Annotated in this window: 52 protein-coding genes and 4 pseudogenes (2 of these 56 running past the window's edge); 27 read left to right on the top strand and 29 right to left on the bottom strand. The window is 66.6% G+C overall.

Annotated features, from left to right (window positions below; genetic code table 11):
* Window positions 1-471, top strand: the 3' portion of a protein-coding gene (locus tag AO501_RS01375) for a PaaX family transcriptional regulator C-terminal domain-containing protein (RefSeq protein ID WP_055576151.1). The gene continues 333 nt to the left of window position 1, outside the view; 471 of the gene's 804 nt are visible here — the last part of the coding sequence; its start codon lies off the left edge, out of view; the stop codon is at window positions 469-471.
* Window positions 468-1,019, top strand: coding sequence for a DUF3558 domain-containing protein (locus AO501_RS01370; protein ID WP_055575970.1), 552 nt, complete (start codon window positions 468-470; stop codon window positions 1,017-1,019). Before AO501_RS01375 ends, AO501_RS01370 begins: the two co-directional genes overlap by 4 nt.
* Window positions 1,020-1,041: 22 nt before the next feature.
* Here AO501_RS01370 and AO501_RS01365 read toward each other — a convergent pair whose 3' ends face one another.
* Window positions 1,042-1,647 (bottom strand): TetR/AcrR family transcriptional regulator, encoded by a 606-nt coding sequence (locus AO501_RS01365; RefSeq protein ID WP_055575969.1) that lies wholly within the window; start codon window positions 1,645-1,647, stop codon window positions 1,042-1,044.
* Between the two features lie 67 nt (window positions 1,648-1,714).
* On the opposite strand from AO501_RS01365, the gene AO501_RS01360 reads away from it, so the two are divergent.
* Window positions 1,715-2,545: an alpha/beta fold hydrolase gene (locus AO501_RS01360; protein WP_055575968.1), complete on the top strand. Its 831-nt coding sequence runs from the start codon at window positions 1,715-1,717 to the stop codon at window positions 2,543-2,545.
* Between the two features lie 14 nt (window positions 2,546-2,559).
* Here AO501_RS01360 and AO501_RS01355 read toward each other — a convergent pair whose 3' ends face one another.
* A complete protein-coding gene (locus AO501_RS01355) occupies window positions 2,560-3,549 on the bottom strand; it encodes a dipeptidase (RefSeq protein ID WP_082658314.1) in 990 nt (329 codons plus the stop codon).
* A 21-nt stretch (window positions 3,550-3,570) separates the two neighbouring features.
* Between AO501_RS01355 and AO501_RS01350 the strand changes: the two genes are divergently transcribed.
* Window positions 3,571-4,335, top strand: a complete 765-nt coding sequence (locus AO501_RS01350; RefSeq protein WP_055575967.1) for an SDR family NAD(P)-dependent oxidoreductase — start codon at window positions 3,571-3,573, stop codon at window positions 4,333-4,335.
* Between the two features lie 63 nt (window positions 4,336-4,398).
* On the opposite strand, the pseudogene AO501_RS01345 reads toward AO501_RS01350, so the two are convergent.
* The 6 genes and pseudogenes from AO501_RS01345 to AO501_RS01320 all read right to left on the bottom strand — a co-directional run.
* A pseudogene (locus AO501_RS01345) lies at window positions 4,399-5,047 on the bottom strand (hypothetical protein); the annotation flags it as partial.
* Window positions 5,044-5,460 carry a Zn-ribbon domain-containing OB-fold protein gene (locus AO501_RS01340; protein ID WP_055575965.1) on the bottom strand — a complete coding sequence of 139 codons (417 nt, stop codon included), beginning with the start codon at window positions 5,458-5,460 and terminating at the stop codon, window positions 5,044-5,046. The gene AO501_RS01340 and the pseudogene AO501_RS01345, both read right to left, overlap by 4 nt.
* The gene (locus tag AO501_RS01335; RefSeq protein ID WP_055575964.1) at window positions 5,457-6,614 is read right to left on the bottom strand and encodes a thiolase family protein; all 1,158 of its coding nucleotides are present in this window, start codon (window positions 6,612-6,614) and stop codon (window positions 5,457-5,459) included. The genes AO501_RS01340 and AO501_RS01335 overlap by 4 nt, the downstream gene beginning before the upstream one ends.
* A 26-nt stretch (window positions 6,615-6,640) precedes the next feature.
* Entirely contained in the window at window positions 6,641-6,967 is a 327-nt protein-coding gene (locus tag AO501_RS01330; RefSeq protein WP_055575963.1) for a hypothetical protein, read from the bottom strand.
* A gap of 1 nt (window position 6,968) precedes the next feature.
* Window positions 6,969-9,299 (bottom strand): CaiB/BaiF CoA-transferase family protein, encoded by a 2,331-nt coding sequence (locus AO501_RS01325; protein ID WP_055575962.1) that lies wholly within the window; start codon window positions 9,297-9,299, stop codon window positions 6,969-6,971.
* A gap of 2 nt (window positions 9,300-9,301) precedes the next feature.
* Window positions 9,302-10,651, bottom strand: coding sequence for an amidohydrolase family protein (locus tag AO501_RS01320; protein ID WP_055575961.1), 1,350 nt, complete (start codon window positions 10,649-10,651; stop codon window positions 9,302-9,304).
* 169 nt (window positions 10,652-10,820) lie between these two features.
* Between AO501_RS01320 and AO501_RS01315 the strand changes: the two genes are divergently transcribed.
* Window positions 10,821-11,816, top strand: a complete 996-nt coding sequence (locus AO501_RS01315; protein ID WP_055575960.1) for a LacI family DNA-binding transcriptional regulator — start codon at window positions 10,821-10,823, stop codon at window positions 11,814-11,816.
* Between the two features lie 96 nt (window positions 11,817-11,912).
* Window positions 11,913-13,367 (top strand): aldehyde dehydrogenase family protein, encoded by a 1,455-nt coding sequence (locus tag AO501_RS01310; protein WP_055575959.1) that lies wholly within the window; start codon window positions 11,913-11,915, stop codon window positions 13,365-13,367.
* Window positions 13,368-13,440: 73 nt separating this feature from the next.
* Here the strand turns inward: AO501_RS01310 and AO501_RS01305 are convergent, their stop codons facing one another.
* Genes AO501_RS01305 through AO501_RS01295 form a run of 3 tightly spaced genes read right to left on the bottom strand, consistent with a single transcriptional unit; the run spans window position 13,441 to window position 17,287 of the window.
* Window positions 13,441-13,848 (bottom strand): Zn-ribbon domain-containing OB-fold protein, encoded by a 408-nt coding sequence (locus AO501_RS01305; protein ID WP_055575958.1) that lies wholly within the window; start codon window positions 13,846-13,848, stop codon window positions 13,441-13,443.
* A gap of 1 nt (window position 13,849) precedes the next feature.
* Window positions 13,850-15,058: a thiolase family protein gene (locus AO501_RS01300; RefSeq protein ID WP_055575957.1), complete on the bottom strand. Its 1,209-nt coding sequence runs from the start codon at window positions 15,056-15,058 to the stop codon at window positions 13,850-13,852.
* Window positions 15,059-15,067: 9 nt separating this feature from the next.
* The gene (locus tag AO501_RS01295; RefSeq protein WP_055576149.1) at window positions 15,068-17,287 is read right to left on the bottom strand and encodes an acyl-CoA dehydrogenase; all 2,220 of its coding nucleotides are present in this window, start codon (window positions 17,285-17,287) and stop codon (window positions 15,068-15,070) included.
* Window positions 17,288-17,435: 148 nt separating this feature from the next.
* Here AO501_RS01295 and AO501_RS01290 point away from each other — a divergent pair, with 148 nt between their 5' ends.
* Window positions 17,436-18,008: a TetR/AcrR family transcriptional regulator gene (locus tag AO501_RS01290; protein ID WP_055575956.1), complete on the top strand. Its 573-nt coding sequence runs from the start codon at window positions 17,436-17,438 to the stop codon at window positions 18,006-18,008.
* On the opposite strand, the gene AO501_RS01285 is transcribed toward AO501_RS01290, so the two are convergent.
* Window positions 17,995-18,597: a TetR family transcriptional regulator gene (locus AO501_RS01285; RefSeq protein ID WP_055575955.1), complete on the bottom strand. Its 603-nt coding sequence runs from the start codon at window positions 18,595-18,597 to the stop codon at window positions 17,995-17,997. The two genes, AO501_RS01290 and AO501_RS01285, sit on opposite strands and share 14 nt — an antisense overlap.
* A gap of 17 nt (window positions 18,598-18,614) precedes the next feature.
* Here AO501_RS01285 and AO501_RS01280 point away from each other — a divergent pair, with 17 nt between their 5' ends.
* The 5 genes and pseudogenes from AO501_RS01280 (at window position 18,615) to AO501_RS01260 (ending at window position 23,896) form a co-directional block, all read left to right on the top strand.
* Window positions 18,615-19,688, top strand: a complete 1,074-nt coding sequence (locus tag AO501_RS01280) for a DUF1214 domain-containing protein (RefSeq protein ID WP_055575954.1) — start codon at window positions 18,615-18,617, stop codon at window positions 19,686-19,688.
* Window positions 19,685-20,857 (top strand): sulfotransferase family protein, encoded by a 1,173-nt coding sequence (locus tag AO501_RS01275; protein WP_055575953.1) that lies wholly within the window; start codon window positions 19,685-19,687, stop codon window positions 20,855-20,857. Before AO501_RS01280 ends, AO501_RS01275 begins: the two co-directional genes overlap by 4 nt.
* Before the next feature lie 80 nt (window positions 20,858-20,937).
* Entirely contained in the window at window positions 20,938-21,318 is a 381-nt protein-coding gene (locus AO501_RS01270; protein ID WP_055576148.1) for a hypothetical protein, read from the top strand.
* Between the two features lie 16 nt (window positions 21,319-21,334).
* Window positions 21,335-22,408 (top strand): annotated as a pseudogene (locus AO501_RS39965) (PE family protein); the annotation flags it as partial.
* A 72-nt stretch (window positions 22,409-22,480) separates the two neighbouring features.
* Entirely contained in the window at window positions 22,481-23,896 is a 1,416-nt protein-coding gene (locus tag AO501_RS01260) for an acyltransferase family protein (protein WP_156452246.1), read from the top strand.
* Here AO501_RS01260 and AO501_RS01255 read toward each other — a convergent pair.
* Entirely contained in the window at window positions 23,778-24,251 is a 474-nt protein-coding gene (locus AO501_RS01255; protein WP_231752294.1) for a MarR family winged helix-turn-helix transcriptional regulator, read from the bottom strand. The genes AO501_RS01260 and AO501_RS01255 overlap by 119 nt on opposite strands.
* A 58-nt stretch (window positions 24,252-24,309) precedes the next feature.
* Between AO501_RS01255 and AO501_RS01250 the strand changes: the two genes are divergently transcribed.
* Window positions 24,310-25,251 carry an alpha/beta hydrolase family esterase gene (locus tag AO501_RS01250; RefSeq protein WP_055575950.1) on the top strand — a complete coding sequence of 314 codons (942 nt, stop codon included), beginning with the start codon at window positions 24,310-24,312 and terminating at the stop codon, window positions 25,249-25,251.
* Here AO501_RS01250 and AO501_RS01245 read toward each other — a convergent pair.
* The 4 genes from AO501_RS01245 to AO501_RS01230 all read right to left on the bottom strand — a co-directional run bounded on the left by AO501_RS01245 (window position 25,232) and on the right by AO501_RS01230 (window position 29,032).
* Window positions 25,232-25,810, bottom strand: a complete 579-nt coding sequence (locus AO501_RS01245; RefSeq protein WP_055575949.1) for a cytochrome b — start codon at window positions 25,808-25,810, stop codon at window positions 25,232-25,234. The two genes, AO501_RS01250 and AO501_RS01245, sit on opposite strands and share 20 nt — an antisense overlap.
* A complete protein-coding gene (locus AO501_RS01240) occupies window positions 25,810-26,892 on the bottom strand; it encodes a catalase family peroxidase (RefSeq protein ID WP_231752293.1) in 1,083 nt (360 codons plus the stop codon). Before AO501_RS01240 ends, AO501_RS01245 begins: the two co-directional genes overlap by 1 nt.
* Window positions 26,893-26,986: 94 nt before the next feature.
* The gene (locus AO501_RS01235) at window positions 26,987-27,979 is read right to left on the bottom strand and encodes an ATP-binding cassette domain-containing protein (RefSeq protein ID WP_055575948.1); all 993 of its coding nucleotides are present in this window, start codon (window positions 27,977-27,979) and stop codon (window positions 26,987-26,989) included.
* Between the two features lie 3 nt (window positions 27,980-27,982).
* Window positions 27,983-29,032, bottom strand: a complete 1,050-nt coding sequence (locus tag AO501_RS01230; RefSeq protein ID WP_055575947.1) for an ABC transporter permease — start codon at window positions 29,030-29,032, stop codon at window positions 27,983-27,985.
* Between the two features lie 292 nt (window positions 29,033-29,324).
* Between AO501_RS01230 and AO501_RS01225 the strand changes: the two genes are divergently transcribed.
* The 5 genes from AO501_RS01225 (at window position 29,325) to AO501_RS01205 (ending at window position 34,179) form a co-directional block, all read left to right on the top strand.
* The gene (locus AO501_RS01225) at window positions 29,325-29,702 is read left to right on the top strand and encodes an STAS domain-containing protein (protein WP_055575946.1); all 378 of its coding nucleotides are present in this window, start codon (window positions 29,325-29,327) and stop codon (window positions 29,700-29,702) included.
* 48 nt (window positions 29,703-29,750) lie between these two features.
* Window positions 29,751-30,182, top strand: coding sequence for an ATP-binding protein (locus AO501_RS01220; RefSeq protein WP_055575945.1), 432 nt, complete (start codon window positions 29,751-29,753; stop codon window positions 30,180-30,182).
* A 116-nt stretch (window positions 30,183-30,298) separates the two neighbouring features.
* Window positions 30,299-32,059 carry an N-acyl-D-amino-acid deacylase family protein gene (locus AO501_RS01215; RefSeq protein ID WP_055575944.1) on the top strand — a complete coding sequence of 587 codons (1,761 nt, stop codon included), beginning with the start codon at window positions 30,299-30,301 and terminating at the stop codon, window positions 32,057-32,059.
* Window positions 32,060-32,068: 9 nt separating this feature from the next.
* Complete coding sequence (locus tag AO501_RS01210) at window positions 32,069-33,424, top strand: aromatic ring-hydroxylating oxygenase subunit alpha (RefSeq protein ID WP_055575943.1); 1,356 nt, start codon at window positions 32,069-32,071, stop codon at window positions 33,422-33,424.
* 11 nt (window positions 33,425-33,435) lie between these two features.
* Window positions 33,436-34,179 carry a PP2C family protein-serine/threonine phosphatase gene (locus tag AO501_RS01205; protein ID WP_197419727.1) on the top strand — a complete coding sequence of 248 codons (744 nt, stop codon included), beginning with the start codon at window positions 33,436-33,438 and terminating at the stop codon, window positions 34,177-34,179.
* 30 nt (window positions 34,180-34,209) lie between these two features.
* Here AO501_RS01205 and AO501_RS01200 read toward each other — a convergent pair whose 3' ends face one another.
* Window positions 34,210-35,058 carry an enoyl-CoA hydratase gene (locus AO501_RS01200; RefSeq protein WP_055575941.1) on the bottom strand — a complete coding sequence of 283 codons (849 nt, stop codon included), beginning with the start codon at window positions 35,056-35,058 and terminating at the stop codon, window positions 34,210-34,212.
* A 226-nt stretch (window positions 35,059-35,284) separates the two neighbouring features.
* On the opposite strand from AO501_RS01200, the gene fadA6 reads away from it, so the two are divergent.
* The 4 genes from fadA6 (at window position 35,285) to AO501_RS01175 (ending at window position 40,079) form a co-directional block, all read left to right on the top strand.
* Window positions 35,285-36,433, top strand: coding sequence for a steroid 3-ketoacyl-CoA thiolase FadA6 (gene fadA6, locus AO501_RS01190; RefSeq protein ID WP_055575939.1), 1,149 nt, complete (start codon window positions 35,285-35,287; stop codon window positions 36,431-36,433).
* 110 nt (window positions 36,434-36,543) lie between these two features.
* On the top strand, window positions 36,544-38,160 hold the full coding sequence (locus AO501_RS01185) for an FAD-binding protein (protein ID WP_055575938.1): 1,617 nt from the start codon (window positions 36,544-36,546) through the stop codon (window positions 38,158-38,160).
* 513 nt (window positions 38,161-38,673) lie between these two features.
* Window positions 38,674-39,432 (top strand): hypothetical protein, encoded by a 759-nt coding sequence (locus AO501_RS01180; RefSeq protein WP_156452245.1) that lies wholly within the window; start codon window positions 38,674-38,676, stop codon window positions 39,430-39,432.
* Window positions 39,433-39,473: 41 nt separating this feature from the next.
* Window positions 39,474-40,079 carry a DivIVA domain-containing protein gene (locus tag AO501_RS01175; protein ID WP_055575936.1) on the top strand — a complete coding sequence of 202 codons (606 nt, stop codon included), beginning with the start codon at window positions 39,474-39,476 and terminating at the stop codon, window positions 40,077-40,079.
* A 33-nt stretch (window positions 40,080-40,112) separates the two neighbouring features.
* Here AO501_RS01175 and AO501_RS01170 read toward each other — a convergent pair whose 3' ends face one another.
* Window positions 40,113-41,051 carry an alpha/beta fold hydrolase gene (locus tag AO501_RS01170; protein ID WP_055575935.1) on the bottom strand — a complete coding sequence of 313 codons (939 nt, stop codon included), beginning with the start codon at window positions 41,049-41,051 and terminating at the stop codon, window positions 40,113-40,115.
* Between the two features lie 18 nt (window positions 41,052-41,069).
* A complete protein-coding gene (locus AO501_RS01165) occupies window positions 41,070-41,969 on the bottom strand; it encodes an SDR family NAD(P)-dependent oxidoreductase (RefSeq protein WP_055575934.1) in 900 nt (299 codons plus the stop codon).
* A gap of 183 nt (window positions 41,970-42,152) precedes the next feature.
* Here AO501_RS01165 and AO501_RS01160 point away from each other — a divergent pair, with 183 nt between their 5' ends.
* The gene (locus AO501_RS01160; protein ID WP_055575933.1) at window positions 42,153-42,716 is read left to right on the top strand and encodes a TetR/AcrR family transcriptional regulator; all 564 of its coding nucleotides are present in this window, start codon (window positions 42,153-42,155) and stop codon (window positions 42,714-42,716) included.
* A gap of 5 nt (window positions 42,717-42,721) precedes the next feature.
* Window positions 42,722-43,741, top strand: coding sequence for an NAD(P)H-dependent flavin oxidoreductase (locus AO501_RS01155; RefSeq protein ID WP_082658312.1), 1,020 nt, complete (start codon window positions 42,722-42,724; stop codon window positions 43,739-43,741).
* Between the two features lie 2 nt (window positions 43,742-43,743).
* On the opposite strand, the gene AO501_RS01150 is transcribed toward AO501_RS01155, so the two are convergent.
* The 4 genes from AO501_RS01150 to AO501_RS01135 are packed head-to-tail and all read right to left on the bottom strand — an operon-like array spanning window position 43,744 to window position 48,577.
* A complete protein-coding gene (locus AO501_RS01150) occupies window positions 43,744-44,856 on the bottom strand; it encodes an LLM class flavin-dependent oxidoreductase (RefSeq protein ID WP_055575932.1) in 1,113 nt (370 codons plus the stop codon).
* 5 nt (window positions 44,857-44,861) lie between these two features.
* A complete protein-coding gene (locus tag AO501_RS01145) occupies window positions 44,862-46,247 on the bottom strand; it encodes an NtaA/DmoA family FMN-dependent monooxygenase (protein WP_055575931.1) in 1,386 nt (461 codons plus the stop codon).
* Window positions 46,248-46,265: 18 nt separating this feature from the next.
* Window positions 46,266-47,465 carry an LLM class flavin-dependent oxidoreductase gene (locus AO501_RS01140; protein ID WP_055575930.1) on the bottom strand — a complete coding sequence of 400 codons (1,200 nt, stop codon included), beginning with the start codon at window positions 47,463-47,465 and terminating at the stop codon, window positions 46,266-46,268.
* Entirely contained in the window at window positions 47,462-48,577 is a 1,116-nt protein-coding gene (locus tag AO501_RS01135; RefSeq protein ID WP_055575929.1) for an LLM class flavin-dependent oxidoreductase, read from the bottom strand. The genes AO501_RS01140 and AO501_RS01135 overlap by 4 nt, the downstream gene beginning before the upstream one ends.
* Window positions 48,578-48,854: 277 nt before the next feature.
* On the opposite strand from AO501_RS01135, the gene AO501_RS01130 reads away from it, so the two are divergent.
* On the top strand, window positions 48,855-51,092 hold the full coding sequence (locus AO501_RS01130; protein WP_055575928.1) for an NADP-dependent isocitrate dehydrogenase: 2,238 nt from the start codon (window positions 48,855-48,857) through the stop codon (window positions 51,090-51,092).
* On the opposite strand, the gene AO501_RS01125 is transcribed toward AO501_RS01130, so the two are convergent.
* The 3 genes from AO501_RS01125 to AO501_RS01115 are packed head-to-tail and all read right to left on the bottom strand — an operon-like array spanning window position 51,089 to window position 54,502.
* A complete protein-coding gene (locus tag AO501_RS01125) occupies window positions 51,089-52,075 on the bottom strand; it encodes a VOC family protein (protein ID WP_055575927.1) in 987 nt (328 codons plus the stop codon). The two genes, AO501_RS01130 and AO501_RS01125, sit on opposite strands and share 4 nt — an antisense overlap.
* Window positions 52,068-52,934, bottom strand: coding sequence for an alpha/beta fold hydrolase (locus tag AO501_RS01120; RefSeq protein ID WP_055575926.1), 867 nt, complete (start codon window positions 52,932-52,934; stop codon window positions 52,068-52,070). Before AO501_RS01120 ends, AO501_RS01125 begins: the two co-directional genes overlap by 8 nt.
* Window positions 52,931-54,502, bottom strand: a complete 1,572-nt coding sequence (locus tag AO501_RS01115) for a bifunctional 3-(3-hydroxy-phenyl)propionate/3-hydroxycinnamic acid hydroxylase (RefSeq protein WP_055575925.1) — start codon at window positions 54,500-54,502, stop codon at window positions 52,931-52,933. The genes AO501_RS01120 and AO501_RS01115 overlap by 4 nt, the downstream gene beginning before the upstream one ends.
* Window positions 54,503-54,602: 100 nt before the next feature.
* Between AO501_RS01115 and AO501_RS01110 the strand changes: the two genes are divergently transcribed.
* Together AO501_RS01110 and AO501_RS01105 are read left to right on the top strand one after the other, a co-directional pair.
* The gene (locus AO501_RS01110; protein WP_055575924.1) at window positions 54,603-55,370 is read left to right on the top strand and encodes a 2-keto-4-pentenoate hydratase; all 768 of its coding nucleotides are present in this window, start codon (window positions 54,603-54,605) and stop codon (window positions 55,368-55,370) included.
* 32 nt (window positions 55,371-55,402) lie between these two features.
* Window positions 55,403-55,759, top strand: a pseudogene (locus AO501_RS01105) (acetaldehyde dehydrogenase (acetylating)); the annotation flags it as partial.
* On the opposite strand, the pseudogene AO501_RS38615 reads toward AO501_RS01105, so the two are convergent.
* Window positions 55,734-55,964 (bottom strand): annotated as a pseudogene (locus AO501_RS38615) (nitrite reductase); the annotation flags it as partial. The pseudogenes AO501_RS01105 and AO501_RS38615 overlap by 26 nt on opposite strands.
* A protein-coding gene (locus tag AO501_RS01100) for a 4Fe-4S dicluster domain-containing protein (protein WP_055575923.1) crosses the window boundary here: on the bottom strand, window positions 55,961-56,837 show its 3' portion. Its footprint extends 86 nt past the window's final position; 877 of the gene's 963 nt are visible here — the last part of the coding sequence; its start codon lies beyond the right edge, outside the window; its stop codon occupies window positions 55,961-55,963. The pseudogene AO501_RS38615 and the gene AO501_RS01100, both read right to left, overlap by 4 nt.

Raw genomic sequence — 56,837 nt, 5'->3', positions numbered from 1 at the left:
GAGCGCCGCACCGCGGCGGACCGCCTGGAACTACGCAAGGCGGCGACGGCACTGCATCTGGCGGACTTCCGCGAAGGCGTCTGGATCCGGCCGGACAACCTGGACCCGCAACGGCTTTCCGCGTCACGCGCCGTGCTGGACCGCCAGTGCACGCACTTTCACGGCGCGGCCACCGACATCACTGCCGACAGGATGCGATCGCTGTTCGCCCTCGACGGCTGGGCCGACGATGCCCGGGCACTCATCGACGCGATGGAGACCGCCCTTGAGCGCAACAGGCACGAAGGTTCGCCCGAGAACCTCACCTACGAGTTCGCGTTGTCGATCGCGGTGGTCCGCCACCTTCAACTGGACCCCCTGCTGCCCGCCGAGCTGGTGGAAGACCACTGGCCGGGCAACGCGCTGCGCGCCACCTACCGCCAATTCGACGATTCCTTCAAGAAGCGGATGAACAGGGTGTTCGAGGGATGAGCACGTTCCGGGACCGCCTACTGGTGCCGGCCCTGGTGGCCCTCCTGCCCCTGTTGGCCGCGTGCGCCGGCGGTTCACGCGAGCCCGGTGGGCACGCGTCCTCGTCGGCCGCAACCACCCCGAAACAGGCCACCCACGGTCCGTTCTTCCCCGAGTGTGGCGGCGTCAGCGACCAGACCCTGGCACAGCTGACCGGCGTGGCGGGGCTGGTGGTTACGGCCCGCAACGCCGTCGGATGTCAGTGGCTGGTGAACGGCAGCATCTCCGGGCCATGGTTCTCGTTCAGCTGGTTTCGCGGCAGCCCCATCGGCCGTGAACGAAAGAACGAGGACCTGAGCCGCACCAAGGTCGACGACATCACCATCGACGGCCACGGCGGTTACATCGCCGTCGCGACCGACCGGCTCGGCACCCGGCTCTGCGACGTCTCGATCCAGTACCAGGACGACTTCTTCGAATGGTCAATACAATTCGTCAGGAAACCCTTTCCCAATCCGTGCGACATCGCCACCGAACTGGCGCGTCAGACCATCGCCAGGGTGAAGTGACCGGCCGATCTCGTCCAGACTGTCACCCCTCGAGCATCCCGTCGATGAGCCGGTGCAGCACCTGGCGGATCTCATCGCGGGCCCCCTGCTGGTCGTCGGCGGTCGCGATCGCCATGGCCGCCTCGTCGAGGGCACCGATCAGCACCGTCGCCAGCGGGCGCACCGGCAGTCTCGCCAGTTGACCCGCTTTGATCGCCTCGGTGATCAACTGCTCGGTCATACCGAGGCTGTAGCGCTGCGCGACGTCCCGAAAGGCGGCCCAGCCCAGCACGGCCGGCGCATCCAGCAGGATCAACTGCCGCACCTCCGGATCGCCGGACACCTCGAGCCAGGCATCCACCGAGGCCCGGATCATGTCAGCCGGGGTGGTGGCTCCCGACGAAGCCACCAGGTTGGCCATCCGGGTCATCACGTCCAGCTCGACGGCTTCCACCACATCGCGGAATAGCGTTGCCTTGTCCGAGAATTGGTGATACATCGCGCCGCGGGTGACACCGGCCTCGGTGGCGATCTCCGGAGTACCGACTTCGGCATAGCCACGCAGGCCCCAAAGCCTTCGCGCAGCCGAGATCAGCGCCTCGCGGGTTGCCGCGGAGCGCTCCTCCTGGGTGCGTCTCTTGATTTCCATACAACCTGTTGGTAACTTACGAACAGACAGACTGTTTGTAAATCCCACTCTCTGCTAGGAGCCGTCCATGCCGACGATCGACATTAGCGCCGGAACCATCCATTACGAAGCAACCGGACCCGAAACCGGCAGGCCCGTGGTGTTCGTGCACGGATACATGATGGGCGGCCAGTTGTGGCGCCCAGTCAGCGAACGGCTCGCCGAGTGTGGCCTGCGGTGTATCGCCCCCACCTTTCCGCTCGGTGCCCATCCCGAGCCGCTGCGCCCGGGGGCCGACCGGAGCATCACCGGCGTAGCCGGCATCGTCGCCGATTTCCTTGGCGCGCTTGATCTCACAGACGTGGTGCTGGTCGGCAACGACACTGGTGGAGTGGTGACCCAACTTGTCGCGGTGCACCGCCCGGAGCGACTCGGCGCATTGGTGCTGACCAGTTGCGATGCCTTCGAGCACTTCCCGCCGCCGATCCTCAAGCCGGTCATCCTCGCGGCCAAGTCGAAGAAGGTGTTCCGGGCCGCAATGCAGGCCATGCGGGCGCCGGTCGCACGCAAGCGGGCTTATGAAGGTCTGGCGCACAATGACATTGACGCGCTGACCCAGATCTGGGTGCAGCCGGCATTGTCCGATCCGGCGGTCGCGGAGGATCTGCGCCAGTTCTCGCTGTCGCTGCGCACCGAGGTCACCACCGGGGTTGCTGCCCGCCTTCCCGAAATCGACCTGCCGACGCTCATCGCGTGGTCCGGTGATGACGTCTTCTTCGAACTCGAAGACGGTCGCCGGCTCGCGGCCACCATTCCGAACGCCCGGTTCGAGGTCATCGAGGGCGCGCGCACCTTCTCGATGGTGGACCAACCCGGCCACCTTGCCGATCTGTTGTCATCCGTCGCGGTGCGCGCCTAGGTTCGCCCCAGATATCAAGCGGCCCAGGCGCGCTGCGCGACACGTAGGAAGTTACCGCCGAGGACGCCGGCGATGTCCGCGGCGCCCCAGCCACGCTCATCGAGATGCTCAGCGAGTGTCAACAGTGTCTCCGGCGGCATCCACTGGATCGTCCCCCACCGGGTGTAGTTGTCGTCGAACAGGTGCGGGTTGCGGGCGACCTCCGCGACGAAATCGTCGTAGTCGAACGAGAAATCGCTGCTGATACCCACATGGTCGATTCCGACCAGGTCGACCGCGTACTCGAGATGTCGTGTCATCGCTTCCAGAGTGGGGGTGTTGGGGCCCAGGAAGATACCGACGCCGGTGATGCCGATGACTCCTCCGGTGGCCGCGCAGGCCAGCGCCTGTCGGTCGCTGATATTGCGTGGATGATCCCAGACCGCCCTCATGCACGAGTGGCTGTAAATGACCGGGCCCGTGGATATCTCACACATGTCCAACCCGGTACGCGGGCTGCAGTGCGACCCGTCCGGGACAATACCCACCCGGTTCATCTCGGCGACGATCGAACGCCCCCAGCCGGTGAGGCCGCCGTCGACCGCATCCAGGCATCCGCTGCCTGCGCGGTTGGCATGGTTGTAGGTGGGCAACAGGGTTCGCACCCCGAACGCGGCCAGCACGGCCAGGTTGTCCAGATCGTCGTCGAGGGGACGCGAGTCTTCCAGGTCGAAGACCACGGCGATGCGGCCTTCGCCCGCAATGCTGCTCACCTCGTCGGCCGTGCCTGCCAGCTCCAGGTCCGGGTGAGCGGCCACCGCACTCCGGAAGTGACGCAACAGCGCCGTGGTGTCAGCGAAGCTGTGCGGTGAGTATCCCGCGTTGACCGAGACGAAGGCGCCACCGCGGCGCCGGTAGCGGGTCAGCGGGCCGACTTCCGCGTCGGCCTGCAACGGCAGGCAGGTGTGCTGGTCCCACAGGATCATGGATACCGATACTGCCGCACCCGTGTGCGGCCCGGCCATCTCGACAGCTAGCGTTTCACCATGTCGGACACAGCCCTGCAGGGCAGACGCATTCTCGTGACGGGTGCCGCGACGGGTATCGGTGCCGCGGCGGTCGCCGCGCTGAGCGCGGCCGGCGCTCGGATCGCCGCCACCTACCACCGGACGCCGCCTCCCGACGACCTCACCGCGACCTGGCTGCAGTGCGATGCGCGCGACGCGGACGCCGTGTCGTCCGTGGTTGGCAGGGCCGCCGAGGTGCTCGGTGGGCTCGACGTCCTGGTGAACGCGGCGGGGCTGTGGCAGCCCGGGATCCCGGGTTACATCGGCGCCGAGGAGATTTCGTTCCTGTTGGACACCAACGTGAAAGCGACGATCCTGACCAACCAGGCCGCCTATGCGGTCATGAAGGACCAGCAACCCAAGGGCGGCCGGATCATCAACTTCGGGTCGTCGGAAGCCGTGATGGGCAGCCCGGTCTCGGCCGTCTACGCCGCGACCAAGGGCGCGGTGCAGGCCTGGACGCGGTCGGCGGCGCAAGCCTGGGCCCATGACAAGATCACCGTCAACGCACTGGCGCCGGCAGTGCAGACACCGGGATCCAACCGGTTCCGGGAGTTTCTCGGGCCGGACGCCGCGCCGTTGATCGACGAGCAGCTCAAGACGAGGATTCCGCTCGGCGGCGCACTCGGTGATCCGGCACGCGACCTCGGACCGGTGCTGGTGTTCCTGGCCGGACCCGGCTCCGGCTTCATCACCGGACAACTGCTCGCGGTGGACGGCGGCCTGATCATGGTCGGTGGCTGATTTCCCTGCGCGAGCAGACGTGAAATCGCCCAATTTCGTTCCGAAATGGGCGATTTTACGTCTGCTCGGCCCACGTGGTGCGGCGCCGGATCTGCCCCTTGGGCCGTCGCACCCGCTCGGCGGGGTCTCGCGTTGTGCCCGCGGCGATCTCGTCTCGCAGCTGTTCGATGTTGGAGATCTCCGCGTAGAGGCCGCGGATGGCGTAGTCCAGGACCGCGAAAGAGTAACGCTGTTCGGGATCGTCGAGGATGCCGACCTCGCGGGATCGCCGTCGCGACCACAATGCCTCGTCCAGTCGACGCCGAGTTGCCTCGAGGTGCCGCTCCAAGGTGTCGAGCACCCGCTCCGGGTCCTCGCCGCGGGCCAGCCAGGTCCGCAGAATCACGGGGTGTTTGATGACGACCTGATCCTCACCGGGAAAGTGCTGCACCCAGGCACGCAACGCCTCGAGCCCGGAGTCGGTGGTCTCGTACAGCGTGACGGTCCGCTTACCGGACCGCGCGTCGATCTCGTTGACCATCCCGCGGCCCAGCAGCCGGCCCAGTTCGCGCCGCACGTGACTCACCGACGGCGACCAGTAGAAGTGTCCGACAGAAAGCTCTGCGCGCGTTTTGATTTCGCCTGCGGTGAGCTGTTCATCGGTGACCGCCAGCACGCCCAGCACCAGGTATGCCGTCACCGGAAGCCCGTCAACGGTGCGCCGCGGACTCATGGTGAACCGGTGAAATACGGAAGCGTCAAATCTGGCCCGACGGAATGAAACTCGACCCGTACCCGCATGCCGATCACCAGAGCCTCAGCTGCGATGCCGACGATGTTGGTCAGCATCTGGTAACCCTCGTCCAGTGTCACGATCGCCGGTGCGTAGGGCGGGTCGAAATCGGCGGTCACCGGACGGTGCACGACGGTCCAGCTGTAAATTTCGCCCGTTCCGTTGCTCCGCGTCCACTCCAGCGACGGTGAAAGGCATTGACGGCAGTGCTCTGTCGGCGGGAAATTGGCAGCGCTGCACTCGGCGCAGTGCTGGTAGCGCAGTTCATGCGAGCGGCAGCCCTCCCAGAACGGCGCGCTGACCGGGCTGCTGGCGTGCGGAACTGATCCGGTCTGAGGTTGCAACAGGCTCATCGGGGCTCGTCCCCCAGCAGCAGCACCGTGGTGAACAGTGCGCCCGCTCCGCCGTTGCTGCACAGCGCGATTCGTGCACCGGGCACTTGCAGGGTCCCGGCGTCACCGCGCAACTGTTGCACCGCGCGAACGGCGCGCTGCATCATCTGCGGGTTGGCTCCGGCATGGCTGAAAGACATTGTCCCTCCGTCGGTGGTGATCGGATGGCTACCGCCGATGGCGATGTGACCGTCGGCGACAAACGGTCCGCCCTCACCGTCACCGCAGAACCGGAACGCCTCCAACTGGCGGATGATCTCGAATGAGAACGGATCGTAGAGTTCGAGCACGTCCACGTCCTCGCGCCGGATTCCGGCGTGTGCGAATGCGCGGTCAGCCGCGTTTCGGCCCACCACGCCGTTGACGTGATCGCCCCGACGCCCCGCGAGATCCCAGGCAGGCGGGTGTTGGTACGACGGGCCGTGAAAATCGGCGCCGCTGCCCAGAATGTAAATCGGCCGACCGGACGTCTCGACCGCGTTCAGGTTCGCGACCACTAACGCGCAGCCGCCCTCGGATGTGGTGGCGCAGTCAAGCAGATGAAACGGGTCGGCTATCAGTCGAGATGCCGTGATGTCACTCGGGGTGAATGGACCGCGCTGGTAGTAAACGGCTTCCGGATTGTTCGACCCGTTGTTGCGGATGGTCGCGGCCACCATCGACAGCTGCTCACGCGTGGTGCCGTAGACATGCATGTGCCGTCGGGCGATGAGGGCGAACTCCGCGGTGGTGAACATCCCCCAGGGCGCTACGAATTCGTTCTCCGGCCGCGTCCACGGCGCGGTAGCTTCATGGTCGCGGTACTCGCCTGCCTGGGCGGCGACGAGCACCACCACATCAGCCATCCCGTGCTCGATTGCGGTGGCGGCCTCGGTGATCATGCCGACACCGAAACCCATTCCCTGCCAGGCCGGCCCAACGCGCAGGTCGTAGATCAATGCGGTCGACAGTGGACCCGCGCTGACGCCGTCCACGTCCTGCAGACGCAGGCCCGCATCGTCGAGTGCGCCGTTGACGGCCTTGACGGCCAGGCCGCGCGAGGTTTCGCCGTCCAGTCGCCGTCCCTGGACGGTGTTGTACACCCCGACGATCGCCGCGGTGCGCTGCTGCCTCACATCAACTCCATTCTCTGCGGCGCCATTCAGTTCTCGTCTGCCACCACACCCAGATAGGTTCCCATCACGTCATATTCGTGCCCATCCCGCACGATCCGCCCGATCAACCGGGACCTGTTGTCCGGCGGCGCGGCACCCTCCATGACGTCGATCCGCACATCGACCGGCCGCGCGGTCTGCGGATCGGTGATCTCGACGACCATGGCGACCGCGTGTTCGTGTTCGTCCCACTCCACACCGGTGATGCGGTGCCGCGCTGTCAGTTCCATGACCACCGAATCCTGGCGCAGCAGGAAACGGACCGGTTGGCACAACTCGCCGGGCCGCGGCGGCACACACAGTGTCACCGCCATGTCACAGGCCCGCCGGCCGTGCCGCGGTGATCTTCGAATCGGTCAGCTCGGCGAGTTCTACTCGGCTGTAACCCAACTCGGACAACACGTCGCTGGTGTGCTCGCCGTACCGCGGGGCGCCGCGCTGGATCCAGCGCCGTGGTCTGCCGAGGAACGTGAACGGCATGCCGGTACACAGAAACGAGCCCACCACCGGATGGTCTACACGTTCCCAGAATCCACGGTCGAGCAGGTGCGGATCGGTCAGCAGGCCGGCCGGTGCCCGGACCGGCGCCGCGGCGACGCCGACCGAACGCAGGAGTCGGACGGCGTCGGGCACCGTGCGTTGTGCCGCCCAGGTGGTTATCTGTTTGTCGATCTCGTCGGCCCGATCCCGCCAGCTGATCTCGTCGGAACCCAGTTCCGGCCGATCGAGCAGATCCGCCAGTGCCACACGGCCGGCATCGTCGATCGCAGCCAGCGCCACCCACTCGTCGTCGCCCTGGCAGCGGTACACGCCCTGCGGGCTGGCACCCGGGCCGCGATTTCCCTGCCGGCACAGTTCGATTCCGTTGCGCGAGTGTTCGACGAGCATCTCGGCGGCCACATTCAGCGCCGCCTCCACCATGGTGGATTCCACGTGCACGCCGACCCCGTCGCGGTCACGGACCACCAGCGCCGCCACTGCGGCGAAGGCGGCATGCAGACCCGCGATCGGGTCACACACACCGCGCGGAATCACCGGCGGCCCATCGGCGTGGCCGGTGATCCACGCCATGCCCGTCGCCTGCTCCATGGTCTGAGCGAAGCCCACCCGGTCGCGCCAGGGCCCGTCCAGCCCGAATGCCGGCATCCGCACCATGACGGCGCGGGGGTTCACGGTGCTGACGGCATCCCATTGCAGGTCGAAGTTCTCCATCACCCGAGGCGAGAAGTTCTCGATGACAAGATCGCTCGCGGCGATGAGTTTCAGCGCCACCGCGCGCCCGGTTCCGGTTCCGAGTTCGATGCTGACGTCACGCTTGTTGTTGTTGCTGCACAGGAAAACCGGGCCCCATTCCCACCACTGGTCCCAACTGGGTGGCCGGCCCGCGGAGAACCGCATGCCGTCGGGCCGGCGTACACCCTCCACTTTGATTACGTCGGCCCCCAGCGCGCCGAGAAACTGGGTGGCGAATGGTCCGGCCCAGAAAGCCGTGAAGTCGGCAACCCGGATGTCTGACAACGGAAGTGTTGCGGGATCGGCCCGGCCGGCGCTTTCGGGACGGGGCGGCCAGTCGATGCTGCCGCTGTGTTCGCCGAGTTCCGGTGGCCGGCCCGCAGGCCTGGTGCTGAATGCGTCAGCACGGTACGGCACGCGTGGTTGCAGCACGCCGAGTTCGGACTCGACGAAGACTCCCCGTTGGACGAAGTGATCGACGGCGGCCAGCGCCGCCGGGGTGCCGATCGGCGCCACCGGGATGCGGAATCCCGTTGCGAGGTCGACGATCTCCTGGTTGGTGCGACCTTCGGTCCACTGGGTGACCATCCCCAGGAACTCGTCACGGCGCGCGATGCGCCCCTCGATGGAAGCCAATTCGGCGTCGTCCAGGAGGTCTGCACGCTCGATGAGTACCAGGAAGTCCTGAAACTGTTGCGCGGTGATGGTGCAGAAGCCGACCATGCCGTCGGCGGTCGGCACGATCGACGGCAGTTCCAGGCTGCGGGAATTCATTTGGGAGTCGACACCCATGACGCTGGCCGACATGGCGGGCAGGCCGCCCATTGCGATTGCCATCGCCTCGTAGGTCGAGACGTCGATGATCTCGCCGCGTCCGCAGCGGGCGGCGTGGCGCGCGGCGGCCGCGGCCACCGCCGCCGCGAAGGTGCCGGCCAGCCACTCGCCCAGCCGCCCACCGGCCTGCACGGGCTCGTCCCCCGGCCAACCGCGGCTGGCTGTCGAGCCGGACAGTGCCTGCAGGATGAACTCGTTGGCGAGCACTTGATCGTCGACGTAGGGCCCGGTCGTTCCGAACGGCGTGACGGTGACGACCACCGTCGACGGATCCGTTTGCGCGGCAATGTTATCCAGGGTATGTCCGTCGGTGAGATCAGTGAGAACCACGTCGGCGGACGGCAACAACGCATGCAGATCGTCACCCCGAACCGATTTCTTGCCCGCGGCCAGGTACCCGAACAGTGCCCCCGGCGGTCCACCACCGGCCGACCACCGGCGCAATGAATCCCCCTGTTCACACTCAATTTTGACGACATCGGCACCGGCATCGGCGAACATCTTGCCGGCGTAGGAGGCCGCGATGCCGTTGGACAACTCCAGCACGCGCCACCCGGTGAAGGGGGGTTCCTGCGCCACGCTCAGTTACCCAGTGTCGTAGCTCGCCCGGCGATACCGGTCGCTTCCGCGGTCACCGGTGTCGCGCTCTGGGCCTGCAAAGCAAAGGTCGTCATCCGAGTCCACGCATCGCGGTCACGCTGGCTGGCCTGATGGCCTACGTGCGTCACCACGTCGACGTCAGTGGCCTGGCCGCGTAGCTGTCCGGCGCGGGCGTGCTCTTTCGGGATGTGCCGGAACGGATCGAATGAATAGGCGGCCATCGCGTTTTCGTGCGTGATCTTGTTGATGACCGAGTCGCCGAGGTGGCCCATCGTCTCGATGACATCCTCTGGCGCGAACGGCCAGTTGCTGTCCGAGTGCGGGAAGTCCGACTCCCAGCACACCATGTCCGCGTTGAACCAGTCCATGTTGCGCACGCCGACCTTGTCGCTGATGAAGCAGGTGTAGAAGTGGCGCTGGAACACATCGAGCGGGCCATCGTAGCCCGGCGGGAAGGTGGCCAGCGTCCAGCCCGAATGCCGTTGGTAGACATGCTCGGCGCGCCACAGGAAATACGGCATCCAACCGATGTCGCCTTCGGTGAGTGAGAACTTCAGCTCCGGGAAGTCGGCCCAGAATTGAGCCCAGATGAGTTCGGTGAAGGTGAACATGCTCATCATCGACGACGCGGTCATCATCACACTGGCCGGCGCATCCATCGACACCATCGGCGAGCGGGAAGCGGAACCCACGTGGGTGCACAGCACTGTTCTGTTCTCACAGACGGCTTCGAACAGCGGGTACCAGTACCTGGTGTGAATGCTGGGCATCTGCAGCGCTTCTGGATTCTCCGAGAACGTCACCGCGTGACAGCCTTTGTCCGCCAATCGCTTTACTTCTTTAGCCGCTTCGGCCACGTCGTAGAGCGGGAGAATGCCGCACGGGATGAACCGGCCCGGGTATGCCGCGCACCACTCGTCGACGTGCCAGTCGTTGTAGGCCTTGATCATCACCAGGTTGACGTCGCGGTCCGGGCCCTGGTTGAGCACCTGGCCGGAGAACCCGGTGAAGTTCGGGAAATTCAGACCGGCCAACTGGCCGCCGGCGTTCATGTCGCGTACCCGCTCGTCGACGTTGAAGCAGCCAGGCCGCATCTCGTCGTAGCGGGAAGCGTCGACGTTGTACATCTCGCGGGGTTTGCCGGCCACGGCGTTGAGCCCCATGTTCCGGCCGCGAATGTCGCCGTAGTACCACTGCTGGACGCCGTCGGGCTCGGTCACCACCCGTGGCGCGAGGTGGTTGTACCTGGCCGGGACATGGGCGTCGAACATGTCGGCAGGTTCGGCGATGTGGTCATCAACGCTGATCAGAATCAGGTCGTCTTTGTTCATATCGCGCTCCCCGATGAGTGACTACTAGGCCATGATGTCAGACGGAGGGTGCCAGCCGCTATAGCATGTGGCACCCCGCTATGGTCCGCCTGACCGTGCGCTGACAGCGGACTATTAGTCCACAAAGAAGTGCTGCGCTAACGAGTTGACACGCGTGCCACCATGAGGCATGCCGGTCGGTGACGAGTTGAGCACGGTCAGGGGTGCCCGACCCACGACCGCCGATGTCGCCCGCCTGGCGGACGTGTCCACCGCGACGGTCAGCTACGTGCTGAACAACGCCGAGGGGCGCAGGATCTCGCCGCAGACCCGGGACGCGGTCAACCGCGCTGCGAAATTGCTCGGCTACCGCCCCAACATTGCGGCCCGCAATCTCGCGCGCGGCAAGGGCGGCGTCGTCCTCTATGTCGTCCCGCACGTGGCCGTGGGCGACATGCCGATGCAGGCCGGTAGCCGGATGACGACCGAACTGGCGCGACTCGGGTTGCTCCAGGTTCAGATCTTCGAAACCGAAGACGACAATCACGTCGTCGACGCCATCGAGAATCTCGACCCGGTCGCGGTGGCCAGCCTGTTCCCGCTCAGCGAGGCGGCGGCGGCCGCGGTCAAGGCGGCGGGTATCCCGCACATCGACATCGGCAGCCTGCCCGCCCTGGGCGATCCGCATCTGGCGGTCGGCGAAATGCGGGTGGCCCACCTCGTCTCGCGGGGCCACCGGCAGATTGCCTATGCCTACGGAGGGACACCCAAATGGCGCGCCCTGGGTGACTACTGGCTCGACGGCGTCAGCCGCGCGGCGCAATCGCGTGGCCTGCCGCCGGTACGCGTCGCCACCGTCACCATCGACAACGCGGCCGATGTCGTGGCCAGTTGGGTCCGCGACGGCGTGACCGCGGTGTGCGCGCAGAGCGACGACATCGCGTGCCTGATTCTGTACGGCATCCACCAGGCGGGATTGCAGTGTCCCGGCGACCTCGCGGTGATCGGCGTCGACGCGAGCCCGATGGGCGAGGTGAGCACGCCGCCCCTGACCTCGGTCCAGTTCGATCCACGCGCGGTCGCCGACGCCGCGATCGCGGCAATCTACGAACGGTTGGGCTACCCGGCCCCGGCGTCTCCGGACATCACCGATATCGCCCGCGTCGTGGTGCGGGCATCGACCTAGCCTCGGGATAGCCGATCGACTATCCAGGGTCTGGACATCTCTTGGTTAAGCGCATAACCTCGCCTTGACGAGTCAGATACTCAAGGAGGAGTACCGATGACGGTCCAGGCCGTATTGGACGAGATCCGGGAGCGCCCCGGCACCGGCGAACTGATCACGGTTGTCGATCCCGCCACCGAGGAGCAGGTCACCGAGTTCAAGGACTGCGGCCCCGAGGCTGTCGACGACGCTGTCGCGCGGGCGAAGGCATCCTTCGAAGCCGGAGTCTGGCGGGACAAGCCGCCCAGCGAGCGGGCGAAGATCCTCTGGCGGGTCGGCGAGTTGATCGACCAGAACGCCGACTTGCTGGCCGAACTGGAATCGTTGAACGCCGGCATGACGCCGATGCAGGCGCGGGGCACCGTGACCGTGGGATCGGAGTTCTTCCGCTACTACGCGGGCTGGTGCACCAAGATCGAGGGCATCGCGGCCGACGTACACACCGGCGGTCTCACCGGCATCGACTCACACCAGCACGCCTACACCCTCAAAGAGCCTTACGGCGTGGTGGGCCTGATCTTCCCGTGGAACGGGCCGGTCTTCAATTTCTGCTGCAAGCTCGCTCCGGCCCTGGCGGCCGGCTGCAGCAGCGTCGTCAAACCCGCTGAGGAGACGCCTCTTTCGGCGCTGGTGCTGGACAACATCCTGCACGAGGCCGGCGTACCCGAGGGTGTGGCGAACCTGGTGCTGGGTAACGGCCACACCGCCGGCGCGGCCATCACCGCGCACCCCGATGTCGAGAAGGTCGCCTTCACCGGCTCCACCGAGGTCGGCCGGGCCATCGTGCACGCGGCCGGCGAAAGCAACTTGAAAAAGGTCACTCTGGAACTGGGCGGCAAGTCGCCGGTGGTGGTGTTCGACGACGCCGACCTGTCCAAAGCCGTACCGATGGCCGCGTTCGGCACCTTCATCCACTCCGGGCAGGCCTGTGTGTGCGGATCGCGAATCTTCGTGCAGCGCGGCATCTTCGACCAGTTCGTGGACGGCCTGGCAAAGGTGGCGGACGGGCTGCCGCAGGGCGGCCCGAAGGACGAGGGCAGTCTCATCGGCCCGCTGATCAGCCAGAAGCAACTCACCCGCGTGCTGGGCTACCTCGATCAGGGCCGCTCCGACGGCGTCGAGGTCGTCACCGGCGGCAATCGTGTAGACCGCAAGGGCTATTTCGTGCGCCCCACCGTGCTGACCAACGTCGCCACCACCAGTCGCCTGTTCCAGGAGGAGATCTTCGGACCGGTGGTCGCGGTCATCCCGTTCGACGACGAGGACGAAGCGGTGGCGCTGGCCAACGACACCACCTACGGCCTGGCCGCCACCGCATGGACCCGCGACCTGGGCCGCGCTCACCGAATCGCCAAGCGGCTCAAGGCCGGAACGGTGGGCCTGAACTGCCAGATGCAGTTCGACCACTCGATGCCGTTCGGCGGTTACAAGCAGTCCGGGTGGGGTTACGAGTCCGGCAAGGCCGGACTGGAGACCTACCTGCAGACCAAAATCGTCTGGGCGCAGATGTAACCACCCTCCGCGAGCAGTCGCAAAATCGCATAAATCGGGCCGGATAAACGCGATTTTGCGTCTGCTCGGCCGCTTAGGCGGGCTCGTAGCGCAGCATCGTGACATCGTGCTCGGGGTAGTCGCAAAACACCGGCCGCACCCGCATGCCGACCCGGAGCGCTTCCGGCTCGACGTTCACCATCTCGGTGGAAAACCTTGGGCCCTCGTCCCATTCGACGATGGCCAGGAGTTGCGGAACCGCGTCGGCGAAGTGCGGACTGACCGGCCGTCGCGCGACGGTATAGGAATACAGCGTCCCCATGCCCGAGATCTCGCGCCACTCCAAGTCGTCGGCCAGGGTGCGCGGCGCCCGCACCCGCGGATAGAACACGTAACTCTGCGACGACGGGGAGTACTGAATGACGATTCGGTGTTGGGCCAGCGCGTCCCAGAACGGCGCCGTCGTCGGTGTTTTGACGGGCATCGGGCGGTCGAAGTTCATGTCAGTCTCCCTGCAGCACGAGCGCAGTCTGCTCGGACAAGATCCCGCCGTTGCCGGACACGAAGGCACGGTTGCAGTCGGCGACCTGCGCCGCGCCGGCGCGGCCCATGATCTGGCGAGTGGCATCGCAGACGTGGTGCATGCCGCCCGCCAGGCCGGCCTGCCCGAATCCGAGTTGGCCGCCGGCGGTGTTGAGCGGGAAGTCACCGCGGAATGTCAGGTCGTGCTCGGCGATGAACTTCAAACCCGTTCCCTTCTCGCAGAAGCCCGCGTCTTCGAGCGAGAGCATGACGGTGATGGTGTAGCAGTCGTAGATCGACACCATGTCCATCTGTTCGCGACTCAGATCGGTCATGGCGAAGGCGGTCTCGGCCGCGGCGGCCATCGGCGTGTTCAACAGGTCTTCGGCGTAGGTCGGCGTCTTGAACGGCACGTTCTCGCCGAATCCCTTGATCCACACCGGTCGGTGTCTGGCGCGCCGGGCCAGGTCGGCATTGGCGACCACCACCGCCGCGCCGCCGACACACGGCATCACGATTTCCAGCATGTGCAGCGGATCCGCGATCACCGGGCTGGCCAACACGTCATCGACGGTCAGGGGCTTGTCTTTCCAGATGGCGCCCTCAGTGTTGTTGGCGTTGACGCGCTGGTCGACGACGATCTTGGCCATCGCGCGCTCGTCGTATCCGTACACGGCGGCGTAGCGCTGAGCGACCTGACCGTAGGGCCCGTTCTGACCAAGGTTGCCGTAGGGAATCTCGAATTCGGCTTGCGGAGAACCGTACTGGTTGCTCGACGAACCGAAGAACATCGCGTCCACCATTGGGCGCGGCTTCTTCCTGGACGACGGGGTGATGTAGCGCGCCGGTAGCGCGCACAGCACGGCATCGCAGATTCCGAGTTCGATCGCCGCGGCTGCCCGCCACACCATCGCGGCGGCGCTGGCCCCGCCGAGGTCCACCAACTCGGCGAATCGCGCTGGTATGCCCAGGTATTCGGCGACCGTGGAGGGAACGAAGATCTGCGACTCCGCCAGGTGCGAGGTGGCGATGCCGTTGACGACATCACCCGTCAGGCCCGCATCGTCGAGTGCGGCGCCGGCGAGTTCGGCCCACTGTTCGAGCACGAACGGGGCGGGCGACGCCTTGGTGAGCCGTTCGGGCGGTAGCTCGACATAACCGACGATGGCGGCTTCTCCGCGTAATCCCATGCCGTGTCCTTATTTTCGCGGTAGGCCGAGAATCATCTGGGCGATGATGTTCAGCTGAATCTCGCGGGTCCCCCCACCGATCAATTCAGCAGGAAGGTGCAGATACGGCTCGACGATGGCGGGATCGGAGTCGGCAACCATCGCCAGGCGGCCCGTCAGCTGCAACGTCGCCTCAAAGGTGCGTCTCAGCAACACATTCATCGCAACCTTGGCGATGCTGGAAGCCGGTCCGGACGGCTGGCCGTCGAGGAGCCGGATGGTTTCGCGCACGCCCAGCGCCTTGATGGCGTTGGTGTACGCGTCGAGCTCTCCGAGTGCGCGCAGGGCGTCGTCACGGTCAGGCCCGGGTTCGGACGCCAGCCGGCGCAGCGCGGCGGCGCGGTCGAACTTGACGTATCCGCTGATCGCCGAACGCTCTTCGGCCATCGTGGCGATCGCCAGGTTCCAGCCGCCGACCGGGTCTCCGAGCAGCATGTGGTCCGGTATGAAGACGTCGTCGAGAAAGACCTCATTGAAGTGAGCCTCGCCCGTCGCGGTCTTGATCGGCTGGATCTCGATCCCCGGCGATCGCATATCCAGGATGAAGTAGCCGATGCCACGGTGCTTGCTGGCCGCCGGGTCGGTGCGGGCCAGCAGCGCGCCGTAGTCTGCGCGATGCGCGACCGACGTCCATATCTTGTGCCCGTTGATCTTCCAGCCACCGTCTACTTTGGTGGCGCGGGTGGCCAGCGCCGCAAGATCAGACCCGGCGCCGGGCTCGCTGAACAGCTGGCACCACGCGATCTCCCCCCGCTGGGTCGGTGGTATCAGCTTCTCCTGCAGGTCTTCCGGCGCCGCCTTCAGCACCGAGGGCAGGATCCACTCGGCGATACCCAGGGACGGCCGCACCAGCTCGGGCCGCCTGGCGAACTCGTCGTCGATGATGAGTTGACGCAGCGGCCCGGCGTCGAGTCCCCACGGCTTCGGCCAGTGCGGTGCGATCAGACCCGCCTCGGCGATCAGCGTGCGTTGCGGACCGGTCTTGAAGTCCTCGTAATCGCCTTGCCGCCCGGGCTGGTCATTGCTCAATTTCATGGCGGCGTCCAAGGTGTGAGCCACCTGTGACCGGAACTCCGCGTCGGCGTCACCCAGGTTGACCGACATGTCGCGTTGCTGCGTGCAGGTGAGCCGCCCCAGCCGGCGGGCCCACCGGTTGGCCGGTCCGATCGACGCCGCCAGGCTGATGGCGCGGCGCCAGTACAGATGCACGTCGTGCTCCCAGGTGAAGCCGATGGCACCGAACATCGTCAGCGCGTCCAGCACCAGATCCGGGGCCGGCGAGATCGCGATCACCGCGGCCCCGGCGGCGGCGATCCGGTGCTGGTCGAGCGATTCGCCGTTGGCCCGCACCGCGTCCCAGGCTGCCGCCGTCGCAAGTTCGCTGTTGATCAACAACATCGCCGCGCTGTGCTGCAGGGCCTGGAAGGTGCCGATCACCTTGCCGAACTGTTCGCGAATGCGCAGATGTGCGGTGACCGCCTCCACGCACCACTGGGTCAGGCCGGCCGTCGTGCTGGCCACCAGCGCCGCCGCCACGCACTCCGCCCGGTCCGGGTCGATGCCGGTGAGAACCCCGGCGGCGCCGTATTCGGTCAGGCGTAACCGTCCGACGTCAGTGACGATGTCGGTGCCGTTCTCGGGTTCGGTTGCAGCCGAACAATTTTCAGAATCGATGACGACCCACACGACGTCGTTGTCCGGGGTACTGGCCGCCACCAGAACGACCTGGGCCGAGCACACACCGGCGGTGACATCGGATACGCCGGAGACCACCCAGCCCTCACCATCCGGACGCGCGCGGAAATCCCCATTGCCGGGCAGGATGACCGCGGCCGGCGCCCCCGCGGCGAGGCGGCGCACCAGTGACTCCGCTGCCGGTGTCGGGTCGGCCAGCGAGGCCACGGCACCCGCGGTCACGGTCGGCAGCAGCGGGCCGGGCAACAGCGCCTTGGCCGCAGCTTCCAGCACGCAGGCGCAGTCGACCAATCGCCCTCCCTGGCCGCCCAGCTGCTCCGGCAGGTGAACCGCATGAAAACCGTTGTCGACGAGGGCTTCCCACCACTGCGGCAACTTGCCTGCGGCGAGCGCCTCGAAGTTGTCCCGGGTCGCGGCGATCGGGGCATGGCGTGCCGCGAACTGCCCAACGGCATCGCTGAGCTGCAGCTGCTCCGCGGTCAGCCCGAGGGTCACGACGCCGACCCGGTCGGCCGGTCGGTGGTGCCCGGAGTGCAAGGGCTCGGCTTCGGCCGCACAGACTGCTATCCTCTCCCCTTACAAGACGAACCGTCTCGTCTTGTCGAAGATTACGTTGCCGGGTCCTGTTCTGTAAAGGCGAGCGATGCCCACCGATCTCACGCCTCGGCGCCGCAGCGAGAAGTCGCGCACGGCGATCGTGGCCGCCACGCGTGAGTTGCTGCTCGAGCGCGGCTTCGACGGTCTGAGCATCGAAGCGGTCGCCGCCCGGGCCGGAGTGGGCAAACAGACCATCTACCGCTGGTGGCGCAGCCGTCCCGCCCTCGTCGCCGACGTCATGCTCGAAGACGCCGACCGGATCCTCGCCTCGATGAATCACACCGGCGACCTGGCCGCCGATCTCGTGGAGTGGGTGGGCAAGCTCGCCACCACGCTGACCACCGACCGCGGTGCGGCGATGTTGCGGATTCTGACCGCTGCGGGGATGGAGCACGAGGACACCGCCGTCAAACTTCGCGCCGGTTTCAGCACGCCCCTGCACGACAGCGTCCGGACCCGCCTGCTGGCCGACGACATCGACGAGGCCACCGCCGAGTCGGCCGCGGACGCGATCGTCGGGGGCGTCGTATATCCGATTCTCTCTGATGCACAACGCTATTCGCCGCGACGCGCGGAACACACGACCCGCCTCATCGTCGCGTCACTCATCCGATCGTGATCGCCCCCAGTCCCTGACGCACCCGGTCGGGCAGTGACCCCCCGTGCAACAGCCAGTCGTCGAGGGCGAGCCGTACGGTGGCCATCGCCAGCGCACCGATCAGACGGGGCCGGGGATCCTGCGGAACCAACTCCGGCAGCCGCGGTGCGATCAGGTCGGCGATCACCGCCTCGTACCGCACATAGATATGCAGGGTCCAGGCGTCCAACGTCTCCGAAGATCGGGTGAGCATGGCCAATTCGCGCACCTGGTTCTCGATCTCGGGAAAACCGTCGGCGAGGTCACCGAACGCGCCGACGACAGCCTCGATGGCGGACAGCTCACCCGGCTGGCCGGCCAGTGCGGTGGTGATCCGCTGCAGCCAGTCGACGTTCACACCTTCCGCGACGGCGTCTTCCTTGGAATTGAAGTAGCGGAAGAAGGTGGCACGCCCGATGTCGGCCGCGTCCGCGATGCGCTCCGCAGTGGCCCCCGCCAGCCCCACCTCGGCAACCAACTGTGCCGCGGCTGCCGCGATGCGCTGACGTGTCGCGGCTCGCCGCCGTGCGGACAACGATTCGCGCGAAGTACTGGTCAACTGCTGAGTCATAGTCTAATTATGAGACTATGACTCAAGTCGAGGCGCCGGAGGCGCTCGCCGCGTGGCAGTTCTTCCAGCAGATGCTGGTCAACGCGACCAACGTCGTGACCGAGGACGCCGAATCCGAGCGTGAACTGCTCGAGGGGTTGCGTGTGATCGCGCGGGTGTCTTCGCTGTGCTCGCAGCTGTCCGTCGAAGCGGACACCGCGCAGCCGTCGTTCTTCGACATGTCCACGCCCAACCGGATGATCGGTGGCCCCAACCCCGACGGCAACTACTACCTCGCGATGATCCGTGGCGATCGGCGCTACCGGATCACCGGCACCCGGGGCACCAGCGCCTATCTCGGTTTCCAGATACTCGCCGGCACCGGGCTGACGCCCAGACGCATGGCGGCGTACCTGAGCGATACCGGGCTGGGGTCAGACGAATTCGAGATCATCCTGTCCGACGACCAGCCTGCCGCCAGGGCGGGCGCGCACTGGCTGCAGATCCCCGCGGACGCGTCGTCCCTCGTCGTCCGGGAGTACATCGGCGACCGCGCCGCCGAAGGGCTGGCCACCCTGCACATCGAAGCCCTGGACGCGGACCCGGTGGCGCCGGTGACCCAGAGCGAGCTGGCCGATCAGTTCACCGCAATGGCCTGGACCCTGATGAAGCTGGTGACACTGCATCGCACGATCAAGCCGGAACTCCTCGATCACCCCAATACGCTGGTGACCGCCGAGGCGGCCGACCTGGGATCGGCCGACACCACCCCGGACAACCTCTACATGATCGGCACGTTCCGTCTCGACCCGGACCAGGCCCTCATACTCGACATCGCCCCGCCCGACACCCGGTACTGGAACGTCACGCTGGAGAGCATCTGGCACGAATGCCTCGAGCCGCGCCGGCGGCACAGCTCAGTGACGAACCGCGGTGTTCAACCCGACGCCGACGGGCGGGTGCGCATCGCAATCTCGGCTCAGGACTTCGGTTTCGGCCACTGGCTGGACACCGGCGGCCGTCATCGCGGCTTCATCGTCCTGCGCTGGCTGGACAATCCGTCACCACCGGACGTCTCGGTGTCGGTGCGCAATCGAGGAGAGCAACCGTGACGCTGCAGGAGCGGTTCGCGCCGGACCGGCTCATCGCGACCGCGTGCGAGGAAACGGGTCATGAGGACTTCGGTGCTGACGGCTGGCAGCACGGACTCGAGCTGGTCGCCGACGGGCTCGTCAACGAGGCACGGCTGTCGCCCATCGGCGTGGAGGTCGCCTACCTCGACCTGATGCGTGCCCTGAAGAACCGCCTCGACGTGATCGACTGGCGCAAGCAACATCCGGAGGTCGCGACCAAAGGGATCGATGCGCCGATCGTCATCGTCGGCCAGCCCCGCACCGGGACCACCATTCTCTATGACCTGCTCGCCCAGGACCCAGACCTGCGGGCGCCACTGACCTGGGAGGTCGACGCGCCCTGCCCGGTGCCCCGGCCCGAGACCTACCATGACGACCCGCGGATCGCGGCCGCCCAGGCCGCCATTGAGATGTCCGAGCAGATCATCCCGGGTTTCATGGCGTTCCATCCGATGGGCGCACTGGTGGGCCAGGAGTGTGTTCGCATCACCGCCTGCGAGTTCACCAGCATGATCTTCTCGGTCCAGTACCGGCTGCCGGGCTACTACCGCTGGTTGCTCTATGAGGCAGACCACGCAGGCGCCTACCGCTTCCACCGAATCTTCCTGCAGCACCTGCAATCCGGAGTGCCCGGCCAGTGGCTACTTAAGTCGCCGGCACACCTGTGGCAGCTTGACACCTTGTTCACCGAGTACCCGGACGCGTTGATCGTGCAGACGCATCGGGATCCGCTCAATGTCATCTCGTCGATCGCCGCCCTGACCCACCACCTGCGCCGGATGGCCAGCGACGAACCCGACATTACCGAGTGCGCGGCCCAGTCCTATGAAGAGATCGCCGTCGGGCTCGATCGCGAGATGGCGCTGCGCGACAGCGGCAAGCTCCCCACGGACCAGGTGATCGACATCCATTACGCGGACTTCATCAGCGATCCCTGGACCACGATCCGCGGCATCTATCGGAAGCTGGGCCGCGAACTGACCCCGAGCGCCGAGCAACGGATGCGCGATTTTCTGGCAGCCCATCCCGGCGACGGCGGGCGCGGTCGCTACACCTGGTCGGACACCGGCCTGATCGCCGGCGGGGTTCGGGAGCGGGTGAGTGCCTACCAGGAGCGTTACGCGGTACCCACCGAACAGCTGCGCTGAGGGGCCCGCGCCGAAATCGATCGAAGAAATGAATTTGTTATGTCCCCCAAAGTGTGATCTACGACATAGACTTCCCGCTTGTGACGACCCCGTCGAACCCGTGGGGCGACGAACGACGGAGACTCTCGCACCAGCTACAGATGCGAGGTCAGTACCTCGGCCGCAGGCAAGCGCGACGGCTCAGCCGAAGCTTCGCGCAAGTCGGCGTGCACGTCCCGCCGAAGCGCCTGCAACAGTTGGTGACCGGAACAACCGTGGCTGACCGGGAGTTGACCGACGTCAACTTCGCCCTGATCGCTACTCAGTACCTCCGGGAGAAGAAGGCCGCCAGAACGACGCACCTACAGCGCCGGTGCCGGCACGCGGTCATCTGCGCCGGCCTGATACTCGTGGCCCTCAACTTCCTGTTCTGCATCGCCTATCTCTTCTTCACCCTGACTCTGCACGCCGCGCCGATGTGAGGCCGGGGGCCGCGAATTGTCTTATCTGACGGCCGTGCCGGAGTTGCTGGCCGCAGCGGCAACGAATATGGCCCGCATCGGCACGGCGCTGGACGCCGCGAACGCGGCAGGCCCGGCGTCTCACGTGCTGGCAGCCGGTGCCGACGAGGTGTCGGCCGCGGTGGCGGCGGCGTTCAGCCGCAACGCCCAGGCGTATCGATTGGCCAGCGCCCAGCTGTCCGTCTTTCACGAACAGTTCGTGCAGACACTCAATGCCGCAGGAGGCAGTTACTCCGCCGCGGAGTCGACGAACATCGCCGCGTTGCTGCAGGGCGCGCCGCAAGCCCTGCTCGACGCCGTCAATGCGCCGACCCAGGCGGCCACCGGCCGTCCACTGATCGGGAACGGAGCCGACGGCGCCCCGGGAACCGGTCAGGCCGGTGGGGCGGGCGGGCTGTTGTTCGGCAATGGCGGCAACGGCGGCTCCGGCGGACCCGGCCAGTTCGGCGGCCGCGGTGGTTCCGCGGGATTCATCGGCAATGGCGGCAGCGGCGGTCAGGGCGGTGCCAGCACCGCAATCAACAAGATCGCGCCTCCCGGCGGCAACGGCGGATCCGGCGGATGGCTGTTCGGTAACGGCGGGGCCGGCGGACAAGGCGGACTGGGCGGTGCCAACATGACCGGCGGCTGGGGCGGCCAGGGCGGCAGCGCCGGGTGGTTCGGCAATGGCGGAGCCGGCGGCGCCGGCGCCTTCGGTCCCGCGGGCGGTGGTGACGGCGGCAACGGCGGCAACGGCGGCCAGTTCTTCGGCAGCGGTGGAGCCGGCGGCGACGGGTTCGGATCCAGCACGTCCCTGCGCGGCGGGGTCGGCGGTGACGGCGGTGATGGCGGGCAGTTCGGCAACGGTGGCCGGGGTGGCCAGGGCGGGGAAGCCTCCGTCGTCAACGGGTCGGGCGGAGCCGGCGGCAGCGGCGGCAGCGCGCAGTTCGTCGGCGACGGTGGCGACGGCGGTGCCGGCGGCGCCGGTTTCGACCCGGCGCACGGTGGCGCGGGCGGCAGTGCCGGCCAATATCTCGGAAGCGCCGGAGTACAGGGCGCGGACGGGCTCGGCCCGTAGAGCTACCCGCCGAGACGGGTAGAACTACGCAGGCGCCGCCCCGCGCCGAGCGGCAAAGCTGCTTGAATGACCACTTTGATGGGCTTTCCCAGCCCCACCGAACTGGACGCGCGCACCCCCTCCGACCGTGATCGCGCTATCGACGTCATCCGTATCACCGCCCTGATCGGCGTGGTGACCGGCCACACCGTGATGGCCATCAGCACCATCCGAGGAGGTGTGCTGATCTGGGACAACCTGCTCACCACATCGGTGGGATTCCAGGCGCTGACCTGGATCTTCCAGATCATGCCGCTGTTCTTCTTCGCCGGCACCGCCGCATGCGTGACGTCCTGGCAGCCCGGTAGTAGCTGGGGCGCCTGGTTGATGAAGCGCTGCACGAGGCTGTTCCGGCCGGTGTTCTACTACTTGGCATTCTGGGCAGTCGCTCTGATGGCGCTCTATCCCGTTCTGCCCCAACATGTTTACGAGCCGGTTGCTGGAATCAGCATCCAATTGCTCTGGTTCCTGGGGGTTTACGTGCTGGTGTTGGCGGCGATGCCGGTGTTGTCGCGGATCACCACACCGGCCCGTCTGGTGGCCGGGGTCGTCGGGGTCTACACCCTGGCCGCGGTCATTGACGCCGCCCGATTGCACTGGGCGGTGGCGCCACTCGGCTACCTCAATATGGCGGTCTGGCTGATTCCCGGCATGTTCGGTGTGGTCTACCGCCGGGGACTGCTCACCGGACGTGCTGCACTGGCGACTGCCGCGGCAATGCTGGCAGTCAACATCGCGCTGCTGAACTGGGGCCCCTACGAGCTGAGCCTGGTCGGCATCGAGGGCATGCGCCTGCCCAACATGAGCCCCCCGTCACTGTTGCTCGCCGGGCACGCGATTGTGTTGAGCGCGTTGGCCATCGCCGCGGCACCGGCGATCAACCGGTGGGCGCGGCGGCCGCGGGTGTGGTGGTTCACGGCGATCGGCAACTCCGGCGCGATGACCCTGTACCTGTGGCACATGCCGGCACTGCTGGCCGTGCACGTGCTCTTCGACAGCTTCGGGCACCCGCGCTACCCGGGCCGGCCGGACTTTCTCGCCGTCACGTTCGAGCAGCTCTTCATAATGATCGGTGTGGTGGCAGTGCTGTTCGTGGCGCTGCGCCCGCTGGAGAACAACCCGCTGCCCGGTTGGGACGGCGCCTCCGCGGCCCCGTCGGTCCGGCGCAGCCGGATGGTCGGCACCCTGCTGTGTGTCGCGGGCGCGGCGTTGCTGGCCGCGGTGAAGTGGGGACTCAAGGACGACGGCCTGGTCTGCGTCGCGGTGATGCTCGCCGCGTTGCTGGCTGCCCGGCTGCTGACCGTCCAAGTGCCGGCGGCCGGCATCACCGGTCGTCTTCGGAAGCCGGGCCGGCCAGCAGCAACTGCAGCGTCGCGCGCAGTTCCCCGAGCCGGCGCCGGCCGAGTTTCCGCTCCCAACTCGCCTCTAATTCCACTGCGGTAGAACGCATCACGCGTAGCGTCTGACGACCGCGCGGAGTGAGCTCGATGATTCTGGTGCGCGCGTCGTCGGGGTTCGGCCCACGGGTCACGTAGCCGTGCCGCTCCAGCGCCGTGACGGCCTGGGCCACCGCCTGGCGACTCACCCCCAGCCGGTCGGCCAGATCCGAGGCGTGCAGTCCACCGGTCGCCAACGGCACCAGCGCGACTGCCTGCGCCGGCCGAATCCCGTCCAGCCCGGCGACTGCGAAAGCATGCTTGAGCCGCGGGCGACCGGCAGCCGCCAACCGCTGCACCAGAGCGGGCACCGTCGGTTCCCACTGGGCGTCGTGACGTGGCATGACTGCAGAGTCTGCCATCAAATCAATTTTTGACAAGTAACTTGTCATTCTTCGGCGGGGCTGTCACCATGGATTGATGGCATCTCGACAAGCCCGGGCCTGCGTCGTTGCCCTCATCGCAGTCCTGGTCGTCCTGCTGGGTGGTTGTTTCGGCGGTGGCCACGCCGTCGGGTCGCCCGAGCACCCGGCCATCCCGGTGGGCAAGTCCTCGCAGAGCATCGAGTGGGCCGGCGCCACCCGAACATTCAATGTGTACCGGCCGCAAGCGTTGACGGATGCCGCACCGTTGGTGGTGATGCTGCACGGCGGTTTCGGCAGCGGCGCCCAGGCCGAAGGTTCCTACCACTGGGATACCGAGGCCGACAAAGGGCATTTTCTGGTCGTCTACCCCGACGGCCTGGGCCGCGCCTGGAACGCCGGTTCGTGCTGCGGCAATCCGTCCGAGACCAATCTCGATGACGTCGGATTCATCAGCGCGGTCGTCGCCGCAATCAAGGGCCAGACGTCCGTTGATGCGGCGCGCGTGTACGTCACCGGAATGTCGAACGGCGCCATGATGGCGCTGAGGATGGCGTGTGAGACGGACCTGTTCGCCGCGATTGCACCCGTCGCAGGCACCCTGGTCACCGATTGTTCACGGGCGCGCCCGACGTCGGTACTACAGATCCACGGCACCGCCGACGCGAGCGTGCCCTACAACGGGGGGCCCGGAAAGGCCTTGAAAGTCAACGGAAGTCCGCGGGTCGACGGACCGCCGGTACCCATGGTGGCCGCCGCATGGCGGACTATCGACAATTGCGCGGCGCCGACGTCGGCAACCGCCGGCGCGGTGACCACCGAGACGGCCGGGTGTCCCGAGGGGCGCACCGTCGAGCTTATTTCGGTGGCAGACGCCGGCCATCAGTGGCCCGGTGGCGTCCGTGGCCCCATCTTGGAGCGGTTGGGCCTGCCCGAACCGTCCACGGCGCTGGACGCCACCGACACCATCTGGCAATTCTTCAGTCAGCACCACCGCTGACCGGCTGCCGATTCCTGCTGGGCCACACTGCCATTCGGTCGATGATCCGGTCGCGCAAGACGAAGGTGTGGAACAGCACCGCGCTGACATGTGCGGTGAAGGCCAGGAATAGCAGTAGGGCGAAGAGCCCGTGGGCCTGGCGCAGCATCGAGTAGACGTCGATGTTGTGTGGCGCGATGCCGAACAGGTGAAACGGGCCCAGCGACACGATCGGGTTGCGTGCCGCCGACAGCATCGCCCACCCGGTCAGCGGCTGAACGAACAGCAACCCGTACAACAGATACTCCGAATACGAGGCGATGCGGCGTTCGGCGGGGCCCATGGTGGCCAGGAACGGCGGCAGGGTGTGGGTCCACCGGTTGATCAGGCGGATCACCGCGAAGATCAGGATCAGCACACCCAGCGGGCGGTGGATGGCCAGCAGCAGCGGGTAGAGGCTCAGCGACGCGACCATCGTCACGCCGATGAGCAGTTGGGCGATCACCATCGGCGCCATCAGCCAGTGCAGAATCCGTGACGGGAGCGCGAAACGTGGTGCAGCGGCTTTCTTCTCGGCCATCAGACGCGAACTTCGCTGGGCGACTTCGGTTCTCCGGCACGCCGGGTGAAGGAGCGCGCGTACACGCCGGCCCGGGCCTTGGGAATCGGATCATCCGACAGAGCCATGCCGTCCGGAAGTACGGTCGGGTCGAAGTTGATATCCCTGGCGTTGCCGGGCGCTTCGGTCTGTACCGCGGTGATGATGATGGTGCCGGCATCGATGGTGCGGCGCGTCGCAGGCCAGGGCCTGGTCGCGTCGTCGGTGGGATCGCCGGGCTCACCGACGGTCAGGACCAGGCGCCAGCGCACCGGTCGCTGCGCCACCGTGCGGATGAGTTCGTCGAACAGGTAGTCCTTGTCGGTCGGCGGGGGCGTGGCGGCCGGGCCGCCGTTGTCGAGCGGAATCACGGACCACCGCACCGCAACGGTTGCACCGGACTCGCTGGTGAAGCGAAAAGCATTGAGCCCGTTGAATGTACTGTCGGCGAAACCTGCGCTGGGTGGTGACTGCCTGATGATCTTCATCGCCGCCGCGGTCTCCGGATGGCGCTGCAGAAACGCGGCCATGAGCTGCGGGTCCGGTTTGCCGGTGTCGGGTTGCGGTTTACCGGCCAGCAGTCGCTCGTAGAACCCCTGCGGCGTGCTGTCGGTGAAGACGGGGAGGTTGATCATGGCGGTGCGCCACTGCTGGCCGTCCGATGTCTGCAACAACAGGCCCAGACCACGGACGGTGTCGGCTTTGTCGGGCTGATCGGGTAGCCCGCCGCCCAGCGAGAACCGGCCGATCACCGGTACCGTGCCGCGCCTGAACACCGTCGCCCGGCAGATGCTCACACCCGATCCGTTGCTCTCGAAAGTGCCGGTGGCACTGAGCCCTTTGGCGTGGTTGCGGCGAAAGCCGTTGTGGCGGCCGTAAATATCCTCGAAACGATCGGTGAACCGTCCCGGGGTCAGCGTGTCGGGCCGCAGCCAGCCACCGGCGTAGACGAACGCGCCGACGTCCACCGCGGCGAACCCGGCCACCGCGCCCATCCCCAGCAGCGCCCCTCGCCGGCTCAGCGCGGAGCGCCCCCGGGACTCGTCGTCGTCGCGCGGTTCCATTCCGCCGTCCTCTCTGAGCTGTCCCGACACAGTCTCAGGGATCGGTGCTCACACCGCACCACGAAGCGCCGCCGTGATCCGTTCAACCGGTGATTCAGTCGCTGCCCAGCGCGCGGTGTTCGATCAGGTCCCGCAGCCCGCCGGTGCCCAGCCGCTCCCGAAACGCCGGCGCCGTGTAGCCGACGACGGTCGCCGCGGTGCGGGCACGCGCGGTGGCCGAGCGCGGCAGGTGGAACAGCACCCCGATCTCACCGAAGTAGTCTCCGGGTCCGACCACCTTGAACAGTTCCTCACCGCCGTCGGCCATTTCGTGCACGATCTCGATCTCGCCCTCACTCACCACGTAGATCAGCTCGCCCATCGTGCTCTGCTCGAACAACACCTCGCCGGCCGCCAGCTCCACCGTTTCCGGTTCCCGGTCCGTCTCGGCGAAGTCGGGCGTCAGCTCGACGACGCGGTCGGCCAGTGGAAGCATTCGGCTGTCGTGGGTTGCCACCACCACTACCCGGTCACCGTCGGCTAGTTCGCGGATCAGCCGCAGCACCTCCTCGACCTGAATGAAATCGAGGTGAGCGGTGGGTTCGTCCGCCAGGATCAACGGCGGATCCAGGGCGATCGCGCGGGCGACGGCGACGCGTTGCTGCTGCCCGCCACTGAGGTCCCCGGGGCGGTGCTTCATCCGGTCACCGAGGTTGACGCGCTCCAGCAACTCCACGGCACGCTTGCGCGAAGCGGCCCGGGACATCCCGGCCGCGCGCATCGGCACCATCACGTTCTCCAGTGCGGTGAGGCTCGGTACCAGGTTGAACGCCTGAAAGACGATGCCGACCTTGTCCCGCCGGTACTTCGCCAGCGCCGCGCCGTCGAGGGTCGTGATGTCCAGATCGTCGAACTTGATCGCCCCGGACTTCGGCCGCAGAATGCCGCCCAGGCAGGACAGCAGTGTCGTCTTCCCGCACCCGCTCGGTCCGAGCAGGATCACCAGCGACCCGGACGCCACATCGAGGTTCAACCCGTTGATCGGTCGCAGGGCATAGCCGCCGCTGTAGTACTCGACGACCAGGTTCTGAATGCTCAGATCACCCACCGGTCAGGGACCTCCGAATGCGAGAGCGGGATCAATGGCCACCACCCGTCTCAGCCCGGCGAGGCTGGCCAGCAGGCCGATGACGATCGCGACCACCGGAAGTAGCACATAGGCGAGTGACGGCACTGCGACGACCATCGGGAACAACGGCGCCAACAGCTTGGAAAGGATAACGCCTACCACCGCGGCCAGTAGCGAGACGATCAGCGCCTGCAACGCCAGCCCGGCCAGGATCGACCGCGTCGGTGTGCCGATCGCCTTGAACACCGCGAAGTCGCGCACCCGCTCGAGCGCAGACAGGTACACCACCGATCCGACGATCAGCACCGCCACGATCCACAGCAGGATCGCCACGATCGTGATCGAGTTCACCGCCACCTTCAACGGGCGGATCAAGTCCTTGACGGCGCCGTCGCGGTCGAAGGTGCGGTAGCCGTCCGGGAGTGCCCGCGGGGTGCCGTCGATGCCGATCGAGGTGACCATGGGCTGTCCGTTGTAGGCGACCTGCTGCAGGCCCTCGGTGGTCAGGAAGATGTTGGGGATTTTCGCCAGCGCCGTCGAGTTGGGCACGATGCCGACGATCTTCAAGGTGTGCGCACCCACCTGAATGGTGTCGCCGAGGTGGCGGCCCAAGACGCTGGAGGCGGCGACCTCGTCGGGCCGGGAGGGCGCCCGGCCTTCCGAAACCTGTGGCATACCGGGCCCGTGCTCGGGCGCCCCGAAGGCCGTGACGTTCCGCGTCGACGTGCCCTCTCTCATGATCGTCCCGACGCAACCCAGCGGCGCCGCCGCCGAAACTCCGGCCTCGCCTCTCACCCTGGCCAGATCGACGTCGGGGAACGGGGTCGACCCCAGGAAAGGTCCGGCCGAGCCGTCCTTCACCACGAAAGCGTCAACCCCCAGCGAATCGACGGTGTTACGGGCCTCCACGGTGAAACCATTCGCCAGCCCGCTCATCACGAGCGTCATCCCGAAGATCAGTCCGGTGCTGACAATGGCGATAACGAGGCGTCGCTTCCGCCATTGCATATCGCGCAGGGCAGCAAAGAGCATCCCCAGACGCTACCAACGTGCACAAGCCCCGGGAGCGGGGTTCGTCAGACAACGGATGAGTGGCGTCATGGACCGGCCCACCAGTGCCGATGTCCGGCCGGACGCGGCCGGCCCGCGGCGCGATTCGGGCGTTTTTGCCGCGTGACCTAGAATTGGCAGCGGTTAACTGCCGTCGCGCCGCTTTTGCCGGCGCAGGATCCGGCGGTGTTCGGCGGGTTGAAGCAACAGCCCCGGTTTTGCGTGGTTGTCTGAAAAGTAGCGTTTTCCCGCAAGGATGGATTTGAGATACAGCATGGTCGATCAACCCGGCGATTCAGTGAATCGAGCCCCATTCGAAGTCGAACAGTACGAGACGGACGGTGCCGTCGTGCTCGCCGTCTCGGGCGAAGTGGACATGCTCAGCGCTCCAGCGCTGGCCGAGGCGATACACACGGCCCTGGCTCCCAGCCCGGCGGCATTGATCGTCGACCTCACCAAGGTCGAGTTCCTGGCCTCTGCCGGACTGAGTGTCCTGGTCAACGGACAGGCCGAAGTGGCGCCGCCGACGCGCTTCGCGGTCGTGGCCGACGGCCCGGCCACCAGCCGTCCGATCAAACTGATGGGTATCGACAGCCTGCTGTCGTTGCACCGCACTCTGGATAACGCGCTGAGCTGGATCGCCGGTGCCTGAACCTGCCTGTAACCGGGAGGGCAGGACACGCTGACCGTCGGCCCTCTCATGACGCCTCTCGACGACCGGTCCCGCTTTGTCCGTATGCGGGTGGCTGCGGATGCGCTCAACGCTCACCGGATCCGTGTCGAGTTCCGCAACTGGCTCGACCGGCACTTCACGCTGGGCGCCGAGCGGTTCAGCGACCTGGTGCTGGCGGTCAGCGAGGCCCTGGCAAACGCCGCCGAATTCGCGTATCGGGACACCCCGGATGCCGGGACGATGGACGTCAGCGCGGCTTATGACGCCAAATCGGACACTCTGGCCGTCACGGTCCAGGATCGGGGCCGGTGGCGCCAGCGCGGGGCGACCAAGGACCTGACCCGGGGCCGCGGTATCCCGCTGATGCGCGTCCTGGCCGACGAAGCGGACATTCAGGGCACGCCGCACGGCACCCAGGTCACGCTGAAGTGGAAGCGCCTGACCGCGCCCGCTCGCTGACTCTCCAGAGTTGGTCCGGATTCATTGACTGAGGCGGGTGCGACGCCTAACGTCGCTATATACGCTACGCGTCGTAGCGTAATGAGCAGTGTTTGGTTCCCGCCTCGGAGGCCCCCATGTTCGATCTGAAAATCACCGGTGGCACCGTCGTGGACGGCACCGGCGCGCAGCGCTATCGCGCCGACATCGGCATCAAGGACGGCAAGATCGTCGAAGTCGCGCGCCGCGACGCCGACGGTCCCGGGCTCGCCGGTGCGGCCGCGGAAACCATCGATGCGACGGGGCACGTGGTCGCGCCCGGCTTCGTCGACATCCACACCCACTACGACGGCCAGGTCAGCTGGGACAGCCTGCTGGAGCCGTCGAGCGGGCACGGTGTCACGACGGTGGTCACCGGCAACTGCGGGGTCGGCTTCGCCCCCGTCCGGCCCGGTACCGAGGACTGGCTGATCAGGCTGATGGAGGGTGTCGAAGACATCCCCGGCACCGCGCTCACCGAGGGCATCACCTGGGGCTGGGAGACCTACCCCGAGTACCTCGAGACGATCGGCAAGCAGCGGTTCGCCGTCGACGTCGGCAGCCAGGTCGCCCACGGCGCCGTCCGCGCCTATGCGATGGGCGAGCGGGGCGCCCGCAACGAGCCGGCCACCCCTGAAGACATCGAGGCGATGGGCAGGCTGGTCCGGGAGGCGGTGGAGGCCGGCGCGCTCGGGTTCTCGACGTCGCGCACCCTCGCGCATGTGGCGATGGACGGCGAACCCGTGCCGGGCACCTTCGCCGCCGAAGAGGAGCTGTTCGGACTGGGCCGCGCGATGGCCGCCGGAGGCCAGGCGGTGTTCGAGCTGGCGCCGCAGGGGGCGGCGGGTGAAGACATCGTCGGACCCAAGAAGGAACTGGACTGGATGCGCCGGTTGAGCCGGGAGATCGACCGGCCGGTGTCCTTCGCTTTGATCCAGGTCGACGCCGACCCGAACCTCTGGCGCGAGCAGTTGGACGTCTCGGCGGCCGCGGCGGCCGAAGGCAGTCGGTTGCACCCACAGATCGCCGCGCGACCGTTCGGCATGATGATCGGATTCCAGGGTCACCACGGCTTCACCCACCGGCCCACCTACCGGCGGCTCAAAGCCGAGTGCAGCCGCGAAGAGCTTGCCCAGCGCCTGGCCGATCCCGCGGTGAAGGCCGCGATCCTGTCCGAGGACGACCTGCCCCTGGACCCGGGCGTGCTGTTCGACGGCATGTTCGCGATGGTGCAGCACTCGCTCGGACGGCTGTATGCGCTCGGCAACCCGCCGGACTACGAGCCCACCCCCGACCGCACAGTCGCCGCGATCGCTTCCGCGCGCGGTGAGGACCCGCTGTCCACGCTGTACGACCTGATGCTCGAGGGCGACGCGACGGCGATGCTGATGTTGCCGCTGTTCAACTACGCCGACGGCAATCACGACGCGATCCGCGAGATGATGCTGCATCCCGCCGGAGTGCTGGGTCTTTCCGACGGGGGTGCCCACTGCGGGATGATCTGCGACGCTTCATATCCCACCTTCCTGTTGACGCACTGGGCCCGGGACCGCAGCCGCGGCGAGAAGCTCTCGCTGGAGTACGTGATCCGCAAGCAGTCGCGTGACACCGCCCACCTGTTCGGTCTCACCGATCGCGGCACCATCGAAGCGGGCAAGAAGGCCGACCTCAACGTCATCGACCTGGACGCCCTGACTCTGCACCCCGCGGCCATGGCCTATGACCTGCCGGCCGGTGGGCGCCGAATCTTGCAGGGCGCCAGCGGATATGCGGCCACGATCGTCAGTGGCACGGTCACCCGGCGCAAGGACGTCGACACCGGCGCCCGTCCGGGCCGCCTGGTACGCGGGGCGCGTTAAGCTGCCTTCGTGAAGACACGCCTTGTCCACGCCGGCGCGAAGGCCCCCGTCCGCGCCGGAGAGGACGCGATCGGCACCCCGCCGCCCTCGCCCACCCGGGTGCCGGCCGAGCGGTACTACTCGCCCGCGTTCGCCGCGCTGGAGGTCGAGCGGATGTGGCCGAAGGTGTGGCAGGTGGCCTGCATGGTCGACCATGTGGCCGAACCGGGCGACTACTTCGAATACCGTTGCGGCCCATACGGTGTGTTGATCGTCCGCGACGACGACGGCGAGCTGCGCGCGTTTCAGAACGCCTGCCGCCATCGCGGCAACTCGCTGTGCGTGGGTTCGGGTTCGGGGCTGCGTGAACTCAAGTGCGGCTACCACGGGTGGACCTGGGACCTGGCCGGCACGCTCAAGCGGGTGCCCGGCCGCAAAGGTTTCGGCTCGCTGCGGATGTCTGATTTCCCGTTGGTCCCGGCCCGGGTAGCTGCCTTTGAGGGCATGGTCTTCGTGAACCTGGATCTGGACGCGATGGCGCTCTCCGAATACCTGGATGAGATTCCTCAGGACATCGCGTGGTGTCATATCGACGATTTCCGTTGCTACGCAACGCTGACCGTCGAGGTCGAGGCGAACTGGAAGACGATCGCGGACGGTTACAGCGAGACGTACCACATCCAGACGCTGCACCCGGAGTTGTTGCGATGTGTCGATGACGTTCATGCGCCACAGCAGATCTGGCGACATGCGGGTAAGTCCGATCAGCCGTACGGGGTGCAGAGCCCGCGCTTCGAGGGCGCGCTCAGCGACGAAGAGGTATGGGAGGCTTACGTTTACACCCAGGGCGCACTGATGGGCGCGGTTGAGGGCACACCGTTTCCCGCCGACCAACGCGAGCCGGGACAGACCGTCGCCGATCTGATCGCGGCACGCACCCGGGCGTTTGCCGCCGGTCGCGGGGTCGATCTGGGCTGGGCCGACACCGACCGGGTGACCCGCCTGCACCAGTACAACGTGTTCCCCAACATGACGTTCCTGGTCAACGCCGACCACCTGACCATCATGACGTCGCGTCCCGGGGCCGATCCCGACCACGGTGAGCTGACCATGTTCCTGATGACGCGGATGCCGCCGGGCGCCGGCCGCAGCAAGCCGACCGACGTCCGGATATCGGCCGCGGACGCTGAGCCCGGCATTGTGCTCACCCAGGACATCCGGGTGCTTCCGGGCCTGCAGCGTGGCCTGCATCAGCCCGGCTTCACCCACCTGGTGCTGTCCAACGAAGAGCGCCGGGTGATCAACATGCACCGCAACCTGGAGCGCTACCTCGACCTGCCCGAATCCGAGCGGATGACCGGCGGCGACACCGGCCGTCCGCGATGACGGCGGCCCGGGTGCGTAAATTCGCCGGCCTGTCCGACATCGGCCGGATCCGCGCAACCAACCAGGACAGCTGGGGCGCCTATCCGGAGCGGTCACTGTTCATCGTGGCCGACGGGGTGGCGTGCAGCACCGACGGCGCCCTGGCGGCCGCGTTGGTGGTGGAATTGCTGCCGACGTATGTGAACCGGCATCTCAAACCCGATGACCTCGACGGCGAGGCCGCCGCCGACCTGTTGGGCCGCGCCATCGTCGAATACTGCGATGATTTCCGGGCTTTCGCGGCCACCGACGACCGTGCCGCCGGCGCGAACACCACAGTGGTGGCCGTCCTGGTAGCGGGCGGGCGGGCGCTGGTCGGCCATCTGGGCGACAGCCGGGCCTATCTGTTCCGCGAACAGAACCTGCAGCAGATCACGCGCGACCACAGTGTGATTCAGGACATGATCGACGCCGGCGAGGTCTCGATCGAGGAAGCCGAGCGCCACCCCGCGCGGGCGATACTGACCCGGCATGTGGCGATGTTCCCGCAAGCCCTACCGGACGCGGCGGCGGTGGATCTGCTGCCCGGTGACCGGATCCTGCTGTCCAGCGACGGACTGCACGGTGTGGTCGACGACCCATCCCTGGCGCAGATCCTGGACTCCCATCCTGAGCCTGCCGACGCGTGCCAGGCGCTGATCGAGGCGGCCCTGCAGGCGGGCGGGCCGGACAACGTCACCGCGGTCGTCGTCGATATCGACGAAGACCGCGAATAGCGCTGCCGCCAAGCGCTGCAACAGAGCCGATCATGGTTCTCGCGCCATGTCTTTCACGTCGACTCCGCCCAATGGGCCCGCCCCCACCTCGGCGTTGTGGGCGTGCGCGAAATGATGTAGTCCGAACACCGCATCGATTCCGTTCCGCATACCCATCTGGTCTTCACACTGGTTAACCGCCTTCTTGGCCAACGCAAGGCCGAACCGGGGCATCTTCGCGATGCGGGCTGCGATGGCAAAGGTCTCTTGCTCGAGATGCGCGCGTGGAATCACCCGGTTGACCATGCCCACCTCGTAGGCGCGCCGCGCGGTGAATCGATCACCGGTGTAAAGGATTTCCTTCGCAAACCGAGCTCCGAGCACCCACGGATGCGCGAAGTACTCGGCGCCCGGAATCCCCATGCGCACGACCGGGTCGGCGAAGAACGCATCTTCTGAGGCCACAATCAGATCGCAAACCCAGGCGAGCATCAATCCGCCGGCGATGCATGCTCCCTGCACCATCGCAATCATCGGCTTCGGGATCTCACGCCAGCGCCGGCACATACCCAAGTAGACTTCCGTTTCCCGCGCGAAGCGCTGGTCTCCCCCTGGCTTGTCGACGTGGTCCCACCACAGAACCGCTTCGTTGCTGTAACGCACATGGTGATCGCGGCCCGGTGAGCCGATGTCATGTCCGGCGCTGAAGTGCTCACCGCTGCCCGCGAGGACTATCACCTTGACCGCATCATCCTCCACCGCTCGCCGGAACGCGGCGTCAAGAGCGTATGTCATCACCGAATTCTGGGCATTGCGGTATCGGGGCCGGTTCATCGTCACCACAGCCAAATCATCTGTCACGGAGTAGGTTACGACGTCTTGTTCGTGGGGGACCGTCACAGGCCTGAACCTTCCTTCGTGATGGTGTGCCGCCGGCGCCGGCTCATCCGGCGGTGGCGTGCTTCCCGCGCGTTCGCACTCCTCATGACGCTTCACCGTACGACGAATGTGTTGACCAAGCAAGCGCTTGGTTGTTACGCTGCCGGCGGCCCCCTCACCGCAGAGCAACTCGGTCGGCAGTATCTCGACCTCGTCGTGGGCGGGATCATCAACGAAGGAGTCTGAAATGCCTGAGGCCTACATCGTGGAGGCTGTCCGTACCGCGGTCGGCAAGCGCAACGGATCCCTCGCCGGTGTGCATCCAATTGATCTGGCAGCACGCGTGTTTCAAGGGCTGTTCAAAAGGGTCGACGTCGACCCGGGTGCCGTCGACGACGTGGTGGTCGGGTGCGTCGACGCGATCGGCGGCCAGTCCGGCAACATCGCGCGGACTTCGTGGCTGGCCGCGGGTTATCCAGAGGAGGTTCCCGGCGTCACCGTCGACCGGCAGTGCGGATCCAGCCAGCAGGCGATTTCCTTTGGTGCACAGGCAATCATGGCCGGAACAGCGGACATCATCCTGGCCGGCGGCGTGCAGAGCATGAGCCGGATCCCGATTTCCTCGGCCCGCCGAGCCGGTGAACAGTACGGCTTCACCACCGCGACCGCGGAATCCGAAGGTTGGCAGCGCCGATACGGCGACGAAGAGATTTCGCAGTTCCGCGGTGCCGAACTGATTGCGCAGAAATGGAATTTGTCCCGGGAGGAGATGGAGGAGTTCGCGCTGTCCAGTCACGAGCGTGCGCTATCGGCCATCCAGGCCAAGCATTTCGACAACGAGATCGTACGGGTCGGCGACTTCCGCACCGACGAAGGGCCGCGTGAAACGACGCTGCAGAAGATGGCGGGACTCAAGACATTGACCGAGGGCGGACGGGTGACAGCCGCGCTGGCCAGCCAGATTTCCGATGGTGCGAGCGCGGTGCTGCTGGCCTCCGAGCAGGCCGTCAGAGACCACCAGCTGACACCGCGGGCTCGCATTCACCACATCAGTGCGCGGGGTGCCGACCCGGTGTTCATGCTGACCGGACCCATCCCCGCGACCCGGTACGCGCTGGAGAAGACCGGACTCTGCATCGACGACATCGACACCGTGGAGATCAACGAAGCCTTCGCGCCGGTGGTTCTCGCTTGGCTCAAGGAGATCAAGGCCGATCCGGCGAAGGTGAATCCCAACGGCGGTGCGATCGCGCTGGGCCATCCACTGGGTGCTACCGGGGCCAAGCTGTTCACCACCATGCTCAACGAGCTTGAGCGCACCGGCGGCCGATACGGGCTGCAGACAATGTGCGAAGGCGGGGGAACCGCCAACGTGACCATCATCGAGCGGCTGTAACCGTTGCATCGGCGAGGCAAGATATGCCTACAACGGCCGATCGCGTCTATCGCGACACCGCGACGCTCTAGAGTCCACGAGCGGAGAACGAGCTTGATTGGAGTTGGGCGATGAGCACGGTCGAATCGACAAAGTTCGACGAATCAGCCGACGTGGTGGTGGTGGGCTTCGGCGCAGCGGGCACGTGTGCCGCCATCGCCGCCCGTGAGAACGGGGCCGACGTGCTGGCGCTGGATCGCGCGAACGGTGGCGGGTCGACCGCTGTGTCCGGCGGCATCATCTACGCCGGCGGCGGCACCTGGGTGCAGGAGCAGGCCGGCGTGAGCGACAGCTACGAGCAGATGCTGACGTATCTCCGCCTCGAAGTCGGCGACGCCGTAAGCCCGCAAACCCTGGAGTCATTCGTGGCGGGCAGCCCCGAAATGATCCGCTGGCTCAGCGATTACGGCGTGCCGTTCGATTCCACGGTGTGCCCGTACAAGACGTCCTACCCCAACAATCACTACTACCTGTACCACTCCGGCAGTGAGAACGCCGGTGCGTTCCGCGCCGTTACGCCACCCGTGCAACGCGGACACCGGGTGAAAGGCAAGGGCACCTCGGGCAAGAAGATGTATGAACCCCTGGCCAAATCAGCTCTGGCCCTAGGGGTTCGGTTCCAACCGCACACGCAGGTCAGCCGTCTGATCCAGGACTCCGCCGGCCGGGTGATCGGGGTGCAGGCCACGACGATGCGCCACGCTCCGCCGCGCATCCAGAAGCGCTATTCGAGACTGGCCGGACTGTCGACCAAGCCCGGCATCTACTACCCGCCGCTGCGAGCTCAGATGGAACGACGGTTGCGCAATCTCGAGCGGCGCTACGCGCGGCCGGTGCGGATACAGGCCCGGCGCGGGGTGATCGTCTGCGCCGGCGGTTACATGGCCAACACCGAATGGGTCAAACGCTTTGCACCCCAATACCTAGGCGGACTTCAGCTCGGCACCAGCGGTGACGACGGCAGCGGTATCGCGATGGCACAGGGCGCGGGCGCCGTCACCGAGCGGATGGACAACGTGTCGGCGTGGCGATTCATCACGCCCCCAAGCGCTTTCATCAGTGCAATCATCGTCGACGAGCAGGGTCAGCGCATCATCGACGAGAGCCGCTACGGCGCGGCAGTCGGCTACCAGATGGTGCGGCACCACCACGGCAAGGGCTGGCTCCTTGCCGACGCATCGCTGATGAAAGAGGCGCGTCAGCAAATGATCAAGCAGCCGTTGTGGTTTCAGCGCGCCCAGTCGGCGGCGCTGATGTTCCTCGACTCGGTCAAGGGCGCCTCCCTGCAGGACGTCGCACAACGGGCCGGCATCGACGCCGACGGTCTGGTCGCCACCGTGCAGGCGCACAACAGCGCCATCGACACCGGGACCGCGGACCCGGCCGGCAAGCCGGCGGACTTCGTCCGACGGATCAGCAAGCCGCCCTTCACGCTGCTGAACATCTCGATCCGGCCGAATCTGCTCAACCCGACACCGATGCTGACCCTGGGCGGCATCCGCGTCGACGAAGGCACCGGCGCGGTTCTCGACAAGGCCGGTTCGCCGATTCCCGGCCTGTACAGCGCGGGACGGACCGCGACCGGAATCTGCTCCAACTCCTACGTCAGCGGGCTCTCACTCGCCGACTGCGTGTACGCCGGTCGGCGTGCCGGCAAACACGCCGCCGCAGATCTCGGGAATCAGTAGCCGGCCCTGCCGAGCACTCACCGCTGCGGTAATGCGTGTCTGGCAGGAGTGATGCGCCAACCGACCGAATAAAGTCGGCAATTCAGCGGGCTCGACCATCAATATCCGTGCGTAACATTTCGGCGCAGACGCAGACGAAATTGTTCGGGGAACTACAATCGGGTCTTGGTTGAACCATTTCGGTCTACCGTGAAATACAATAATCCGCGGTGAGACGAACCTGTCGTGTTCGATCCGGCAATTGCTCACCCGGGCCACGGCGCCTTGGCCAATTTTGGGCATATATCCAGCTCATCGTGTTGCTGAGCGAGCAGAGCCGTGCCGTTGGGGCAGTCCGGACAAATGGCTCAATTCACATAAAGTCGCGAATTACACGAATGTACTTCGGTCAATAAACAACGGTTCTATAACCATCTCAATCGGTGGTCTAGGAATTGTTCGCACCGCCGCCTACGGTTCGGACCAATCACCAATCGGCGAAATCACCATCGCCCAAGCGAGGGAGAAATTTCAGTGAAAGTAGTCCAACTATTTCAGATATCGGTGCTCACCGGCGGGGTCTGGTGCGGGAGCGCGCTGGCGTCTAGCCCAGGGTCCGCCGCCGTCCCATTCATCGCGGGCGGCCCGGCTTGCGTCGAGCAGCCAGCGCCTGAGGCAGCGCCGGTCGCGATGGCGCTGCCCGGCCCCGTGATCGCCGGTGCCGTGCCTGTTCCGATCGTCGGCGCTGTTCCTTTGGCGTTACCCATTGTCGGTGCAGCAGGTGCCGGCGCGGCGGGTGCAGCGGCTGCCGCCGACGGCGGGGGTGTCGTCGCCGGGGGCGCGGCTGGTGCGGGCGGCGCGGCAGCCGCAGGGGCGGCTGCGGGTGCACCCGATGGCGGGGCCGCGGCGGTTGGCGGTGCGGATGCCCCGGTTGTGCAGGCCGGCGCTGCCGATCCAGTGCCCGGCACCGTTCCGGTTCCGGCCGGTAAGGGCGGGCCGGTGCTCATGGGTGCTGGGGTCGCCGACCCGGTAGTCCTACCCGGCCCAGTACCGGTGGTGGTGCCGCTGGCTGCGCCGGGTGCGATACCGCTCGCGGTTCCCCTACCAGTTATGGCGGGGGCCGGTGGGGCCGCGGCCTCGGCATGCGGCATTTTCGGAGTCGCTGCCGCAGCCGGAGGTGCTGCCACAGGTGGAGGCGCGACCGCAACCGGAGGCGCCGCAGCGGGTGCGGCCGGCGGGCCCGACACGGCGAGTGGCGCCGCTACCGGTGGCCACGGTCCTCGTGGCGACTGATCGGGCGAAACGTGTCCCTTTCAATCAAGGCAGGTCCACACGTGACAGCTAGTGCCGCTCCCAAATTCGCACGCGCACGCAATGGCTATGAACAGACCGCGGTTGATGAGTACATCTGGCTGGAAGCCCACGCGAAGCAGTCCCTGCTCAATGAAAACCAGCTGCTGCACTCCCGATTGGCCGAGGCTCTCAAGGAGATCGTCGCACTCAAGACGGAGATCGCCACCTTGTATGACGTGTCAACGTCTCCGCAGTCAGTGGCCCACCGTATCTCGAAACTACTGCGCACCACGGTCGACGAAGTCACCCAGATGCAAAGTGATGCGCGCGGCGAGGCGGCGGACATCGTGGCGGTGGCACGCACCGAGGCCGACAGGCTAGTCGCTGAAGCAAAAGACGGTGCGTCGCAACTTCTGGTCGAAGCCGAGCGCGCGGCCGCACAGGTGACGAGTCAACAAATATCAACTCTCCAGCAACTCGCAGCCGTGCACCGCAACCTCGCGAACGTTCCAGCAGTCCTGGAGTCGGCCTACCGGCGAAGAGGCGATGCCCCGACAGCACCTGTCAGCGGCAGTGTCGCAGCGGTGAGCGCGGATGGCGCTTGCGGTTCCCCTCGCAATCCAACGCCGGATCGAGAGCTTGGGTAGGCCCGACACTGCGCCGCTGAGCGAGGGTACCGATCAACTCCCCGAGCGCTGAATCACCAAACCCACACTGGCAGCCACTAAATCAGGTTGGTGAACCTGGATGAAGTGGTCGCTGCCGGTCGCCGAGATCCGCGGGGTCTGCGGGCGCAGCGCGACCAGGTCGGTGGTGGCGTCGCGCCAGGCCTGCTCCAATTCCTCGCCCTTCTCGGCGGGGAGGTCGGGCGGAATGATGAACGGCTCCGTCCTGGTCAGCACGGCAGCCGGAACTGGTGGCAGCGCCGGTGCCGCGAGGACCTGCGCGACACTGCGATCGATGTCGACGATTTCGAAGGACGGCGAATCAGTGAACTGCGGCAACGGTCCGTCCAGCGCTCGCCGGTAGGCCGGCCAATCGGATCCCAGCAAGTCCGGGATCTCGGCCGCGAACGCGTCGACGAAGACCAGTCCCCGCACCTGCGCGGGGTAGGTCTGCGCATACAGCCGAATGAACAGCCCGCCCAGCGAGTGACCGACCAGCACGTACGGGCCCGGCAGGTGCGCGGCCTCCAGCAGCGTATGCAGATCGCTGACCACGTCGCTCGCCGTGCGCGGCATCGGTACCGATGAGCTGCGATCGGAGAGGGTGGGCGGGTCGGAGTTGCGCAAAGTCCCGGGCCGGTCGTAGGCGCAAACCCGGTGCGGGCCGGCCAGCGCGGGCAACACCGCGGGTCCCCTGGCAGGCTCGGTGGCGTCGGACTGACTCCACGGGTCCGACGAATTGTGGTAGCCGGATTCCAGAATGACGGTCGGTGCGCCGCGGCCACGGCATTGCAGGTACAGATGCCGGCCATTGCCGATGTCCACCGGCCCGGCGAAGTCGCCGCTGGAGCCTGCCACCGGCGCGGGCCGGCCGCCGGGCGCCACCGTGCCGCAGCCGACCAGCGCCGCCGCGGCAATGGATGTCAACAGGATGATGTTCCGCAGCGCCTGCATCGACCCATTCTGTCGGGTCTAGACGTCGTAGCTGACCCCGGTGAGCTCCTCGGACACCGCCCACAGCCGGCGCTGCAGTTCCACGTCGTGCGACTGTGCGCTGGAGGCAACGAGTTTCGGGTACCCGCGGACTTCCTGGAACCCGTCGGGCCCGTAGTACTGGCCCCCCTGGACGCCGGGGTCCGCGGCGGCCCGCAGCGTGGGCAGGGCGCCGAGTTCGGCGGGCTGAAAGAACGGCTTGCCCAGCAGGCCGATCAGCGTCGGCAGGTGCCGGGTCAGCTCGGTGTCTGAAACACCGGGGTGGGCCGCCACCGCGATGGTCGTGCCGTGTGGGGCCAGGCGGCGCTGCAGTTCGTACGTGAAGAGCAAATTCGCGAGCTTGGACTGCCCGTACGCGCCGACCCTGCTGTAACTGCGCTCCCACTGCAGGTCGTCGAAATGGATCGCGGCGCGGATGCGGTGACCGACGCTGCTGACCGTCACAACCCGCGACCCCGGGACTGGCAGCAGCCGGTCCAACAGCAGCCCGGTCAACGCGAAGTGGCCCAGATGATTTGTGCCGAACTGCATTTCGAAACCGTCCGCCGTGGTCGACTTGGGCGGGTACATAACGCCGGCGTTGTTGATCAACAGGTCGATACGGTCGTGGGTGGCACGCAGTTGCGCCGCGGCCTCGCGCACGGACGCCAGTGAGCCGAGGTCGAGTTCTTGCAGCGACACGTCGGCTCCCGGCGTCGCAGTCGTGATCCGGTCGACGGCCTGCTTGCCCTTTCCCAGGTTGCGCACGGCGAGCACCACGCGTGCGCCGTGGGCGGCAAGGGCGGTAGCGGTTTCCAAACCCAGGCCGGTGTTGGCGCCGGTGACCACAGCCGTTCGTCCGGTCTGGTCGGGAATGTCGGCGGCAGTCCATTTCGTCATGGGGAACTCCTCATTGATCTTCGGTTGGGTCTGCGGTGAGGGCGACAAAGTGCGGGATGCCGACACCCTCTAGGCAGGATCATCGCGTAAGGTCCTAGATAAACGGGGCGATCGCTCCGCTTTTGGCTACTATACGGAACGTACGCCCCGTTTTGTCAACCGTCTGAATCAGGGAGGCACCAGATGGCGAGCACCGCGCGGCCGGTACGGGCCGACGCCGCCCGCAACCGGGCGCGCGTGCTGGACATCGCCTACCAAACCTTCGCGGCCGAGGGCCTGTCGGTGCCTATCGACGAAATCGCACGGCGCGCGGGCGTGGGCGCGGGCACCGTCTATCGCCATTTCCCGACCAAAGACGCACTGTTTCAGGCGGTGATCGCCGATCGGATGCACCACCTGATCGACGAGGGCCGCGCCCTGCTGGAGTCCGGAGACCCCGGCCAGGCGTTGTTCACGTTCCTGAGGTCGATGGTGTTGCAGTGGGGTGCCGCCGACCGGGGCCTGGTGGAAGCTCTGGCCGGCATCGGGATAGACGTCAACAAGGCGGTCCCCCGGGCCGAGGAGGAATTCCTGGGCATGCTGGCCGAGTTGCTGCACGCCGCTCAACAAGCCGGTACCGCCCGGCCGGATGTCGGTGTGCCAGAAGTGAAAACGCTGCTCGTGGGATGTCAGGCGATGCAGGGATACAACGCCGACCTCGCCGAGCGGGTGACCGACGTCGCCCTGGACGGTCTTCGACGGAGCTGATCACCATGTTGTCGCAACTCGGAATCACCCTGCCCGTGCTGGCCGCGCCGATGGCCGGTGGCCCCACCTCCCCCGCGATGGTCACCGCGGCCGGCCGCGCCGGCAGTCTGGGCATGGTCGCGGCCGGCTACAAGACGGCACAAGCCGTCGAGGAACAGATCCGGCAGGTCCGTGCCGAATCAATCCCGTTCGGCGTCAACATCTTTGCTCCGAACCCGCTGCCGGTAGACCCCGAGCTCTACCGCTGGTACGCCGCTGAGATCCAGCGCGACGCCGTGCGGTTCGGCCTCACCCTGCCCGCCGAACCCATCGAAGACACCGACAGCTTCGACGACAAAATCCAGTTGCTCCTGGACGCCCCCGTCCCATTGGTCAGCTTCACGTTCGGCATCCCGCCGCAGCGGGTGATCCAGGCGCTCAAGGCGGCCGGCACCATCGTCGTGCAGACCGTCACCAACCGGGTCGAGGCGACTGCCGCGCGGGACGCCGGTGTCGACGCGTTGGCGGTCCAGGCGCACACCGCCGGAGGCCATTCCGGCACACTCACCCCGACCGAGCCGCTCGTCCCGACTCCGATCACCACGCTCGTCGCGGACATCACCCGGGCGGTCGACCTCCCGGTCATCGCCGGCGGCGGACTGGCCACCCCGCAGGCGGTGGCCGAAGTGATCCACGCCGGCGCCGCGGCGGCCGTCGTCGGCACCGTGCTGCTCCGCGCGACCGAAAGTGGCGCATCGGCCACCCACCGGGCCGCCCTGGTCGACCCGGCCCGAACCGAGACCGTCATCACCCGCGCGTTCACCGGCCGGCCCGCCCGCGGCCTGCGCAACGCCTTCATCGACGCGCACGAGGCGGACGCGCCATGGGGCTATCCCGCCATCCACCACCTCACCAGCCCACTGCGCAAGGCCGCGGCCGCGGCAGGTCAACCGGACTTCGTCCATCTCTGGGCAGGCACGGGCTACCGGCACGCGACCGACGAACCCACCGCGGAGATCTTGGGAAGACTCGCAGGTAGCTTGTGAGCTCAGCGCCGATTCCATTCCTCGGCGAGCAATTCATAGGACCGCACCCGGTCCCGGTGATCGTGAGTGATCGTCGTGACGATCAACTCGTCGGCCGAGGTGGCGTCGCGCAGGCGTTCCAGCCGATCGGCGACCTGCGCGGCGGTTCCCACGAACTGGGTGTCGACGCGGTCGGCCACCAGCCGGCGCTCGGCCTCCGTCCAGACGTGCCCGCGCGCTTCGTCGGCCGTCGGGTACGGAATGGCTCCCTCGGCCGTGCGGATACTGCGTACCCAGAGCCCATATCCCACTGCCAGCTCCCGGGCGGTCGCCTCGTCCTCGGCGACGACGACGTCAGCGGATACGGTGACGTAGGGCCGGTTCACCTCGGCCGACGGCCGGAAAGCGGCTCGATAGGCGTCGACCGCCTCGAGGACAGCGGACGGTGTGACGTGGTAGTTGGCGGCAAACCGCAAACCCTTGCTTCCGGCCACCGCGGCGCTTTCCCCACCGCTGCTGCCGAGAATCCAGATCTGCAGGTCGGCACCGCCTCCGGGGACGACGTGCGCCTCCTCACCGTTCTCGGCGCGGTACGTGTCGGCGATCAGGCTGAGGATGTCATCCACCTGCTCGGTGTAGTTCTGCGATTGCGCACCCGGCAACTGCAGCAGCGCTTTGTGCAATGCCAGGCGGGGCGACTGTAACAACGACGTCGGGTCGAAGGCGGGTGGAATCGTGAGGCCGTCAGGAGGACGTCGTTCGAGCACCGCATCAGCGGGGCGTGGCCCGGTCGGTTTTCCTCCGGAACGCCCCAGCCCCAGATCGAACCTGCCGGGAAACCGGGCGTCGAGCAGCCCGAACTCCTCCACGGTCGCCAACGCGGTGCGGTGACCCATCTGCACCGCACCCGAGCCGAGCCGGATCGTCGACGTCTCCGACGCGGTCAAAGCCAGCAGGATGGCCGGTGAAGTTCCGGCCACGCCGGGATTGAGATGGTGCTCGGCGAACCAGTAACGGGCGTAGCCCAGTGACTCGGCGCGCCGCGCCAGGTCGATGCTGTTGTCCAGGGCGCGCGCTGCCGTCGATCCCGATGAAATCGGGACCAGGTCGAGGACTGTCAATGGCGTCGGCACGATGCCCCTCAGGATGCCGCGGAACCGGCTGCGTCGGCGCCGGCCCGGCGCCGCAGCGGGGGTAAGCCCAGATGGTCACGCAGCGTGGTTCCGCTGTAGTCGGACCGGAAGACGCCTCGGTCCTGCAGCAGCGGCACGACCTGGTCGACGAATGGATCCAGCCCACCCGGTGTGATGTGGGGGACCAGGATGAAGCCGTCGCTGGCATCGAGCTGCACGAGTTCGTCGATGGACGCGGCGACCGTCTGCGCTGATCCGACGAACGACTGTCGCCCGGTCACCTCGACGATCAGCTCGCGAGTGGTCAGGTTCTCCGCGGCGGCTCTATCCCGCCAATCGTTCGCTATGGCAACCGGATCCCGGTACATGCGGACGCTGGCCCTGCCGCGTGAGATGGTGTTCTCCCCGACGATCGGATCGACGGTGGGCAGCGGGCCGTCCGGGTCGTGGTCGCTGAGGTCGCGGTTCCACAGCTGTTCGAGGAACTTGATCGCCGTCTGCGGGGAAACCTGGGCCAGTCGCACCTCGCGCGCGATCTCCTCGGCCTCGGCGTCGGTCTCCCCGATCACGAAGGTGGCGGCAGGCAGGATCAGCAACTCGTCGCGGTGCCGTCCGTAGCGGGCCAGACGCCCCTTGACATCGCTGTAGAACGCTTGCCCCGCTGCCAGGGTGCTGTGCCGGGAGAAGATCGCGTCGGCGGCCGCCGCCGCGAACTCGCGACCCGCATCGGAGTCGCCCGCCTGAAAAATGACCGGTCGGCCCTGCGGACTGCGGGGAACGTTGAACCGACCGTGAATGTCGAAGTGCGCGTCCTGATGCGCGAACGAGCCGGCGCCGGCGTCGGCCAGGAAGACTCCGGAGTCCTTGTCCGCCAATATCTCGTCGCCCCGCCAAGAATCGAACAGTTCGTTCGCCGTCTGCAGGAACGTCTTCGCCCGCTCGTAACGCTGGTCCTCGGCCAGAAACCCCCCGCGCCGAAAGTTCTGACCGGTGAACGCATCCCAAGACGTCACCACGTTCCAGGCGGCCCGGCCGGCGGATAGGTGATCCAGCGAGGCGAACTGCCGCGCCACCTCATAGGGCTCGTTGAACGTCGAGTTGATGGTGCCGGTCAATCCCAGTCTGTCGGTGACCGCCGCCAACGCCGCAAGTACCGTGAAGGTGTCGGGCCGGCCGACGACGTCGAGATCGTAGATCTGGTTGTTCTGTTCGCGCAGCCGCAATCCTTCGGCAAGGAACAGGAAGTCGAACTTGCCCCGCTCGGCCGTCCGGGCGAACTGGGCGAACGAGCTGAACTCGATGTGACTGCCCGCTGCCGGATCGCTCCACACGGTGGTGTTGTTGACACCTGGAAAGTGGGCTGCGAGGTGAATTTGCTTGACAGGCTTGGCCATTGGGACGCTCCTTGAGAGTCAGGCGGTGGCGTACCGGCTGGTGGGCCGTGCCAATCCCAGCGTCCCGCGCAGCGTTTCGGCGGTACGGGAGGCCCGGAACAGTTTTCGGCGGCGCAACTCGGGCACCAGCTCCTCGGTGATCTGCAGCAGGTCGTGCGGCAGCGTCGCCGGACGCAGCCGGAACCCCGCCAGGCCACCCGATCGCCACTCCTGCAGCAGATCGGCCAACTGGGCGGGTGTCCCGACGAAAACCGCGGCATCACTGCGATATTCGCTTCCGGCCAGTTCGTCAAGCCGGCGCCGGCGGGCCTCGGCGGCTATCGGAGTGTCATCGAGGAAAACGGTGAGATCAGCCAGCAGGTGCAGCGGGCCCCGCGGTCTTGCCACAGCGCGTCGCGCGATGTCGGCAACGATGGCTTCGGCCTGCCCGGCGTCCTGCGGGGTCACGAATCCGACATCCGCACTGTCGGCGATGAACTGGTAGGTGGCAGCGCCGTGACCCAGGGCGGCCACGATCGGTTGGCCCTGCGGCGGCCGGGGGGTTATCGAGGGCCCCTTGACGGAGAACCAGCGCCCTTCAAAGTCGATGTAGTGCAGCTTGGTTCGATCGATGAACCGTCCCGTGGCGACATCGCGTATCTCGGCGTCGTCCTCCCAGCTGTCCCACAACCGACGCAGCACCTCCACGTAGTCGGTTGCCTCGAGGAGAAGTTCGTCGAACCGTGGGCGCTGGGACGGGTCGGTGAGCGCATCGTCAGAGAAGCGGGGCAGCACACGGCGGCCGAAGTGCGCGGCCTCATCGTTGCGGCTGGACACGCGGATTCGAACCCCGGCCCGGCCCGCGCTCACGTAGTCGAGCGTGGCGATCGACTTCGACACATGAAACGGCTCGGTATGGGACGCGACCACCGTCGGCACCAGCCCGATCCGCTTGGTAAGCGGCGCGATCCGTGCGGCGATGAGCACGGCGTCCAGCCGGCCGCGCACCCGGTCGCGACGGTTGTCGGGATCGAACTGTTCGTCGGACTGCACCGCCAAGCCATCTTCGATGGTGACGAAGTCCAACGACCCGCGCTCGGCCTCGACGACGAGATCGGTCCAGTAGCCCGCGGTGAACAGATCGCTGGGCCGGGCGTCGGGCTCCCGCCACGCCGCCGGGTGCCATCCGGTGCCATCGAGGGCCACGGCCAGGAAAAAACTATCCGGCGAAACGCTCACTGCGCCAACGCTTCCCTCGATCGAACTGCCCCCTGAGCGGTCAGCAATGGCAGCACACCCTCAGCGAACCAGTACGCCTCCTCCAGATGCGGATAGCCGGAAAGGATGAACTCGTCGAAGCCGAGCGAGTGGTATTCGGTGATGAGGTTTGCCACTTCTTGATGACTGCCTACCAGAGCGGTGCCCGCACCGCCGCGGATCAGCCCGACGCCGGCCCACAGGTTCGGGTAGATCTCCAGCTTGTCCGTACGCCCACCGTGCAGTGCCGTCATTCGCCGTTGGCCCTCCGATTCGGATTTGGCGTGCAGTTCCGTGGCTGCCGCGATCTGTTCCTCGGTCAGTTCGGCGAGCAGCGACTCGGCGACGGCCCAGGCCGCGGCGGGGGTGTCCCGGCTGATGGTGTGCAACCGGATACCGAATCGGATGTCCCGGCCGCGTGCGGCGGCTTGTGCGCGCACACGTGCGATCTTGGCGGCCGCGACAGGCGGCGGCTCGCCCCAGGTGAGGTAGACGTCGGCGAACTCGGCGGCGATCGGGAGGGCCGCCGCTGATGAGCCACCGAAGTAGATACCCGGCACCGGATCCGGTGGCACGGGCACCCGCGCGTCGGCGACCCGGTAGTACCGACCGGTGTAATCCACCGAATCCTTGCTCCACAACGAGGTGAGGATCTGCAGGAATTCTGCGGTGCGCGCATACCGCTCGTCGTGATCGAGCCAGTCGCCGAATCGCCGTTGCTCGCTGTCGTCGCCACCGCTGACGATGTTGAGCAACACCCGGCCATCGGAGAACCGCTGCAGGGTCGCCGCTTGTTGAGCGGCCAGGGTCGGCGGCGTCAGGCCCGGACGGAAAGCGACCAGAAACTTCAGTCTCTCGGTCTCGGCCACCAACGCCGAGGCAGTCAGCCAGGCGTCTTCACACCAGGTCCCGGTGGGTGTCAGCACCCCCTCATAGCCGAGCCGGTCGGCGGCGCGGGCCACCTCGGCCAGGTAACGACGGGTCGGCCCGCGATAGCCGGCAGGCAGACCCAAGTGGGAAGACGCGTGTGACGCACCGACGATCGACCTGCTGTCGCCGCTCGTCGGCAGGAACCAGAAGAAGCTTGGTGGCATCACAAAAGACGCTATGCGCCTCGCCCGTCAGGGAAACGGGTTTGGCTCCCACTGAGGGAAACGACGAGCGAGAAAATACACCCTGAGCAGGGCTTCTATCGACCGGGAGTGACGGTCGTTACGCTGCGGCGGCCCGTCCGGGGGTGTGATCTCGCCGCCTGAACGGTAGCGGCTGGGTGACGGGGTATCCGCTGAGATAGTGGAGCGGCGATACTGGTAGCCGTTACCAACGCGGAGCCATCATTAGCCGACCGACACTGACGCCGGGAGAACACGCATGAGCGATGATCAGCCGACCATCATCTACACGCTGACCGACGAGGCGCCACTGCTGGCGACCTACGCATTTCTGCCGATAGTCCGGGCCTTCGCCGAGCCGGCGGGCATCAAGATCAAGACCAGTGACATCTCGGTGGCGGCCAGGATTCTGGCCCAGTTCCCCGACCAGCTGAACGAAGACCAGCGCGTCCCGGACAACCTCGGCGAGCTGGGGAAGCTGACCCAGGACCCGGACACCAACATCATCAAGCTGCCCAACATCAGCGCCTCGGTGCCGCAGCTGGTCTCGGCCATCAAGGAACTGCAGGGCAAGGGCTACAAGATTCCGGACTTCCCGGAGAACCCCAAGACGGACGAGGAAAAGGAGCTCCGGAAGCGCTACGGCAACTGCCTGGGTAGCGCGGTGAACCCCGTTCTGCGCGAAGGAAACTCCGACCGGCGAGCGCCCAAGGCGGTCAAAGAATACGCCCGCAAGCACCCGCACAGCATGAGCCCGTGGTCGATGGCCTCGCGCACCCACGTCGCGACCATGAAGCACGGCGACTTCTACCACGGCGAGAAATCGATGACGGTGGACGGCGCCCGCGACGTGCGGATGGAGCTGGTCACCCAGAGCGGCGAGGCCATCGTGCTCAAGCCCAAGGTGTCGCTGCTGGATGGCGACATCATCGACAGCATGTTCATGAGCAAGAAGGCCCTCTGCGACTTCTACGAAGAGCAGATGGAAGACGCGCACAAGACGGGCGTGATGTTCTCACTGCACGTCAAGGCGACCATGATGAAGGTCAGCCACCCGATCGTGTTCGGGCATGCGGTGCGCATCTTCTACAAGGACGCCTTCGAGAAGCACCAGGATCTGTTCGACGAGCTGGGCGTCAACGTCAACAACGGGTTGGTCGATCTGTACAACAAGATCGAGTCGCTGCCCGCGTCACAACACGACGAGATCATCCGCGACCTGCACGCCTGCCATGAGCACCGCCCCGAACTGGCGATGGTCGACTCGGCCAAGGGCATCTCCAACTTCCATTCGCCCAGCGACGTGATCGTCGACGCGTCCATGCCGGCGATGATCCGGGCCGGCGGCAAGATGTGGGGCGCCGACGGGCGGCCGAAAGACACCAAGGCCGTCAACCCGGAGTCCACCTTCTCCCGCATCTACCAGGAGATCATCAACTTCTGTAAGACCAACGGCCAGTTCGACCCGACGACGATGGGCACCGTCCCCAATGTCGGCCTGATGGCGCAGCAGGCCGAAGAGTACGGCTCCCACGACAAGACGTTCGAGATACCCGAGGCCGGGGTCGCCAACATCGTGGACGCCGAAACCGGTGAGGTGCTGCTCAGCCAGAATGTCGAAGAAGGCGACATCTGGCGTATGCCGATCGTGCGGGACGAGCCGATCCGCGACTGGGTCAAACTGGCCGTCAACCGGGCACGCAACTCCGGGATGCCGGTGCTGTTCTGGCTCGACCCCTACCGGCCGCACGAGAACGAACTGATCACGAAGGTCAAGACGTACCTGCAGGAACACGACACCGAGGGACTCGACATTCAGATCATGTCCCAGGTGCGTTCCATGCGGTACACGCTCGAGCGCCTGGTCCGCGGGCTGGACACCATCGCCGCGACCGGCAATATCCTGCGCGACTACCTGACCGACCTGTTCCCGATCCTGGAATTGGGTACCAGCGCCAAGATGCTCTCGATCGTGCCGCTGATGGCCGGCGGTGGGATGTACGAAACCGGTGCGGGTGGTTCGGCGCCCAAGCATGTGCACCAGTTGGTCGAGGAGAACCACCTACGCTGGGACTCCCTCGGCGAATTCCTGGCACTGGGTGCGTGTTTCGAGGACATCGGCATCAAGACCGGCAACGAGCGCGCCAAGATTCTGGGCAAGACGCTGGACGCCGCGATCGGAAAGCTGCTGGAGAACGACAAGAGCCCGTCCCGCAAGACCGGCGAGCTCGACAACCGGGGCAGCCAGTTCTACCTCGCGCTGTACTGGGCGCAGGAGCTCGCGGCGCAGGACGACGACGAGGAGCTGAAGAAGCACTTCGCCGCGCTCGCCGAAGCTTTGGCCAAGAACGAAGACACCATCGTGCGCGAACTGAACGCGGTGCAGGGCGAGGAGGCCGACATCGGCGGCTATTACTACCCGGACCCGGACAAGACCGCGGCGGTGATGCGGCCGAGCAAGACGTTCAACGACGCGTTGGACGCCGCGCGCGACTAGCTAGAAGAGCCCGCGAGCGCGGGCACGGTGTCTTCGCGGTGCCACAACGACTGTGCTCCGACCTTGAACTGGTTGAGTTTGTCGATGATGCTCTGGCCTTCCGGAGTGTGACCCCAGATGCTGATGCCCTGATGCGTCGTTGGTTCCCAAGTGGATTCGTCGACGACGATCGGGTTCCAGCCGACCTCCCATTCGAAACCGGACGGCGTCACGGCGTAGAAGGAGAGTTCACGGTCGTTGGTGTGCTGGCCGACGCCCAGCGCCATCTCGAAGCCGAGTTCTTTGACCCGCTGATAGGCCGTCGTCATGTCGTCCAGCGAGGCCACCTGAATGTTGCAGTGCTGGACCCGGGTACGAATCGGGTTGAGCGGCAACCGGTTGACCGCCGCGATCGCCACCGAATGATGACGCTCGTTCACCCGCAGAAAGCGGATCTTGAACTTCAGCCCGTTGATGGTTTCGTCGATGAAATCGGTCAGCCGGGCGTCGAACACGGTCTGGTAGTAACCGCGGACCTGCTCGGGTTTCTTGCTGGTGAGCGCGACGTGACCCAATCCCGAAGCGCCGGTGACGAATCCGCCACGGACGGCGAGCGGGACACTGCTCGTCCTGGCGCGGGTGAAGATCTCCTGGGTCAGGCCGTTGGGTCCGGGGAATCGCACCAGTCGCTCGACACCGCGCAACGCGGCCTCCTCGCCGGTGCCGCCGGTGACGGGGACGCCGTGGCCGGCGACGCGGGAGACGATGTCGTCGAAGGCAGCGTGATCGTCGACCTCCCAGCCCAGCGCGGCGACGTCCTCGGCGGGCCCGCGCTGCAACAGGAAGCGGCATTCGTGGTCGTCGAGCCGAAATCGCTGGACGTCGGGCATGGCATCGTCGAGGTGCATGCCGAGAGCGTCGCGTCCGAATCTGCGCCACTCGGTGAACTTGTTCGTCTCGATGATGAGGTAGCCGAGGTGCACCCGGCCGAATACGTCACGCATGAGCCAACCTCGAATCCTGTTGCAGGAACTCATATACCAATTCGTTGAACAGCTCGGCCCGTTCCCACTGGAACCAGTGCCCGGTGTGGGAGGTCATGACCAGTTCGGCATTCGGCATCATGTTGAGCAGCATCGGTCCACCCGCCGGCCGGTTGACCTTGTCGTCACGGCCCCACAGCACCAATGTCGGTGTCTGCAGCTGTCTCAACCGTGCATCTCGGGTCAGGTCCATCCGCCACAGTGTGCGCAGTCCCGACGGACGGCGCAGCGGCGGATTGGCCACCACTTCGGGGTCGATCGACGCCTCGTAGCGCACGTCGATCAGCGCTTCCGGCACTGAATCTCTCTCGTACACAAGATATGTGCGGATGAAGCTCGCCAGCTTCTCTCGACTCGGGCCATGCCCGCCGTAGTAGGACAGCAGGCTCTTGAGGCCGGCGGTGGGCAGCGCCCGGGTGGTACCGACTCCGCCGGGACCCATCAGGACCAGCTTGTCGACCCGGTCGGGGGTGTCCAGGGCGAGGCGCAACGCGGCGGCGCCACCATAGGAGTTGCCCACCAGATGCGCTGCCCCAACGCCGAGTTGGTCGAGCAGTCCCCGGACCGAATCCGCGAGGGAGCCGAACGGGTCGGACTGGTCCAGCGTTTTGGTGGAACGGCCGTACCCCGGCATGTCGGGAACGATCACCCGGAACCGCCGCGCCAGCGCGTCGATGTTGCGGGAGTAGTTCGTCACGCCCGAGGCACCGGGCCCGCCTCCGTGCAGCAGCACCACCGGCGCCCCGCTTCCGGTTTCGGCGTAAAAGATCGGCTGACCGTTGACAACGACGGTCCGTTCGGCCAAGTCGATGCTGGTCATGCGAGAACCCCGCTCGCGATCGCCGCCGGGGTGCTGACGGCGCAGTCCAGACCGGGCGGCGGTGGCGGCATCGGCGCTGCGAAATCGGCTGCTGCGTAGACGAATCCGTCCGGGCGTACGACCACGGCGGTGGCCTTGTGCTTCGTAAGCCAGGCCGTCAGCATGGTGTCGCGTACCGGAAGCATCATCACCCCGCGCTGTGACCATGCCTGCGCGCCGGGCGGCGGAGCACCGATGTGCAGCAGCGTCCAACGGCCCTGCAGGACGTCGTCGAGGCGCACCTTGGCACCGGTGTCGTCACTGATGCTGGGCTGGATCATCTGCCGACCCTCGGCTCTGTGCCCGGCCCCGGCGAAGAATCCGTCGGGATAGTAGGCCTCGGGGACCCAATACAGCTTCTGTCCCTGCCGAGTTATCGCGGGCACCTTGGTAATCAGCCGTAGCAGGTGGTTGCGGACGGCAGCGAGCACCTCGTTGTGCTCGGTGATGACGCGGCCCATCAGCACCGCCCGTCTGGTGACCTCGGTGACATGCGGTTTGCGTTCTTTCTCATACGAATCCAGCAGCGCCTCGGGTGCTTTGCCTCGCAGCACCGCGGTCATCTTCCAGCAAAGATTGGCGACGTCGCGGACACCCGCGGCCATGCCCTGCCCAATCCACGGTGGCATGGCGTGTGCGGCGTCGCCGGCCAGGAATACGCGGCCGACCCGCCACCGGTCGGCGGTGCGTACGTGGTGACGGTAGATCACCGCGCGCAGCACCTCGACGTGTTCGTCGGTGATGCCCTGCTCGTTGAGCACCTTCCACACGGCTTGGTCGCTGACGAGATATTCGTCGGTGTCGCCGGGCCGGGCCGGGTATTCCCACCGGTGGTGACCCAGCGGTGTCGGGCAGTCGACGGTGGGACGAGCGGGGTTGCAGTGAAACCTCAAGCGATCGTGAGCGTCCCATTCCTTGACAACCTTGGTGTCGATGACCACCCACCGTTCGGAGTAGGTCTTGCCCGAATAGCCGACACCCAGCTGTCCGCGCGTCGGTGACGAGCCGCCGTCAGCGGCGATCACATAGGAGGCGCGGACCCGTTTGAAGAGGTCTGATCGGAGGTCGGCCAGCATCAGCTCGACGTGGTCGCCTTTGTTGATCACCCGCAGGCATTCGTGCTCGAGCATCAACCCGACGTTGCCGAAACGGGCCACCCCCTCGCGCAGCACCTGATCGACGGCTGGCTGATAGATGAACTGCTGTGGCGGATGGCCGCAGCCGTGCCCGGAAATGGTCGTTTCGTAGAAGGGGGCACCATCGGCGTCGACGAAGGCCACCGGACGATCGGGCAGCATGTCCTGCTGCAAGCGGTCGGCCAGGCCTACCGACTGCCAGATGCGCATCACCTCCTCGTCGGTCGAGATGGCGCGCGCCCGGTTGTAGATGTCGGGATCACGTTCGATGACAACGACTTTCAGCCCCTGCCTGCCCAGCAGGTTGGCAGCCGTGGCACCGACCGGCCCGTAGCCGACGATGGCGACGTCGTAGGTCGGTGCTGAACAGGCCGGTGATCCCGAATCGCTCACTTTTGACTCTCTTCTTCGGGTGTCGTCACAGACACTTGTACCGTAGTGTTCGCTACGGTAATGTAATGCTCACTACGGAGTCAATACCTCAGGAGTTCTTGTGCTCGCCGCTACCGCCGACGCCCTCTGGAATGCCGCACGCGATCGCGCCCCGATCCGTCCCCCGACCGAATCCTTGCCCGGGCTGCGAGTCGCGGACGCCTACGCGATTCAGCAGATCAATCTGCGGCGCAGGCTGGCCGCCGGTGCCGTGCTGGTGGGCCGCAAGATCGGCCTGACGTCCCGGCCCATGCAGGAGCTGCTCGGTGTCGACGAACCGGATTTCGGTTTCATCCTCGACGACATGGTGATCGCCGGCGGAAGTGTCGACGCGTCGCGGTTCTGCAGTCCACGGGTGGAGCCCGAGATCGCATTTCTGTTGCGGGATCCGTTGCGCGGCCCCGGCGTGACCGTCGCGGATGTCTATGCCGCAACGCAATCCGTGGCCGCGGCGCTGGAAATCGTCGACAGCCGTATCGCGGACTGGCAGCTCACCCTGGCCGACACCGTCGCCGACAATGCGAGTTCGGGCGCGGTGGTGATCGGCGAGTGGTTGCCCTGTACCGGCGACCTCTGCCTGCCGCAGGTCGTCGCGTCGCTGGTCCTCAACGGCACCGAAGTCGGCCGTGGCACCGGCGAGGCGGTGATGGGCGATCCCGCGGCAGCGGTCGCCTGGCTGGCCAACGCGCTGGCCGAGTTCGACACCGAACTCTCCGCGGGCCAGTTCGTGATGTCCGGGTCCTTCACCACCGCGTCCTTCGTGGCGCGGGGTGACGTCGCTACCGCCGACATCGACACACTCGGCACCGTATCGCTGGCCTTCACGTAGAGGAAACTGCAGTGGCGCAACATGACTGGTCGGTGGCGATCATCGGCTCGGGCAACATCGGCACCGACCTGATGATCAAGATCCTGCGTAGCGACGGGCCGCTTCGAGTGGTCGCCATGGCCGGCATCGACCCCGATTCCGACGGTTTGGCACGCGCCCGAGGTTTGGGCATCCCCACCACCTCCGGCGGCGTGGACGGCCTGCTGTCGATGCCGCAGTTCGACGATGTCAGGCTGGTATTCGACGCGACATCTGCCACCGTCCACCGGGCCAACTGGGCGAGGCTGCAACCGACCGGGGTACGGGTGCTCGACCTCACCCCGGCCGCCGTCGGCCCATACTGCGTCCCGGTGGTCAACCTCGACGACCACCTCGACCGGGGCAACCTGACCCGCCGGCTACTCCACCGAGGAACAGATAGGCGCCGACCTCGTGCGCCCACGGCGCCGGCTTGACCACCGGACGTCCGTAATAGGAGGAGAATTCGGCGTCCGGCACCATCAACGACTCATCGCGGCGGCGCTTCCCGTCGGCACGACGCCGACGTTTTCCCCCCGACGGCGGCCGCAGGCTGTCGTACTCCGACGTGCTCATCGCGCTCGCAGAAAGGCCAGCGCACCCGCGGCGAACATGCCGGCGGCGGCCACCCCGGCCCGCTTGAACATGGTCATCAGATCCGCCGTGCAGACCCGCGGATCCGGCGGCAGCCCGTACACCTCGGGCTCATCCAGGAGCAGGAAGACCGACCCGGTGCCGCCGACACCGTCGTGCTCGTTGGCGCCGTACAGCCGCGCCTCGGTCATGCCGCGGGCATGCAACGCGGCAACCCGTTCGCGCGCGGCCGCAACGAGATCGTCGTGGTCGCCGAACTTGATCGACGTCGTCGGACAGGTCTGGGCGCAGGCCGGCGTCTGGTCTTCCAGAAGCCGGTCGTAACAGAGCGTGCATTTCTGCGCCACGCCGGTGACGAACCCGTGTTCCGGACGCTCCGACCGCTTAGCCGGCGTGGCGTAGGTGCCGTCGCTGCGCCGCTCGACGACCCCGAATGGGCACCCGGCCACGCAGGTGCCGCACCCGTTGCAGACGTCGTCCTGCACGACGACGGTGCCGAATTCGGTGCGGAACAACGCACCCGTCGGGCAGACGTCGAGGCACCCGGCGTGGGTGCAGTGCTTGCACACGTCCGAGGCCATCAGCCAACGGAACTCCGGGGTGTCCGGCGGAGTGGTGTCAGGGGCACTGGCCACGGACGGCATGCCCAGGCTCACCAGCGCGCGGCCGGATTCGCGGGCCTCCTCGATGCGGTCGCGGCCCTGCTCGATGAATGCGACGTGCCGCCAGGTGCTGGCACCCAGACTGCCGGTGTTGTCGTACGACGAACCGAGGATCTCCAGATCACCGTCGCGTGGGTTGCGGTTCCACTCCTTGCAGGCCACCTCGCACGCCTTGCAGCCGATGCAGATGGAG

This window comes from Mycobacterium gordonae (assembly GCF_001417955.2).
GTDB lineage: Bacteria > Actinomycetota > Actinomycetes > Mycobacteriales > Mycobacteriaceae > Mycobacterium > Mycobacterium gordonae_B.
The sequence above is the reverse complement of the archived record's forward strand: the minus strand, read 5'-3'. Positions and strand labels throughout refer to the sequence as shown.

Excerpts from the sequence above, each read along its gene's own strand:
- AO501_RS01370 (WP_055575970.1), top strand. The coding sequence starts at position 468 with ATGAGCACGTTCCGGGACCGCCTACTGGTGCCGGCCCTGGTGGCCCTC.
- AO501_RS01365 (WP_055575969.1), bottom strand. The coding sequence starts at position 1,647 with ATGGAAATCAAGAGACGCACCCAGGAGGAGCGCTCCGCGGCAACCCGC.
- AO501_RS01360 (WP_055575968.1), top strand. The coding sequence starts at position 1,715 with ATGCCGACGATCGACATTAGCGCCGGAACCATCCATTACGAAGCAACC.
- AO501_RS01355 (WP_082658314.1), bottom strand. The coding sequence starts at position 3,549 with ATGGCCGGGCCGCACACGGGTGCGGCAGTATCGGTATCCATGATCCTG.
- AO501_RS01350 (WP_055575967.1), top strand. The coding sequence starts at position 3,571 with ATGTCGGACACAGCCCTGCAGGGCAGACGCATTCTCGTGACGGGTGCC.
- AO501_RS01340 (WP_055575965.1), bottom strand. The coding sequence starts at position 5,460 with ATGAGCCTGTTGCAACCTCAGACCGGATCAGTTCCGCACGCCAGCAGC.
- AO501_RS01330 (WP_055575963.1), bottom strand. The coding sequence starts at position 6,967 with ATGGCGGTGACACTGTGTGTGCCGCCGCGGCCCGGCGAGTTGTGCCAA.
- AO501_RS01320 (WP_055575961.1), bottom strand. The coding sequence starts at position 10,651 with ATGAACAAAGACGACCTGATTCTGATCAGCGTTGATGACCACATCGCC.
- AO501_RS01315 (WP_055575960.1), top strand. The coding sequence starts at position 10,821 with ATGCCGGTCGGTGACGAGTTGAGCACGGTCAGGGGTGCCCGACCCACG.
- AO501_RS01310 (WP_055575959.1), top strand. The coding sequence starts at position 11,913 with ATGACGGTCCAGGCCGTATTGGACGAGATCCGGGAGCGCCCCGGCACC.
- AO501_RS01305 (WP_055575958.1), bottom strand. The coding sequence starts at position 13,848 with ATGAACTTCGACCGCCCGATGCCCGTCAAAACACCGACGACGGCGCCG.
- AO501_RS01300 (WP_055575957.1), bottom strand. The coding sequence starts at position 15,058 with ATGGGATTACGCGGAGAAGCCGCCATCGTCGGTTATGTCGAGCTACCG.
- AO501_RS01290 (WP_055575956.1), top strand. The coding sequence starts at position 17,436 with ATGCCCACCGATCTCACGCCTCGGCGCCGCAGCGAGAAGTCGCGCACG.
- AO501_RS01285 (WP_055575955.1), bottom strand. The coding sequence starts at position 18,597 with ATGACTCAGCAGTTGACCAGTACTTCGCGCGAATCGTTGTCCGCACGG.
- AO501_RS01280 (WP_055575954.1), top strand. The coding sequence starts at position 18,615 with ATGACTCAAGTCGAGGCGCCGGAGGCGCTCGCCGCGTGGCAGTTCTTC.
- AO501_RS01260 (WP_156452246.1), top strand. The coding sequence starts at position 22,481 with ATGACCACTTTGATGGGCTTTCCCAGCCCCACCGAACTGGACGCGCGC.
- AO501_RS01255 (WP_231752294.1), bottom strand. The coding sequence starts at position 24,251 with ATGGCAGACTCTGCAGTCATGCCACGTCACGACGCCCAGTGGGAACCG.
- AO501_RS01250 (WP_055575950.1), top strand. The coding sequence starts at position 24,310 with ATGGCATCTCGACAAGCCCGGGCCTGCGTCGTTGCCCTCATCGCAGTC.
- AO501_RS01245 (WP_055575949.1), bottom strand. The coding sequence starts at position 25,810 with ATGGCCGAGAAGAAAGCCGCTGCACCACGTTTCGCGCTCCCGTCACGG.
- AO501_RS01240 (WP_231752293.1), bottom strand. The coding sequence starts at position 26,892 with ATGGAACCGCGCGACGACGACGAGTCCCGGGGGCGCTCCGCGCTGAGC.
- AO501_RS01230 (WP_055575947.1), bottom strand. The coding sequence starts at position 29,032 with ATGCTCTTTGCTGCCCTGCGCGATATGCAATGGCGGAAGCGACGCCTC.
- AO501_RS01225 (WP_055575946.1), top strand. The coding sequence starts at position 29,325 with ATGGTCGATCAACCCGGCGATTCAGTGAATCGAGCCCCATTCGAAGTC.
- AO501_RS01220 (WP_055575945.1), top strand. The coding sequence starts at position 29,751 with ATGACGCCTCTCGACGACCGGTCCCGCTTTGTCCGTATGCGGGTGGCT.
- AO501_RS01215 (WP_055575944.1), top strand. The coding sequence starts at position 30,299 with ATGTTCGATCTGAAAATCACCGGTGGCACCGTCGTGGACGGCACCGGC.
- fadA6 (WP_055575939.1), top strand. The coding sequence starts at position 35,285 with ATGCCTGAGGCCTACATCGTGGAGGCTGTCCGTACCGCGGTCGGCAAG.
- AO501_RS01185 (WP_055575938.1), top strand. The coding sequence starts at position 36,544 with ATGAGCACGGTCGAATCGACAAAGTTCGACGAATCAGCCGACGTGGTG.
- AO501_RS01170 (WP_055575935.1), bottom strand. The coding sequence starts at position 41,051 with ATGCAGGCGCTGCGGAACATCATCCTGTTGACATCCATTGCCGCGGCG.
- AO501_RS01165 (WP_055575934.1), bottom strand. The coding sequence starts at position 41,969 with ATGACGAAATGGACTGCCGCCGACATTCCCGACCAGACCGGACGAACG.
- AO501_RS01160 (WP_055575933.1), top strand. The coding sequence starts at position 42,153 with ATGGCGAGCACCGCGCGGCCGGTACGGGCCGACGCCGCCCGCAACCGG.
- AO501_RS01155 (WP_082658312.1), top strand. The coding sequence starts at position 42,722 with ATGTTGTCGCAACTCGGAATCACCCTGCCCGTGCTGGCCGCGCCGATG.
- AO501_RS01145 (WP_055575931.1), bottom strand. The coding sequence starts at position 46,247 with ATGGCCAAGCCTGTCAAGCAAATTCACCTCGCAGCCCACTTTCCAGGT.
- AO501_RS01135 (WP_055575929.1), bottom strand. The coding sequence starts at position 48,577 with ATGCCACCAAGCTTCTTCTGGTTCCTGCCGACGAGCGGCGACAGCAGG.
- AO501_RS01130 (WP_055575928.1), top strand. The coding sequence starts at position 48,855 with ATGAGCGATGATCAGCCGACCATCATCTACACGCTGACCGACGAGGCG.
- AO501_RS01125 (WP_055575927.1), bottom strand. The coding sequence starts at position 52,075 with ATGCGTGACGTATTCGGCCGGGTGCACCTCGGCTACCTCATCATCGAG.
- AO501_RS01120 (WP_055575926.1), bottom strand. The coding sequence starts at position 52,934 with ATGACCAGCATCGACTTGGCCGAACGGACCGTCGTTGTCAACGGTCAG.